Raw genomic sequence first — 56549 nt, forward strand, 5'->3', positions numbered from 1 at the left:
ATGACCTGCATCCAAGGGCCATGAACTGGACTTTCAGATGGTCCATAATCAGCGCGAGCGAGAGCCTGGGACCCCGACTTCTGCCACCCGGCAAGCCGATGGTATAGTCTTCACCAGCATCTCTATAAAGGCAACTTGTCCATGGCTCTGCGAAAGACCAGCAAGATCTCGCCATTGGGACCGACAGTGGATGGAGCTTTTTATCGGCAGATCTACGATCGGTTTCGTGACGCTATTACCAGTGGGGTATTGAGGCCACACGACCGAATACCTTCGGCAAGAGCGCTAGCCAAAGAAATGGGCTTGGCAAGAGGCACTATAGAGGCAGCCTATTCTTTGCTCGCCGCTGAAGGGTATATTCAGGCCCGGGGTCAGGCAGGAACGATCGTGACTCCAGGCCTCAAGCCGCGAACGCCTGTTTCAGTTTCGGTTCCCCGGCCGGATAGCCGCCTTGCTTCACCCAGCTTTCGTCCAGACTCAATTTTGCCGTTCCAAATGGGTTTGCCCGCTTTGGATGCTTTTCCTCGAAAGATTTGGGCACGTCTGGGCGCACGCTGTGTGCGTTCTATGCAACCATCTGACATGGTTCATCCCGCCGTTGACGGCTTGCCGGCATTGAGAGCCCAGATCGCCGTATATCTTCAAGTGTCGCGCGGTATTAACTGCTCGGCGTGTCAGGTCTTTGTGACGTCAGGATACCGCCACTCAATCGAACTGATTGCTCGTGCATTGTTGAAGTCGGGCGATCGCGTTTGGCTGGAAAACCCCGGATACCCGCCAACGCGAGAATTGCTCGGAAACATGCAAATCGCACCGGTCCCCGTTGCCGTAGATCAGGACGGCATGGTCGTCTCTGATGGAATGAAACTAGCGCCCCGGGCACGCGCAGCGGTGGTTACTCCGGCGCACCAAAGCCCGCTCTGCGTATCGCTATCCCTGCCCCGGCGCTTGGCGCTCTTGGACTGGGCTACGCAAAATAGCGCGTGGATCATTGAGGACGATTATGACGGCGAGTACAGATATATCAGCCGACCTCTCCCCGCGCTAAAGAGCTTGGATCGTGATGGACGCGTAGTCTATGCCGGCACCTTCAGCAAGGTGATCTTGCCGAGCATTCGGCTTGCCTATTTTGTCGTGCCGGAAGCGCAGGTCGAGCGGTTTGAGCAGATTGGTCAGCTTTTTTCCGAAGGCAGTCCAGAGTTGACGCAAAGGATCGTCTCAGCCTTCATAACAGAGGGTCATTTCGCCCGTCACATCCAGCGGATGCGAAAGCTCTACGCCGAGCGTCGGAATGCAACCGCGACAGGGTTAGAAAGCGTGCTCGGGAAACACATGAGAATTGATTCACAGCCGGGAGGAATGCACCTGATCTTGCGCCTGCAAGGTCAACAATCAGATCGTCAGCTTGTCGCGCGGATGCGAGGTGAAGGCCTGTACGGGGAAGCATTGACGGATTGGAAAGTGGGCAGCAATGAAGCTTCAGCCTTGCTCCTCAACTTCACGAATATTGACTCTCAGAGGACCGCGGAGACTCTCGGAAAGAGAATCCGTGATCTGATATGACGGTCGCAACAGCTGCATAAGGGGATGCATACTGCCTCGCAAGATGAGGGAATCATGGCCCAGTGCGTATGATGGGTCATGGCTCTTCTAAGATATACCAAGACGCGACATTTAGGGGTTCTTGAATATCAGAGATAAGGACTCGCCATGACCAATCGTGTCGACTACACCAAGGCCTCGCCCGACGGCTACAAGGCTTTCGGTGGGGTTTATGTCACCCTTCAAAAAAGCAGCCTTCCAAAACAACTTGTCGACCTCGTGTATTTGCGCGTCTCCCAAATAAACGGCTGCGCATATTGCATCGATATGCATTCGCGCGACCTGCTCGCGTCCGGCATTACGATCGAGAAGCTCGTGCTGGTGCCGGTGTGGCGCGAGACCGGCGAGGTATTTGGTTCCCGCGAACGCATCGCCCTTGCCTGGGCGGAAACCGTGACCCGCGTAGCTGAGACCGGCGTTCCTGACGCTGATTACGAAGCCGCTGCCGCCGAATTCAGCGATAAAGATCTTGCTGATCTTACATATGCGATTGGCCTGATGAATGCCTTCAATCGGCTGGGAGTCTCATTCCGCTCGATCCCAGCCGCTGCCGCGAAGACAGGAGAGAGTCAATAAGCGGACACCTCGCCATAGTGATCTGCGATCGCTAGCGCCCGTTCGTCCTTCAAGCCAGCTGAGTCTGATGCTTTGCGGCCCGCCTATGGCAGTGGAAACGAACTAGATGCGGTTCCACTGCCTGATCTTGGCTCTCGTTTGAACTTCATCCGGCCGCAGCGTTTGGTGCGCCAGAAAGACGGATCCGCACTCATGGCTTGGGTACTCCTTTGCGTCGCCGGAATCCTTGAAATCGCATTCGCCATTGGTATGAAATCGTCCGAAGGTTTCACGCGGCTTATACCTGCACTGGTGACGGTCGCCACAGGCTTGTCGAGCGTGTTTCTTCTGTCGCTCTCGCTCCGCTCGTTGCCAGTTGGGACCGGCTACGCGGTTTGGACCGGTATAGGCGCGGCGGGCACCGCCCTTCTGGGGATGATACTCCTGGGTGACTCCGCCGCGCCGATGCGGGTGCTCTGCATTATTCTCATATTGGCAGGTGTCGTCGGCCTCAGACTGGTCTCACCGGCTTGAGCATGATTGCTGGCCAATGCGGCCTAACCTGGGGCCGCGGCGATGAAGCTCTACGGGGTTGCGTCATCCGCATTGACAAAGTTGGCATCCTGCGGATGTCTACCGAACTGTGTTTTCCTGGAAGCCATTTCTCCCAGCCCCAGCGCAATCCCGTATGGCGTTGGCGAGCACGCTGATCGATCTTGAAGTCAATGTCTTCGAAAGCGGATCGGCGATAGTCTTTCCGACGAGATATTCGGCCGGAGATCGACCCGCATCGACATTCGAAAAGCCGACCGACATATGAAGGCCGGCAGGCCCTGGTTCGCGCCTGCGCTCCCGCTCCTTCTGAACAGTTGATGGCCGGCCACTGGGCATCCCGCGTGGCTGTGCTAGGCTCGATTGGTTATAGAAGGAAAGCGCCCTATGGCTGAAGCGAAGCTCGCCCCCAATCTCCCGCAATGGATGATCGACCACGCCAACCGCTACATCTCCAGCGGCGGCAAAGACGGCCACATGTATACCGTCACTCCACCCGGCTACCCAGAAATGACAGTCCCCTCGCTGCTCCTCACCACTGTTGGCCGCAAGTCCGGCGAGAAGTTCATCTTCCCGCTCTTTTACGGCGAGGACGGCAACAGCATCATTATTGTCGCCTCCAAAGGTGGCGCGCCCGAGCATCCGGGCTGGTACAAGAACTTGGTCGCCAATCCCGAGGTCGAAGTTCGGGTCGGCACCAAAGACTTCAAAGCCAAGGCGCGGACGATCACCGGCGCGGCACGTGAACCGTTATGGCAAAAGGCCCTCAACTTCTGGCCGCCCTATGCCGACTACGCGAAGAAAACCGAGCGGGAAATCCCCGTCGTCCTGCTCGACCCCATCGTCTGATCCGGTCCCAGGTCGGACCGGCGACCTGGGGTTGCCGCTTACAGGGGCCTAGCTATGCATTCGAGGCTAAATCCGCATCTCCGGCTACAGCGAGAGCAATGCCCGACGTGCCGGCGGAGGTTGGGGGGTCAGCGCGGCCCGGCGGGCTTTGCATCAGCTTCACCCAATATAGCCATGATACACGCCCGGCGTGCGATGGCTTGATGGCCGCATCGACGAGTGCCCTGGGAACGCGGAGGTAAGGTTGGCTGAAGGTGAAGGGGATCGGCGGTTCAGATATCAAACTCGCATCGACAAGTTACTCCGTCCCATCGGAGAGTGGGGGCGCGTAAAGTTCGCCGGGAGACCTAACTATGTCTTCGACAAGCAGGAAAAGAAACTTGTTCTGGAGAGCTTTCCGGAATTTCTAGGTGAGACCGCGGATGAGGTCCGCCAGAAGATAGAGGATTTCATGGATGAGTGGATCGCATCTCGAGAGCCTGAGTAACGGTTTGTGAGCTGCTTTGGGGTTGACGCTTGCCCATGCGAGAGCCGCGACCTCACCGACGTGGCGAGCGTTTCACGGCCAGGCCCGAGGTTGGCCTCTTTGCCGTCGATTGGTTCGCGCCAGCCAAGGTCGCCGCCACGCTGTCGACGAGCGCTTGCAAGACAAAGAATTGCGCGACGACGGAGGTGACGAAGCCCGCGGAGGGCGGCTGCGCCATCGGCGCCGTCAGCAAGACGAGGTCGGCATGCCCTGCGATCGGGCTCGATGGCCGGCTGGTGATTGCCACGGTCAGTGCGCCGGCGGCGCGTGCGGCGCGCAGCAGCCGCACAGTTTCCAGCGTGCTGCCACTGTCGGAAATCGCGATTGCGACCGCATCGCGGGACGCCGGCGCCATGACCTCCAGCGCGACATTGCTATCGCGGTAAGAGGTTGCCCAAATTCCAGCGCGCAAAAGCTTAGCGGCCAGGATGTCGCCGACCATCGCCGAGACCCCACCGCCGTAGATATTGGCATGACGGCGCAGGACGAGCGCCTTCGCGGCATTCCTAAGGATGTTGCGGTCCAGCAGCCTCGCCGCGCCTTCGAGATTGTCGCTCATGTCGCGGCGCAGCCGTTCGACCTCATCAGCCACCTCGCCCCCTTGCAGGTCCTGCGCTGGCGCGCCGCACTGAGCGGCTAGAGCGAGCTTGAAGGATCGGAAGCTCACGAATCCCAGAATATGGGCAAGACGGACGATGCTTGCTTCGCCGCTTTCTGTGATTTGGCTCAGCGCCTCGATCGAAAGCGTGGTCGTTTCCGAAGGATAGTTGATGATGTGCTTCGCCACGCGGGCAAGCGCCGGCGACAGTTCCGCAAACTGCGACTGCAACCTGACTACGATAGGCGGGGTCGTCCTGAACATCAACCTTGGCGGTTCCCGAGCATCTTTCACGGCCCAATCAAAATCCTTTGTTGACAAGCCCACAGGAGCAATGGAGCATTGCTCCGCATAAATAGAGTTTTCTGGAGCGGCGATCCACTACTTCTAGAGGGAGCAGCATCTATGGCGGACCATTCCGGTACAGTTACTCGGCGCACAGCAATGAAGGCGGGACTGGCGACGGCGCTTGCGGCTGCACCCCTTGCTCGGCCGGCCATCGCCGCGAGCAAGAAGGTCGTGCGGGTTCTCGTTGTGGCGGATCCCTTCTACTACGCTCTGCGCGAGGTCACAGGCCAATTCGAAGCCGAGACCGGCATCACCGTCGAACTCGAGAACCTCGCCTACGACGCCCTGCAGGCGCGCCTGGTTTCGTCGTCCATCGCGCGCAAGCCGGACGCTGACGTGGTGACCGTCGATCAGATGTGGACGGGACAATATCTCGACAGCAACTGGATCATGCCGCTCGATGCGATGATGAAGGGCGACAAGGATCTCGATCTGGCGGACTTCATTCCCGAGGTTCTCTATTCGCTCAACACGTGGCGCGGCCATTTCGCGACTCTGCCGATCGCATCCTACGGCCAGGGTGTGATGTATCGCAAGGATGCCTTTGCAGCGCAGAAGCTGACGATGCCGGATCCGGCTTCATTTACCTGGGACGCCTATCTCGACCTGATCAAAAAGCTCGACGGCGCAACGGTCGGTGGCAAGAAGCTATTCGGCACGGTCGTCGCCGGCTCGCAGCCGCAGCCTATCGTCCATATGTACACCCAGCTGGCGGCGAGCATGGGTGTGCACTGGTTTAAGGAATTTCCAGAGGGGAAATGGGACTTCACGCCGACGATCAACACGCCGGAAAATGTCGCGGCGCTGACGATGTACGAGCAGCTCTACAAACTGTCGCCGCCGGAGGCGATCAACTTCAATTGGTTTGAGGCCGGCATGCGTTTCGCCCATGGCGATATCGGCATGTTCTACTGGTGGACGCCTTATTTCTACCTGACGCAGCGTGACGGCTATATGACCGGGAAACCCTCCCCGGTCGGCGATCAGATCGGCTTCGCCACACTGCCGCATGATCCGAAACATCCGCAGGTCATCAGCGCCGGCGGCTGGAGCCTCGGAATTCCGTCCTATGCTCCCAACCAAGACAACGCCTGGCAATTCATCAAATGGGCGACTTCGGCCAAGGGGCAGAAGGCGATGGCCTTGGTCGATAAATTCGGACATCAATTCTCTGACTTCGGCCGCGCATCACTCTACGATGACGCCGATCTGCAAAAACTCTATCCATACCTGCCCTTGCAGCTCGCCCTGCTTAAACAATCCAACGGCAAAATCGTGCGGCCGCCGGCGCCCGTCTACACCACGCTCGAGGGAATTTACGGCCTCAACCTGAACCGCGTGCTCGCCGGCAATTCGAGCCCGAGCGTGGCGCTCTCGGCGACCTCGGATCTGTTCGACAATGTGCTGAAAGGCAACTACCTCCTGCCCTACCAGCTCCCGTCTTACGACGACACGCTTGACGCGACCAAGAAGCTCATTGCCTCAATGGCCTGACATGGCTGCCGTCGCCTATGCGGATGGCGCTCGGACCACACCGCCGTCGCGTGAAAAGCGACGGCGGCAACGACTGCCCCTCATCCTCATCGCACCGTCGATCATCCTGCTGACAGCGCTGGTCGCCTTCCCTCTCGTCTTTTCGCTGCGCAACAGCTTCTGCTTCTGGAATCTCCAGATGAGTCCGAAGCCGCTCGGCTTCATCGGGCTCGGGAATTACCGTGCGGCGATCGAGCAATCTGACTTCGTTGAAGCGCTTCGACACACGCTCACCATCGCGGTTGTCGGAACCGCGATCGAGGTCGCGCTTGGCCTCGCGATCGCGCATCTGCTGGCTGTGCGGCTGGTGGGCATGAACTTCTGCCGCGCGCTCCTTATCATGCCGACCACCATCGCGCCGATCGTGACGGGCTTCCTGTTCCGATATATGTACGACGCACAGGGTGGGTTGATCCCCTGGCTCATCCGGACCGCTCATTTGCCGCTGCCAGCGCAGGGTCTGCTCGGCAACGAACACACGGCGCTCTGGGCAGTATTGGCGGCCGATATCTGGCAGTGGACACCCTTTTGCGCCATCGTCTTATTCGCTGGCTTGCTCTCTGTTCCCGACGAGATCGTTGAAGCCGCGCGCATCGATGGCGCGGGCGGCTGGACTATCCTGCGCCGGATCACAATACCCATGATTCGCAAGCCGATGGCCTTCGTCGCGGCATTGCGGCTGATGCAGATCTTCAATCTGTTCGATCTGGTCTTGGTGCTGACACGCGGCGGCCCTGGGTCGGCCTCACGAACACTCTCCTATAATCTGTATCAGCAAGGACTTGTTGACTTCAACATCGGGCTTTCCAGCGCCAGCACCTGGTTGATCGTCATCATCGTCAACGTTCTGATCGCGCTCTTTGCCGTCTTCGCCTTCAAGGACATCGTGTGATGTCGCGTGGGATCGTGCTGAAGCTTTGGCTCTATGCCGCCCTACTGCTGCTGATGGTCGTCTTCATCGGCCCCATCCTATGGTTCTTCCTGCTTGCGATCCGGCCGCCAGAGACCGCGTTCCAGATGCCGCCCGTGTTGTTCTTCAGGCCAGAGTGGAATGCCTTCTACGAGACTTTCGTGAACCCTGGAACCAATGCGCGGCAACTCTTCAACAGCCTGATCGTGGCGGGGGGCGCGGTGCTCCTCAATCTTCCATTTTCGATCCCGGCGGCTTACGCTATTTCCCGCTTCACCTTTCGGGGCCGAAAGAACCTGATGCTCTGGTATCTGGGTTTGTTGATGGCGCCGCCGGTTGCCTTCCTGATTCCGTATTTCCTGGTCGCGACGGCGGTCGGGCTGACGGGCACCTATCTCGCGATGGTGCTGGTGCTGCAAACGATCATGGTGCCCTTTTCTGTCTGGCTCCTGAAGAGCTTCTTCGACGATATTCCGGCCGACCTTGAAGCCTCGGCGGCGCTGGATGGGGCACGCCTGCACGAGATATGGTGGCATATCACTCTGCCACTTGCGACACCGGGCCTAATCGTCACCGCCATGTTTGCCTTCGTCTTCGCCTGGAACAACGCGGCCTTTCCGCTCGTGCTGAGCGACCAGGACACCGCGACGCTGCCGATCGGCACGCTCGGCTATTTCGGCAGCGCGGGCATCACCTGGAACAACATCGGGGCGGCCGCCGTCGCGGCGATGCTGCCGCCGATGCTGATCTTTCTCGTAATGGGCCGCTATGTTGTGCGGGGTCTCACCTTCGGCTCGATCAAAGGATAGGAGCGACGTCCGATGGCTAAGACTGGCTTTGCGGTGGTTGGCGCCGGGCTTTGGGGTTCGCAGCATGCGCGCGTCTTCTCGACGCTGCCTGAAGCCGCGCTCGTCGCGGTATGCGATGTGGATGCTGGACGTGCGGAAGCGATGAAGACGCGCTTCGGTGCCAGGCGCGCATATACGGATCTCGGCGAACTTCTGGCCGATCCCGCCGTTGAGGCAGTGACCGTGGCGACGCCCGACTTCGCCCATAGCGACATCATCCTGAGGGCTCTCGCCGCTGGCAAGCACGTGATGAGTGAGAAGCCGCTCGCAACTGATTTGGCGGCAACGCAACGCGTGGCAGAGGCCGTGAAGTCATCCGGCCGCAAATTCATGTTGGACTTCCACAACCGGGTAAATCCCGGTGTGGCCGCCCTCCATGATGCCGTCACCTCCGGTGAGCTGGGACGACCGATCCACGGTTTCATTCGCCTTAGCAACACGACCTTTGTCCCGCGCGAGATGTTGAGCTGGGCAAGCCGGTCCTCGGCGCTGTGGTTCCTCGGCAGCCATGTCGTCGATGCCCTGCGTTTTGTGACCGGCGACGAGGTGGAGCGCGTGCAGGCGGTGCGGCGGGACGGGCATCTCCGTAGCCTCGGCGTGGATACGGCGGACGTCCATCTTGCTATCCTGCAGATGCGATCCGGCGCCGTCATCTCAATGGAGAACAGTTGGGTCCTGCCTCCGGACTCGCCCATGCTTTATGATTTCCGCATGGAATTGGTCGGTGAAAAGGGAGCCGTGCAGGTCAATACGGCCGATAACGGCGCCTTCCGCAAGTTCACGGGCGGTGGGCTGCGCTCTGCCGATCTCTTCGGCGCAGTCCCCGCAGGTCCCGGCCGTATTGGCGGCTTTGTCTATGAGGCGATCGCCCGCTTCGTGGATGCCGTGGTAGCGGATGGCCCGCTGCTCGCAACCGCGGAAGACGGACTTGCGGCGACCGAGATTCTCACCGCGATCGAAGAAGCCGCTCGCACCGGCGCGACCGTTTCAATCAGGTAGGTCGCATCTGGCCTTGTGCGCATCCCGCTTGGCTGGTCAAAAGCCTTAACCGAGGGGGATCCGGACGATGCCAACGCTACCTTTGATTGCGCGGCGGCAAGCCGCGAAGATCGGCGCCGGCCTGAGCTTTGCCATAGCGACCAGAGCATCCGCCGCCGAGCCGCTGCCGGATCCCTCGCTCTCTCCTTCTCAGACCGTCGGCGTTGCTGTGCCGCCCGGCCAAATCGACCAGGCAATCGCAAAACTGGACGGCTTGACCAAGGATCTGCTGAGCAGAAGCGGAGTCCCCGGTCTCGCGGTGGCCGTGGTGCGAGATGGCGAGACCGTCTATGCGAAAGGCTTCGGCGTACGAAAGACCGGCACAACCGACGCCGTAGACGCCGACACCGTCTTCCAGCTCGCCTCGGTGTCGAAATCCGTCAGCGCGACAGTCGTGGCGCAGCAAGTCGGCCTCGGGGGCATTGCATGGAACACACCGGTCATCCGGCACCTGCCGTGGTTCGCGCTGAATGACAGGTGGATCACCCGCCACGTCACGCTTGGTGACATGTTCGCCCATCGTTCGGGTCTGCCGGATCACGCCGGCGACGATTTGGAGGATCTCGGCTACGACCGCCGGCAAGTGCTGGAGCGCCTCAGATGGTTGCCGTTGCACTCCTTCCGCGATGAATACGACTATACGAATTTTGGCGTCACGGCGGCCGCCGAGGCTGCTGCCGTCGCCGCGGGGACCGATTGGGCGAACCTTGCGGAAAAAGCCGTCTACGGGCCGCTGGGCATGTCATCGACCAGCTCTCGCTTCGCGGATTTCGAACGACGTCCGAACCGGGCGGTCGGACATATCAGAACCGGCGATCTGTTCGTGGCCAAATACCAACGCCAGCCGGATGCGCAATCCCCCGCCGGCGGTGTCAGTTCGTCGGTGCGCGACATGGCGCTGTGGCTTGCGATGGTGCTGCAGGGTGGCACCTACGGCGGCAAGCGGATTGTCGCTCAGGAAGCGCTACTCCCCGCAGTGACGGCGCGGATTGTGACCGACCATGGAACCGACATGACGGCGCGGCCGGGTCTTTATGGCTACGGGTTTGGCGTGGGAATTCAGCCGTCCGGGCGCGTCACCATGAGCCATTCAGGCGCCTTCTACCTGGGCGCAGCAACCAATTTCGTGCTCATTCCATCATTGGGACTTGGCATCATTGTTCTCAGCAATGCCTTCCCCGTGGGTGTCGTCGAGGCTTTGTCTGCGTCATTCGCCGACCTTGTGCAGTTTGGCAGGGTCACGCGGGACTGGCTGCCGGCCTATCGCGGACTTGTGGCAGGGATCTCCGCCCCAACCGGCTCTCTCGTAGGCAAATCGCCACCACCAGGGGCTGCACCTCCGTCAAACTTGCAGAACTACGCGGGCCTCTATGAAAATGACTACTATGGTCCCGCTGAGATCTTAGGACGCGGAGACGGTCTTGCGCTGAGGATTGGCCCCAAGGGGCTGCAATACCCATTGCGACATTGGGACGGCTCCGTTTTCGTCTACACCCCCGACGGCGAGAATGCCCCCGATGGTTCCGTCTCCGCGATAACCTTCAAGGTGGGTGGCTCCGGTCGAGCTTCTGCGTTCTCCAATGAATTCTACGCCACCAGTGGCCGGAACGCATTCGTCAGACGCTGACGCCGCTCCAGATAGCGAAGAGCTGGACGACCCCCGGTCCGCAATCCATACATAGAGGATGAAAGACCCGTCCCCACTTGACTGCCTGAAATGCCCCGCGCTCTGCTGCAGAATGGCGGGCTATGTAGAAGTATCGCCCTCGGACATCACAAAACTCTCGCGCTTCCTGGGTATCTCGGCTCGAGCGTTCGAGGCGAAACACATCGTCCATGTAACGCGCGCCGGGCGTAAGCGTATCAAGGCCGGATACGAGACTTGCCAATTTCTAGGCAGCGATCGGCGTTGCACCGTCTATCCCGCGCGGCCGGCTGATTGCCGGGGCTATTTTTGCTGGGAGCAAAACGATCCCACAGTCTATGAATATGCACGCTTCGTACAGACACCTGTTCGCCGCCTGCGCGCTGAGGAAGCAGCAGAGGAGTAAGCGCCACAGGTTGAAGCCCAATCCACCGCCCGTTTACTAGGCGCAAAGGTCTGCTAAAATACGCCTTTACAAGGGCGGGAAAGAATGGCTGCCGAAACAAGCATTGCGTCAACAACCTCCGCAGCTTCGATTCTGTCGATCTCCGCGGTTACAAAGCGCTATCAGTCTGGTCTTGTTGCCTTAGACAACGTCAGCCTCGCAATCGATGAGGGCGAGATTTTCGCGCTGCTTGGCCCAAACGGTGCGGGCAAGACAACATTAATCAGCATTGTCTGCGGCATCGTGACTATGACGTCGGGCCAAATCCTCGTCGATGGACATGATATTACGAGTGACTCTCGCCTCGCTCGCGCCAAGGTAGGCCTTGTCCCCCAGGAAATAGCGCTCGATATCTTTGCGACGGTCTGGAACACCGTCTGTTTTACCCGAGGCCTATTCGGCCAGCGAGCGGATCCCGTCTACATTGAACGTCTGCTGCGGGATCTTTCTCTTTGGGAGAAGCGTAAGACCCGCGTCATTGAACTATCCGGCGGGATGAAGCGCCGGGTGATGATTGCTAAAGCACTCAGTCATGAGCCGCGGGTCCTGTTCCTGGATGAGCCCACAGCTGGCGTCGACGTAAATCTGCGGCGCGATATGTGGGCCTTGGTTCGCAATCTGCGGAAGAAGGGCGTCACTGTGATCCTTACGACTCATTATATCGAAGAAGCGGAGGAAATGGCAGACCGCATCGGAGTCATCAATGACGGCAAGATCATCCTGGTCGAGGAAACCGCGAAGCTGATGCAAAAGCTCGGCAAGCGGCGGCTGACTCTCGTCCTGCAGCTTCCGATGGAAACGATTCCCGCGGAACTGAGTGACTGGGCGCTTGAGCTTAAAGATAACGGGCAGCGGCTGTCCTACAGCTTCGACGCTAATGCAGAGACCACGGGTATTCCCCAACTCCTCAATCGGCTGTCGGAAATGCGCATCGATTTCAAGGATCTTGAAACGACACGCAGCTCGCTCGAAGATATCTTCGTCAAACTGCTAGAAGATGCGGCATGAGAGGCCCGCGCGCGATCAACCACATTGGAATGTGGATGATATATCGCACCGAGATGGCTCGCACGCTGCGCACGATCTGGCAGAGCGTGGCGACTCCGGTGATAACGACGGCCCTCTATTTCATCGTCTTTGGCGGCGCGATCGGCTCGAGGATCCAAAATGTCGGAGGGGTGCGCTATGGTGCATTCATCGTCCCCGGACTGATTATGCTCTCGCTCCTCACTCAAAGCATCTCCAACGCATCGATCGCCATATATTTTCCAAAGTTCATCAAGACAATTTTTGAGATCCTGTCAGCGCCGCTATCGTCGCTCGAGGCGGTCTTCGCCTATATCGCCGCGGCCGCGACGAAGTCGATTGCGATCGGCTGCATCATTCTCGCTACGGCGACGTTCTTTGTCCCCGTCCACATCCTTCACCCCGCGTGGATGGTTGCGTTTATGGTGCTGACCTCGGTCGCCTTCAGTCTGTTCGGTTTCATCATTGGCATCTGGGCCAAGAATTTCGAACAGCTCGCCATCGTGCCATCGCTGTTAGTTACGCCACTTACCTTTCTGGGGGGCGCCTTCTATTCGATCGACATGCTACCGCAGCCCTGGCGGACGATCAGCCTGTTCAATCCGGTCGTCTATCTCGTCAGCGGCTTTCGCTGGAGCTTTTATGGGGCCGCGGACGTAGGCGTCGGCATCAGCCTGGCCTTCACCGGCGGCTTTGTGGCGTTGTGCGTGCTTGTCCTCTGGTGGATGTTCAGAACAGGATATCGCCTCAAGCCGTGACGCTAGCTCGCCAGGACGGTGCGCGCCATGACATCGACAAAAGCCTTGATCTTGGGCGAGCCGTGCCGGCTCGGCGGCCAAAGGATCTGCAGCGTACCGGAACTGCGCAGGGAAGCGTCGAGCACGGAACGAAGGGTGCCGTTGGCGAGTTGCCGACGCACCGTGAAGCTCGGCGTGTAAAACAGCCCTAGTCCCTGCTCGGCCAGTCCGATCAGCGGCTCCATCGTATTCGCGACGGTCGAGGCGGGCGGTTGAAAATCCAACTCCGCACCCTCGCGACTGAATATCCAGCGCTCGAGTTTTCCGGTTGCCGTCCAGCGGTGAAACAGACAGTCATGCCCGACGAGCTCTTCCGGCTCGCGGGGGATGCCACGTTTGGCGAGATAGGCCGGGGAGCCGACGATCACGTAGCCATAGGTGCCGAGCATGCGCATTTTTAGGTTCGAATCAGCGACCTTGCCGGTCCGCATTACAACGTCGAACCCTTCCTCGATCACATCGACCAGCCGGTCCGTAAAGTCGAGTTCCAGCGTGATCTCGGGATAGGCCTTCGCGAAAGCCCCGAGGGGAGGCGTCATCAGCATCCCGATCAGCGGCAGGCTGACGCGCAGAGTGCCTTTGGGCGCGGTGGATTGCGCGATCTCCAGCTCCGCGGCCTCGATCTCGCTGAAGATCGTCTGGCATCGCTTGAGGAAGCGGCCACCTTCCGGCGTCAAGGTGATGTTTCGGGTGCTGCGATGGAAGAGCGGCGCGCCTAGCCGTTCCTCCAGGCGGGCAATGGCTTTGCCGACCGCCGAAGACGAGATGCCGAGCGCTTGGCCCGCCGCCGTGAAGCTGCGCGTTTCCGCGGCATGGATGAAGGCGTTCAGCGGGCCGAGCCGATCCATCGTGTCTCCAACGTGCCGATACTCGTCCTGCTGCCCGTCCTTGACCCAGAAATCCAGTGAATTGCGGACATCACTGTCCGGAATGTTCCAAACGGCAGCCCAATTTCAAGCGGCGCCGGGAGAACCTAACTTGGCTGAGGTCATCTGCCTCACCCCTAACCGCAATCAGGAGTGCCTCATGTCTAAGTTGTTTTCCCCGGTGCAGATCGGCGCGGTCGCACTAGCGCACCGTGTCGTCATGGCCCCACTCACGCGCTCGCGCTCCGGTCAACCGGGCGACGTTCCCAGCGATATCATGCGCACCTACTACAGTCAGCGCGCCTCGGAAGGCGGCCTGATCATCGGCGAAGCCACAACTATCTCGCCCTCGGCGCGCGGCTGGTTCGGTGCGCCGGGCCTCTATACCGACGCGCAGGTCACGGGCTGGAAGGCGATTACCGACGCGGTTCATGCCAAGGGCGGGCGGATGTTCGCCCAACTATGGCACACCGGCCGGTCGTCGCATGTCGATGTGACCGGCGGCCCGCAGCCTGTTTCGGCCTCGGTCGACCCCGCCTATTGGCAGGAGGCCTCTCATCTCACCTCAACGCCCGGCGGCTGGGTGAAGCCCTCGCCGCATCGCGCGCTGGAGGTGGGTGAGATCGCCGGCATCGTCGCGGACTACGCCCGAGCGGCCGAACGAGCCAAGGCAGCCGGCTTCGATGGCGCCGAGGTACATGCGGCGAACGGCTACCTCATCGATCAGTTCCTCCAGGACGGCAGCAACAAGCGAACCGACGCCTATGGCGGATCGATCGAGAACCGGGCGCGGCTGTTGCTAGAGATCGCCGAAGCAGTGACGTCAGTCTTCGGCGCGGACCGCGCCGCCGTCCGGATCGGGCCAAATGGGCGCTGGAACGGCATGGGCGACAGCGACCCGCGCGCTTTGTTCGACTATTTGGCCCGGGAACTGAACCGCTTTGGCCTCGCCTATCTCCACATCATCGAGCCCCGCGTGAAGGGCAACGTGGTTGTGGCCGAAGGACAGGCACCAGTCGCCGCCGAGCACCTACGAACGATCTTCAAGGGCAGGATCGTTGCAGCCGGTGGCTTCGAGCCGGAAACGGCGGCGGCCATCGTCGAGAAGGGTGATGCGGATCTCGTGGCTTTCGGCCGCCACTTCGTCTCGAACCCGGATCTTCCCGACCGGATCCGCAAAGGCCTGCCTCTCAGCCCCCACGACCGGGACACCATCTACACCTTCGAGGCCAAGGGTTACACGGATTACGCCCGTTTCGGCGCGGCCGCCTGATCGCCGATCAATTAACCCCCCAGGAACACATTCCATGAAACTCACAGGCAACACGATCTTCATCACTGGCGGCGGCTCCGGCATTGGCGGGGGCCTTGCCGAAGCGCTGCACAAACTCGGCAACAAGGTCATCATTGCCGGGCGGCGTCGCAGCCATCTTGACGAGATGATCGCGGCCAATCCCGGCATGCAAGCTGTCGATCTCGACATCGCAAATCCGACCAATATCGAACAGGTGGCCAGGCAATTGATCGCCGACCATCCCGGCCTCAACGTTCTCATCAACAACGCTGGAATCATGCAACTTGATAGAGCGGCTGGCAGGATCGACGACGCGATGATGGTTTCGACCATCACCACCAATTTGATGGGCCCGATCCGCATGACGTCAGCGCTGATCGAGCACCTCAAAGGCCAGGACGATGCTGTCGTGGCCTACACCACATCGGTTCTCGGTTTTGTCCCGATGGCGCCGACGGCGATCTATTCCTCCACCAAGGCAGCACTTCATTCTTACATTCTCTCGCAGCGCTTCATGCTGAAGGAGACAAAGGTTCGGGTGCTTGAGATCGCGCCCCCTTGGGTCCGTACCGAACTCATGAACAGCCAAGAAGCCGAGCAAGCCATGCCGCTGGAGCAGTTCGTCGCGCAGACCATCGCCGTATTGGCGACTGATGCGGATGAGATCCTGGTCGAAGCCGCCAAACCGCTTCGGGCGAATGCCGGCCCGAACGAGCATTTCTTTGTCGATCAATTCAATACGCAGATGACGGCGCTATTCGCGGGCGGTTGAGCCGCTTGCTTGGCACGCGTCCCCCAGCTCATAAAAGAAAGGCGTTTGCCGTATAAGGGGCGCTTATCGTGGCACGTGGATTTTCGTCGCCACCATGGCGCGTGGCTTTCCTCAGATGCCGACCTTCTGACGCTCACCTGGAGCCGTCGGCACAAACTCAATCACTTATTCCCGTCGAGACCGGCCTGTGACGATCTCACTATTTTAGATAGCTAGATCATTTAACTGACTCTCGCGTGTGATATGTCCTATTGACTAACGATAGAACAGAGTTCAATCGTGTGAAGCGCCCGCCGTAGCCGATGCTGGCCCGACACTCGGGATGGCGACGGAGCTTGGCGCATGTCGGTCTCTTTCGAACACGCAACGGATCGCAACCTATGACCCGCCAAATCCGCTTCAATGCTTTTGACATGAATTGCGTCGGGCACCAGTCGCCAGGACTTTGGGCGCATCCCCGAGATCGCTCCTGGCAGTATAAGGATCTCGAATACTGGACGGATGTCGCTCGCATATTGGAGCGCGGGATATTCGACGGCATATTTGTCGCCGATGTCATCGGCTACTACGACGTCTATCAAGGCACCGCGCATCACGCCATTCAGCAGGCGGCGCAAATTCCGGTGAACGATCCCATACAACTCGTTTCGGCGATGTCTCTGGTCACTAAGCATCTGGGGTTCGGCATCACGGCCTCCACCGGCTTCGAGCACCCCTATCCTTTCGCCCGCCGGCTCGCCACCGCCGACCATCACTCGAAAGGCCGGCTGGGCTGGAACATCGTCACCTCCTACCTCGAGAGCGGAGCCCGTAACACAGGCACCGCCGGATTGCCGCGGCACAACGACCGTTATGAAGTCGCGGATGAATATCTTGAGGTCATCTACAAGCTATTGGAAGGAAGCTGGGAAGAAGGGGCAGTGCAGCGCGATCGCGGCCGGCGCATCTTCACCGACCCGTCAAAAGTCCACGAGATTCGCCACCAGGGAAAATACTTCTCGGTCCCCGGCTATCATCTTTCCGAGCCATCACCGCAGCGCACGCCGGTTCTATACCAGGCAGGTGCGTCTGGTCGCGGCCGCGATTTTGCCTCGAGGCATGCGGAATGCGTTTTCGTGGCGGCTCCCACCAAGACGGTGCTGCGCACCTATGTCGCCGATGTTCGCAAGCGTGCCGCCGCCGCTGGCCACGATCCCCGCAAGCTCTACGTCTATAACCTTCAAACCGTTATTTTGGGCGAAACGGACGCGGCGGCCGCGGCAAAATTCGAGGAATATCGCAGCTATGCCAGCTATGACGGCTCACTCGTCTTCATGTCCGGCTGGACTGGGATCGATTTTGGCCAATATGCCCCGACGGAATTGGTGAGAAAAGCCGAAACCAATGCGATTGTCTCGATCGTCGATGCCTTAGCCGAAGGCGACCCGGACAAGAAGTGGACAGTAGAGGAATTGGCTGCATGGGGTGGTGTCGGCGGCCTTGGCCCCGTCATCGTCGGCTCGCCGTCCACTGTTGCTGATATTCTTCAGGAATGGGTTGAGGATACCGATGTGGACGGGTTTAATCTCGCCTATGCGGTAACGCCGGAATCCTTCGAGGATGTGGTCAACCTACTCGTGCCCGAACTACAGCGGCGCGGCGTTTACCCGACCGACTACAAGCCTGGTACGCTGCGGGAGAAATTGTTCGGCGGCGAAGCCTATCTATCCAGTGATCATCCGGGTGCGCAATTTCGCGATCTCGCGGCGATTCATCGGCGAGAGGCCGAAACCGCAAAGTCGCAATTGCTTGTCGCGGTATAGCCAGTTCGCGATGACCAAGCCGCTCCTCGCCCTGCATGATGTTTCGCTCTCTTTCAAGGGTGTGAAGGCGCTGACGAATCTTTCGTTCACGGTTCAGGCTGGGCAGGTTTGCGCCTTGATCGGCCCGAATGGAGCCGGAAAGAGTTCGGCACTTAACATCGTGAATGGCGTCTATCGCGCGGATTCCGGGCGTATCGTCTTCGACGGCACGCGGTTTGAACGGATCCGCCCCTTGAAGGCGGCGCGACTCGGGATCGGGCGCACCTTCCAGCACAATGCCTTGTTCAAGCATATGAGCGTGCTCGACAACGTAATGGCCGGCCTGACGCGCCATACCCGCACCGGTCCGTTGAGCCACGCGTTTCGTCTGCCGCGGGGACGACGCGAAGAGGCACGAATGCGCGAGCGTGCAGAGCAGGTGCTGGACTTTCTGCATATCCGACCTCATCGCGACGCTGCCGCCGGCACGCTGCCATACGGTGTGCAAAAGCGGGTCGATCTCGCGCGGGCTCTGGTCGCAAAGCCTAAACTCATTTTGCTGGACGAGCCCATGGCCGGCATGAACCAGGACGAAAAGGAAGAGATGAGCGGCTTCATACGCCACACCAACCGCACGCTCGGCACAACGATGCTGCTGATCGAGCATGATGTCGGCGTCGTCATGGACCTATCCGACCAGGTGGTTGTGCTGGACTATGGGCGCAAGGTCGGTGACGGCTCCCCTGAAGCGGTACGCAACGATCCCGAAGTGATCGCCGCCTATCTCGGCACAGTGCATTAGAGCGCCCGGCCGTGGATTTCTTTGTCGAAACTCTTGTCGGCGGCCTCCTGGCTGGAGTCATGTATTCCCTCGTCGCAATCGGCTTCGTCTTGATCTACAAGGCCTCCCGCGTCTTCAATTTCGCCCAGGGTTCGATGCTGCTGTTCGCGGCTCTGGCTTTCGTGACGCTGACCGAGCACGGCGTTCCTTTTTGGCTTGCTGGCGCCATAGCCTTGTTGCTCATGATTCTGACCGCTGTCCTGGTGGAGCGAGTCGTGTTGCGCCCGCTCACGGGGCGTTCCGATCTCACATTGTTCATGGCGACGCTTGGACTTAGCTACGTCATTGCCGGCGTAGCGCAGGCGGCCATGGGGACGGATGTGCATGCGCTCGATCTCGGTATTCCGGATGTGCCCATCGATGTCGGGCCGATCCAGGTCAGCGAGTTCGACCTGGCCGCAGCGGGCATCTCCGGCATTCTCGTGATTGGCTTGTCGCTATTGTTCACGCGCACGCGCATCGGAATTTCTCTTCGCGCCGTGGCGGATAACCAGCTCGCGGCGCAGTCTGTCGGCATCCGTCTCGACTGGATCTGGCGAATCGTCTGGTCAGTCGCGGGCTTCGTCGGCCTTGTCGCCGGTCTGCTATGGGGCGCCCGTGAGGGTGTGCAATTCTCCCTTAGTCTCGTTGTTTTAAAGGCTCTCCCGGTACTCATCATCGGCGGATTTACCTCTATCCCGGGTGCGGTCCTTGGCGGGTTGATCGTCGGCGCCAGCGAGAGCCTAGCAGAGCTGTATCTCGGCCCACTCATTGGCGGCGGCCTTTCAGCCTGGTTCGCCTATGTCCTGGCGCTGATCTTCCTATTGGTGCGACCCGCCGGACTTTTCGGCGAGCGCGAAATCGAGAGAGTCTAGGTGATGCCGAGCGATCGAAGCGACGCGACGGTGGTTGTCGGTCAGTCGCGAGCGGGACTTGCGGGTTGGAGTCCGCAGTCACGGCAACTCGTGCCGCTTTTGGCCGGAGCGGTGCTGGTGTTCGGCGTCATCCCAGCGCTTGGGAATGATTACTGGTTCAACGCCATTCTGATCCCCTTTTTCGTGCTGTCCTTGGCCGCCCTGGGGCTGAACGTGCTGACCGGCTATGCGGGGCAGGCCTCATTGGGGTCCGGCGCTGTCATGTCGGTCGGCGCCTTCGCGAGCTATAATTTTCTTCTGCGACTCCCGATGCTTCCTCTGCCCATCGCGCTCCTTTTGGGTGGAGCGACCGCCGCTGTCGTCGGTGTGTTGTTCGGTCTACCGAGTCTGCGGGTCAAAGGCTTCTACCTACTTGCCTCCACATTGGGCGCGCAATTCTTTGTCGAGTGGCTTTTCAACGGCTACGGTTGGTTTTCCAACAACTCCTCCTCAGGCTCGATTTCCGCGCCACGTCTTGAGATTTTCGGCACGGATCTATCCTCGCCGGTTCACCGCTACCTGCTGACCGCCGTCACTGTAGCCGTGCTGACGGTCATGACGGTGAATCTAGTGCTTAGCCAGACCGGCCGAACATGGACCGCGATTCGCGATATGGATACAGCGGCCGCCATCATTGGCGTTCCTGTAGCCCGCACCAAGCTGCTCGCCTTTGCCGTCAGCTCTTTCATTCTCGGCATTGCCGGGGCGCTTTGGGTATTTGCCTATCTCGGAACCGCCGATGCGCATTCTTTTGACATCGACCGGTCCTTCCAGATCCTCTTCATGATCATTATTGGGGGGCTCGGCAGCGTGATGGGAAGTTTCGTCGGCGCGGCATTCATTCTGCTGTTTCCGATCTTCTTGGACCGCGTGGCCGTCGGAATATTCGGGGGCACGGTCGACACGGGTCTTTTGCAGAACCTCCACGACATCGTGTTCGGCGCTCTCATCATCTACCTTCTGACGCGCGAGCCTCGCGGACTGGCCGCCTATCTGACGAAATTGAGCGATCGGCTTCGGCGTGGAAGGCCTGCGAGGTGATCGCGGCGGTCGCCGTCGCAAGTCTAGCCCACGAAGTCACAACCAACGTTTCGTAACCCAACTCAAACGCACCAACGGAGACATCATGTCCTTCCTCTCTCAAGGCGCGAAACTGGCTGGAGCGCTCGCACTCAGTGCCGGTTTCGCGGGATCAGCGCTCGCGGCCGAGGGGCCGCAAGAGCAATACCTGCCGCTTCTTACTTATCGCGTCGGACCTTATGCACCAAGCGGTGTCAGTATCTGGGCCGGCTTCCTCGATACGATCCGATACTACAACGAACAAAAAGGTGGCGTGGACGGGGTGAAGATCGTCACTCAGGAATGCGAGACGGGTTGGCTCGCGGAGAAGGGCGTTGAATGCTACGAACGCCTGAAGGGCGGTCGGAACGGATCCCAGGTGCCCTTCATCCTGCCGTTCTCGGCGCCAATCTCCTATGCCCTGACGGACAAGGTTGTCGCCGACAAAATCCCGATGATCACGATGAACTACGGGCGAACTGAGGCCACCGACGGCGCTGTGTTTCCGTGGAACTTCCCGATCATGCTGACCTTCTACAGCGAGGCCTCGGGCGTCATCAATTTCATCGCGCAAAAAGAGGGCGGCTTCGCCAACCTCAAGGGTAAGAAGATCGTTACCCTATACAACGACTCCGCTTACGGTCGCGAGACGCTCGGGCCGCTGGCCTTGCTATCAAAGAAATATGGCTTCGATGACATCGAGATTCCGAATCCAAATCCAGGTGTCGAGCAGTCGGCGCAATGGCAGCGAATTCGCGAAATCAAGCCTGATTGGGTCTTCCTGCGCGGCTGGGGAATTCAAACCCCCGTCGCCATCAAGACCGCGGCCCGGGTTGGCTTCCCAGCGGACCACATCATAGGAGACGTATGGTCCAGCTCTGAGGATGATGTCATTCCCGCCGGCGCCGGTGCGAAGGGAGTGCTTGCGGTCACCACCTATCCGGCGGGCACCAATTTCCCGATCCATCAGGAGCTGAAGAAATACATTCTCGACAAGGGCGAGAGCGACCTCAAGGATAAGGCGCGGTTCGGCACGGTCTACTACAATTCTGGCGTCGTCCAGGCGATCGTCGCGATCGAGGTTCTACATACCGCCCACCTCAAATTCGGAAATCGCCCAATTGACGGGACGGAGGGGAAATACGGAATCGAGCATCTGAATATCGACGAGAGGCAACTCGCGGAACTCGGCGTGACGGGCTTGCTCCAGCCGTTGAAGCTGTCCTGTGGTGACCATGAGGGCGGCGGCGCACTCCGGGTGCAACAATGGGACGGCAAGACCTGGACACCCGTGAGCGGCTGGATTCAGGCCGACCGGTCCAGCTTGCGGCCGCTCATTGATGAGAAGGCGGCAGCCTACGCGAAGGAGAAGAGCGAAACCCCCCGCGATTGCGCGACCGAAAGCTGAGGACCGGGAACAAGCCGATGCGCAGCTCAGGCGATGTGGCGAACGGAAGGGACGTCTTCCTTCGTCTTCACGAGGTCGAGGCGGTCTATGACGGGGCCATCGTCGGTCTGCGCGGGGTGACTTTCGACGTGGCCAAGGGGGCGATTGTGGCCCTGCTTGGCGCGAATGGAGCGGGTAAGACGACAACCTTGAGGGCGATTTCCAACCTCTTGGGAGCGGAGAATGGAGCGGTAAGTGGAGGCGCGATCACCTGGGAACAACGATCGGTTCTCGCGACCCATCCGTCGCAACTGGTGGCGCAGGGCCTCGCTCAGGTGCTGGAAGGGCGACAGTGCTTTCAGCACCTGACCGTTGAGGAAAATCTTTTGACGGGCGGCTTCGTTCGCCGCCTTTCGCGGAGCCGACTGCGCACGGAACTGGATCGCGCCTATACGCGGTTTCCGCGCCTCAGGGAGCGGCGGCATATCCGCGCTGGGCTCACTTCGGGTGGCGAGCAGCAGATGGTCGCGATCGGCCGCGCGCTAATGACTGGGCCGCGCCTGATGCTGTTGGACGAACCATCGATGGGTTTGGCGCCGAGAGTCGTGCACGAAATCTTCGAGATCATTCGTAGGCTCAATAGCGAGGAAGGCGTCACATTTCTCGTCTCCGAGCAGAACGCCAATATCGCATTGCACTACGTCGATACCGCGCATGTGCTGGAGAATGGCCGCGTCGTGGTATCTGGCACGGCAACTGAATTGTCGGAGCGGGCGGATATCAAAGACATCTATCTAGGCGGAGGCGCCGCGAAACGACGTGAGCGCCGCAGCCAGCTTGCACATTGAAGCGCCCTAGCCTGCAACCTTGAGTGCTCGATCAGCGCGAGTCAGCTCGTGCTGGATTCCTCACAAGCCTAGCTTCCCCGCGGGGCTCGACGTGTTCAGCTTGGAACGGCGCACGTAACTGCGCATCGTCGTCAGACTTCGATGGCGGGTATGCCCCATGATCTCTTCATCTGGAACGCCGTTCTTATAGGCGGTCGTCACGAAACCGGCGCGCATACCGTGTGGCGTGATCGGCTCCCATATCGTCCCGCTGATTTTGGCCTGCACCGCGCGTTTCTTCAGAATTTGCCGCACTGCATCAGGGTCAAGTCGCCCTGCATGCACAGCGCCCCAGCGATCGACTTTGCGGAAGATCGGGCCGGAGACGATCTCGGCCTGCTCCAGCCACGCTTTCAAAGTCGCTATGGGGCAGGTCAGTGAGATGCGCCCATGGTTGATGCCAATCTCGGCACCCGCACCCTCCTTGTCGGTCTTGGAGCGCGTGATGAGGATGCGCATGCCCTCTGGAACCCAGGTCACATGCTCGATATCCAGCCCGACCGCCTCCGAACGGCGAAGAGCCCCTGCGAAGCAGAGCAGGAAAAGCGCCCGGTCTCGAAGACCCGCCATATCGTCGCCACAGGCGGCCAGGAGGCGTTTGATGTCCGCTGTGGTAAGGGCCGCCGACCGGCGAGGCGGTTCGCCATGGGTTCGCGCAATACCGCGCAAGGTCTCGCGGATCGCGGGGTGACGGGTATCCAATGGCTGCTTGGTCATCCGATGCGCGCGGGCGATGGCGGCGACCCGCCGCCGCAAGGTGGACAGCGCGTAGCCCCGACCGGCATCCGCCAAATAGGCGCCCACGATCTCCGGCGTCGAGGGCATGGGGTCGAGGCCGCGCTCGAGGCACCATGTCTTGAAATTCGCCAGATCGGCCTTGTAGGCGCGCAGCGTCGATGATGCGTCAGCCGCGTTTTGGTAGACCTGCGAGCGTGCGATTGACCTCGCCGCTCTGATGGTGAGCGCGGGCTCTGCCTCATCGAGGCGGCGAACCGCGGCCGATTCGGGCGAACGAGGAACCACTGGGTTCTTGGTCATGACGAAACCTGGCACTGATAAATGTAACCGTCAATACGCGAGAAGGTTCGTTATCACGTATTGACAATTTGCCGAGTCTGAGGCGAAACGGAGGTGAAGGAGCCAGCTCGCCGGTCGCCAAACAGCCCTTGGTTTGAGGGTGTGGCGAGTGATGCGCGTGGGATGGCGCGATGTCCGCGCTTGCTCGATCTTGTTTGTAGGAGTTCGACGCAAGAGACTGTCACTCAACCTGGAGACCAAGCGAAATCGCCAATTTTCTCGCCAGCTTTGCGCCGCTGTTGAGGCCACCCTCCATATAACCGGTGAAAAGAAGGCTGGTATATTCCCCGGCGAAAAATAGCCGCCCCTCAAAGCCTTTCTCGAGGTTCGGATAGATGGAGGTAACCTCGCCAAGTCTCGGTGCGCAGTAGCCGCACTGGGTCCACTTTTCGTTCGGCCAAGCCATGAACATCGTTTTCTCCACATGGGCCGAATAGCCGGGATAGATCGCGTCGAGATAGAATTTGAACTTTTGGCTTCTCTCCGCGGCAGGGAAATCCAGACAGTCTTGCGCCGCCTGTCCGCCCGAAAACACGGTGAGACAGGCCGGCTCTTCCGCATTCGACCGCTGCCCGTCGGTGCCTTCCCAGGTGTCGCCGACGGGCGTGTCGGTCAACGCGTTGGGCATAAGACCGCTCCGCTCCCAGAATGGGCGCGAGACCTTGGAGAGATATTTGAGCGTCGGGCCGGTCGATGGCTGATATCCCGGAGGAAGCCCTGGCTCGATGGGGAAGTTGTTCCAGGTGCTGGGTGGAGCGGTCAGCACGACGAGATCGCCTTCGACCGTGATCCCGTCAGCCAGCTCCACCGCAGCTCCCAGCCTGCCTAGCCGCATGCGGACGACCGGCGCCCCCAGGCGAATGTGGTCTTCGCCGATCGCTTCGGCCAGTTTGAACGCCATTTGCTGATTGCCGCCGATGCAGCGGAAAACCTCCGTCTCCGTCCAGAACTTCTCAACTCCGCCGCCAGCGATGCAGGAAAGGGCCGCCAGATAACTGAATCGCTTCGGCCAGGACGCGTCGTCATTGCCCAGCAGCGTCAGGGCGCCGTGTCGTGCGACATCGTCCAGATCGAACGAAGCGAAGGCCGCGGCCAGGCTGGTGTGATCGAGACGTGTCGCATCGGGCGTTTGCCACGGTCGGTCCAGGTTTATCTTGCGGGCATCCGCATTTAGGAAGGAAAGAGCATGCGCGATTTGCCCCCAGAGCGCCCGCAGTTCCTGGCCCGCATATTTGTTCCCATTTAGGATGATGGGCGCCTTGTCGGTCTCAGGCTCTGTCACATCACGGAACTCGAGCCCGAAATGCTTGCCATAGGCCATCCAGGTCGGATGGTTCGACCCGATGAGTTCGCCGCCACCCTCGATCACCCGGCCTTCGATGAAATTCTTCAACGACAGCACGCGGCCGCCAAGCCGATCGCGGGCTTCCAGCACCGTCACCCGAGCGCCGGCATTGCGAAGTTGGAAGGCGCAGCTGAGGCCGGCAAAGCCTGCCCCGACGACGATGACATGGGGCGCCGAGGCGGCGATCTTCGCCTTGGCAAGGCGGCCGCCCAGCATCAGGCCGGCGCCAGTCGCTGCCGTCCCGTGCAATAATTGGCGGCGGGTCACTGTCCCGGGTGCGGCATCGACGCGACGTGCGATGCGGCCGATAAGTCCCGGCCTCATGGACGATGAGCCGGCAATGTTTTGAGCCAGTCCACCGTATGATTGAGCGAACCAAAGACGCAGGAGATTCTCGGCGACAACGGTTGGAAAAACTGCCGAAGCGGAAACTTTTTCATATTTATCTCGGACCCTCGGAAGCACTGTGCTTTCCGACCTTTTAGTTTTTTGCCCAATCTTCGCTGAAATATGTCGAGCGACGTAGGGTTAGCGACGGATCGGAGAAGCGATCCCGGTCTGGCGAACTAATGGCCGCCGAACGGTTGCAGACGACGGCCGATCCGTCAATCTTTTGCCTTGGGCATATGAGAGCCATCCCATAGCAATGGAGGCGCTGGCTAGAACCGGGGGATTGCGATTCGGCCCGAATCCAGACCGTGCCTAGTCACGACGAGACGCTCCCACTTCGTGCGGCAGTGCAAGCTGGCGCCCGGGTCGCCTCCGTCGCTCGAACACCGGTGTGGTGCGTGAGGGGATCCCGTCTCAAGAAAACGTGGCTCCCCGATGGACGAGCCGACGGTCAGCTTCTCGTTGCTGGCAATTCCTCAGAGCGTAGGGCGCCCAGCCATCGCTGATGTTCGACGAACCGCTCGACCGACCTGTCGATAAAGGTGCGAACCGTTGCCGCCAGATAGCGGCGGTGGGGATAGATTGCGTTGATTGCAAACTCAACCGGCAGGTATTCGGGAAAAAGCGAGATCAATGTGCCCGCTTTAAGTTCCTCCTCCACGATAAAGGGCGCGGCGAGCGCAATACCACCGCCGCCGACGAGAACCGCGTGAAGCACCTGGGCGCTGCTGGTTACCAGATTGCCGGATACGCGCACGGCGGCCGGTTTTCCGTCTCGATCGGTGAAGTGCCATTCATCGCCGAAGGGATAATACGCGTAGCGCAGGCAATTATGGTTGGCGAGATCAGCGAGGCGCGCGGGTGACGGATGATTTTCAAGGTAGCGCGGCGCGCAGCACAGGGTATGGCGCCACTCGGCCAAACGCCGCACAATCAGGCTAGAATCCGGAGGCACGACCGCACGGATGGCAAGATCAAACCCTGCCTCGACAAGATCGTTCATCCGGTCGCCAGACCGCAGATCGATCACCGTTTCGGGAAAATCCTCGAGAAAGCGCACCACGACCGGTGCAATGAAGCGGGCGATATTTGTGTCGCAAAAGATTCGCAACCGGCCGCGTGGCGTAGACTGTAATGCGCTCGCGATTAGATCGGCCTCGTCAAGCTCGGCCAGGATCTGCGAACAGCGCTCATAGTATTCGCGCCCGATCTCGGTCAGTCCCACCTTCCGCGTGGTGCGGTTGAGGAGGCGCACGCCGAGCCGCTCCTCCAAAGCCCTCACATGCTGGCTGACCATGCTCGGCGAAATGTCGAGCCGCGCCGCCGTTCCGGCGAAGCTGCCGACTTCCGCGACCTTGGCGAAGACTCGCAAGCTATCGAAACGATCCACTGGGCACCGACTGTGAAGCAGTAGTGAACAGTCTATGCGGTGGACGCCGTATTATCAAACAGTGCCGCAGGCTCCATCTGGTGACCCGAACCCAGGATCTCCGCGTGCCGAGTGGAATGCCCATGCCGGCCGCCAAACCCGGGGGCCAAAGGCGATCCCGAGGGCCGCCTGGACGCGCTTGGCCACATTGCGAGGCAGTGTCGCCGCGGTAGGAATGGAGACGAACAATGGATGGCTCGCAACTCCTTGGCTATGCTGAGCCCGAGGACTTGACCGCGGCCAAGACCGCCAGGCGCCGCCGCTGGTCGCTCAAGCAGGCGCTGATCGCCGGCGCGGTGCTGGTATTTCTCGCGGTCGCGGCGGATTACGGCCATTACTACTGGACAACGGGCCGCTTTCTGATCTCGACCGACGACGCCTACGTGGAAGCGCATTCGGTCCTCATCAGCCCCAAGATAACCGGATACATCTCCGAGGTTCCGGTCGACGACAACCAAGCGGTCAAGGCTGGCCAAGTGCTCGCCCGGATCGACCCGCGCGACTATCAGACGTCGCTCGATCGGGCGCGCGCGAACGTCGCGGCGGCGCAGGCCAGCATTGACACCTGGAGCCAGCAGATCGCCGAACAAAAGCTCGTGGTCGAGCAGGACTCCCGTCAGATCGCGTCGGATCAGGCGGCACTCGTTTTTTCGCAGCAGGATTTCCAGCGCTATACGCAATTGGCCAAGGATAGCTGGGGTACGGTGCAACGGGCTCAGCAGGCACAAGCCGATATTCACGAGAAAGTCGCCACGACGCAGCACGACACCGCGGTCGTCGCAGCCGCCGAGACGCAGATCGGTGTTCTGGAGGCGCAGCTCGCCCAAGCCAACGCGGCGCTGTCCCGGCAACAGGCAAGTGAGCGACAGGCCGAACTCAATCTGAGCTACACGACGATCACTGCCCCGGTCGACGGCACCATCGGGGTCCGTACCTTGCGGGTCGGCGAATACGTTCAAGCCGGAAGCCAGCTGATGGCGGTGGTGCCGCTCCAGGCGATTTACATCACCGCAAATTACAAGGAGACCCAGCTGACCAACGTGCGTCCGGGCCAGCCGGTCTTAATCGACGTTGACACCTTCCCGGGCATGGTGGTGCACGGACACGTCGATAGCCTCGCGCCGGCGAGCGGCCAGGAATTCGCTCTGTTGCCGCCCGACAACGCTACCGGCAATTTCACCAAGATCGTCCAGCGCATCCCGGTCAAGATCGTCGTCAATGCCGGTGATCCGCTGGCGAACCTATTGCGCCCGGGCATGTCGGCGGAGCCGACGATCGACGTAAAACCACCGCTCCGCGTACGGGCGGCAGCGAGCGCGTCATGACCGCGACCGGGGATCGTGCGAGCGAGCCGACGGTCTCTCTCAAGACCTGGATCACCGTCGGCGGCGCGCTGATCGGCGCCTTCATGGCGGTGCTCAACATCCAGATCACGAGCGCCTCGCTCCCCTATATCGAGGGCGGCATCGGCACCGGGGGCGTCTATGGCACCTGGATTTCGACCGCGTACCTGATCGGCGAGATCATTGTCATCCCGCTCACCGACTTCCTCAGCCGGGTATTTTCCCTACGGCGCTATTTGCTCTGCAACGTGGTGCTGTTCTTGCTTTTCTCGGTGCTGTGCGGCCAGGCCAGCAGCCTCAGCGAGATGGTCGTGCTGCGGGCTCTGCAGGGCTTCGCCGGCGGCGTCATGATCCCGCTGGCATTTACCATCGTGATGACCATGCTGCCGCGCTCTAAGCACCCCCTAGGGCTGGCCGGCTACGCGGTGACCGCGACCTTCGCGCCGGCGATCGGCCCGACCATCGGCGGCTATTTCACAGACAATTACGGCTGGCCCTGGATTTTCTACATCAACTTGGTGCCCGGCGCGGTCATGCTCGCCGCGCTCTGGTACGGCCTGCCGAAGTCGGCGATGCAATTCGGCTTGTTGCGCCGGGCGGATTGGCGCGGCATCGCGCTGATGGCCGTCGGTCTCGCCGCCTTCCAGACAGTGCTCGATGACGGCAATGTCTATGATTGGTTCGGCTCGCCCTTCATCGTCAAACTAAGCCTCGTGGCGGCGGTGGCGCTCGGTGCTTTCGTGGTGCTTGAGTTCATCACGCCTCAGCCGCTCGTCAATCTGCGGCTCCTCGGCCGGCGTAATTTTGGCCTCGGCACGTTGGGCAACTTCCTGCTTGGTTTCGCGCTATACGGTTCCGCCTATCTGCTGCCGCAATATCTCGCCGTCACGCAGGGCTTTGACTCCGAGCAGGCCGGAGAGGTGATCGCCTGGACCGGTCTGCCGCAACTGCTGTTAATCCCGCTCGTGCCACTCTTGATGAAGCGGGTCGATACGCGTTTTCTCATCGGCACCGGTCTTCTGCTTTTCGCCACGAGCTGTTTTATGAATATGGCGCTCGACCAGAACTATGCCGGGCCGCAACTCTTTTGGCCGAACATCGTTCGCGCGATCGGTCAGGCGATCGTGATGACCCCGCTTTCCGCTATCGCGATGCTTGGGATCGCGCCCCAGGAGGCGGGTGGCGCGTCGGGGCTCTTCAACATGACGCGCAATCTCGGCGGCGCGATCGGCACCGCGGCGATCGAGACCTTCTTCACCAAGCGTGAGCAGTTTCACTCGGCCATTATCACCCCGGATGTCTCGCTGCTCCAGCCGGCGACGCGCAGCCGGCTGAGCGACTTGCAGCAATACTTCATGTCACATGGCTTCCCCGACCCGGCGAGCGCGCTGCACCGGGCCATCATCGCCGTCGGCAACACGATCCGCGCCCAGGCGACGATCATGGGCTACGCCGATTGCTTCGCATTGCTCGGCGTCGTGCTGCTCGTCGCCGTTGCAATAGTTGCCTTGCTGAAAAAGGGTGCCGCCTCCGGCGCCGGCGCACATTAGTCTATGGCTCATGCGGCGCGCATAGCCGGATCCTATCCGCTGCCTTCACACAGTTGATCGACTGACCCTCTGGAGAACAGCGCTCGGCGCGAGTTAGATCAGCGCACCGGGCTCCATCGCTATGCCAAGCGCATGACGCCCGTACATCGCAGCCTGTACATCCCAGGTGAGGGCTATATGAGATGATGCCGCATAGACGTCTCTAAAGTTGCGTTGAAGCGAATTATGTGTGGATAGGGCGGCACCTCCACTGGCAGACAAAAGCAACTCGACTGCCCGCTTGCTCAAGGTCACGGCAAAGGCGAGATCGCGCTTCCAACGCAATTTGGCATCGTCGCCAACGGCCTCCCCGCTCTCGGTCAGAGCGACTAATTCGCGAAGATCGGTCCAGTAGGCGGTTTCGGCGAAGGAGATGCTCGCGGCCGCTTCCGCCACACGCAACTGCACTGGCACCATCTCGGCTATCCGGCTGGCGCTGAACGTGCTTGCACGCGTGCGAGCGCCCGCGGTGAACTGATCTAGCGCGGCCCGGGCGGCGCCGAGCGGAACGGCGCTCAACGCAAAGCCGAAAGCGGAGTACGCCGGAAGTCGATAAACCGGACTTCGATTAATCCGTGCTCCGGGACATTCGCGGCCCGCGGCGAGTATTTCCGGCCGAACACTTCGATGTTCTGGTACGAACACATCCCGGATTTCAACGTCGTGGCTACCGGTTCCAGCCAGTCCGAAGGAGTGCCAGTTGTCCAGGCTCCGAAAGTCGTCCTTTGGCACAAGAAACATCCATCGTTCTAGCGGCGCATCCGTTCCCTCTATCTGCGCACCGACCAGCAACCAGCTCGCCGCGTCAACACCGCTACCGAAGGGCCAGCGGCCGCTCAGTCGGAAGCCACCGCTGACGCGCTTGGCCCGGCCACATGGAAATGCTAGGCCGGTAGCAGCAAGCGCGCGCGGATCCACACCTCAAATGTCGTCCTGGGCCTCCTCGCTGAACTGCCCAATGTTCCAGGAATGCGTAGCCAGGTTCATCCAGACCCAGGAAGTAGACGCGCAGCCGGCGGCCAGCGTCATGGCAACGTCTGCTACCACGTCGAGATTGAGTTCAGACCCACCGTAGCGCAGCGGCTGCATCATTTGCATCAGACCGGCTTCATAGAGTTCGTCGACAGTCTCTTGGGGACATCGCCGAATCATTTCGCAGCGTGCGGCGCGCTCGGCCAGATGAGGGACTAAAGCGGTAGCGCGCTCGCGTGCAACTTCGGAAGAGATCATGACGACAGTCTTTTTGTGGTTCTCGCGCAGTCTATGGGCATAACGATACCCGGCCAACGTCAATTGTTGGGTCCGTTGGCGGACGTGACTGAAAACTGCCAATGTGCCTAAATTTCGGCCGGGAGTCCGTTGGCATTCTCAAGAAAGGCGACAGAAAGCCTCAGGCTCAGGTCAATCCGGGCTTTACTGCAATGATCAGTGACCGGTTAAGTCTGATGCCAGATACAGCTTTTTGCGTGCTCTTCGGTCTCGCGGGACGAGTGTCCAGCCTATCAGGGTGCACGATACGGTGGCTGTCGGACTCGCGCTGACAGCGAGATTCGGCCGACCTTGGGAAGTTAGAGGGAAATGAGCATGCGTCTTACAAGGTCATTTGCGGCCGCTGTAATGGGTCTTTCGCTTCTTGCCGGCGCCTCTGCCGCCCAAGCGATGTCGAAATGTATTACCCAGCCTCACAAACCACCTTACACCGTGTCCTGGGCCGATATTTATCTCGCTCCCACCTGGATGACCCAGACGACGCAGACCATGAATGATATGGCGCGTGATCTGAAGAAGGACGGCCTTCTGAAGTCTTTCACGATCCAAAATGCGAACGGCAATGTTACGTAGCAAATGCAGCAGATCCAGGCGATGATCGACGCCAATACCGATGTCATCATCGTCGATGCTGGATCGCCCACCGCGCTTGATCGCGTCGTCGGCCAAGCTTGCCGCAAAGGCATCGCGGTTATCTCGTTTGACAGCCCGATCCATACGGATCAACTCACGACGAAGATCGAGGTAAGCGCCAAATCCTGGGGCGACGCGACGGCGAACTGGCTGATCGACACGCTGGGCGGCAAGGGTAAGATTCTCGTGCTGAACGGCCCTGCCGGCATTGACGCGCAGGCAAGCTGATCCCTCCGATGACCGGCGAAAATAGCAAGCAGTTCCTCAATACGTGGTCGCAGAAGAAGTTGAACGCCATGGCGGTCGGCAATCCCAACTGGATGGGTGCCATGGCGATATTGGCGGGCGTGCTGGCACAGCAGGGGAAGGACGTGAAATTTCCGATCGACGTGCCGATCCCGATGATCACCAATGCCAATCTCGCGGCAATCTTGGAGAGCGGCAAAAACTTCCCGGATGACGGCTTCATCTACCCGCCCTATACGCGCACCTCCCTGCAAGCCATGATTTTGGCCAAGCCGTGACCGAGACTTTCGCTGCTCCGCGCACGGATCTGCGGGGACAGACGGCGCTGGTGACTGGCGGCAGCGGTGGCATCGGTGGCGCCATCGCCGAAGCACTGGCCGCAGCCGGCGCCGCCGTGACCCTCTCCTACCACACCAATAGAATCGCCGCTGAGAGCTAGGTTGCGCGCATCGAGGCGGCCGGGGGTACCGCGCTCGCCGTGCAGGCCGATTTGCGCGAGCGACAGGGTGTCGCCGTGATCTTCCGGCGCCATCTGGAACGTTTCGGGGGCCTGCGGATCCTCGTCAACAATGCCGGTGACATGGTCGAGCGCGTGCCGACGGCGGAGACTACGGAAGCGCTGTGGCGCAGTGCCATAGATCTCAACCTCTCCAGCGTGTTCTTTGCCTGCCAGGAAGCAATCGGCCCAATGTCGGCGCAAAAGGGGGCCGTATCGTCAATATTTCGTCGGTCGGTGCCCGGACCGGCGGAGGCGCCCAGTCGATACCCTATCACGCACGGGTTCCACCACGAGAAGGATGGCGTCGGCCTCACCGCAGATGAGGATTTTTTGCTCTCGCTTTGCTTCTGCCCCGCCTGTCTGGCTCGAGCGGCCATGGCGGGAGTCGATGGTGAAAAAGCGCGCGCCACCGTGAAGCTTTGGATCACCGAGGCCTGCGAGCGGGCCATACCGGCGTCACGCTGGCCGGAGTTCCTCTCCGCCGGCCTGGACGTCTTCCAGCCTCACCCCGAGGTGTACGACTTCGTCAAATGGCGCTTCGAGCCGGTAACCAGCCTTATCGGTGAAATCCGTGACCATGCCGCGCCCAGCACAAAAATCTACCTGATCGACTTGAAAGAGGGCTGGCTGGGAGGCTGCGATGTAAAGGCGGCTGCGGCGGCCTGCGATGGCGCCATTATCTGTGGCTATGACATGACGCCTGATCAAGTCACCGAGTTGATCGCTCAGAATAGGACCGCTGTGGGTCCGGACAGGCATCTCGGCACCGGTTTTCGCGTCTTCTACCCCGAGATGCGCAGCCCGGCGGATCTCGCGACCCGAGCCAACGCTGCGCGCAAGGCGGGCGCGCAGAGTATCAACTTCTACAATTATGGCTTGGTTCCCGGCGCGCGTCTGAACTGGGTGAAGCACGCGATCAGCGCAGCCTCTCGCTGACACGCGCTGATACCCTCTTTCCAACGCTCGAAGAAACGGCGACCGAGTGGTCAAGCGACGGCGGCGGTAGCAGCTCCTGACGAGGCTAGCGCCAGAAGGCTCAGTTTGTCGAAATCCGCCGAAGGCCGGTTTGCCACGATGCGTCCGGCGGACATGCAGACGATGCGGTCGGCGACGTCCAGCAGTTCCTCGAAATCCGAGGAGGTGACGCAGATCGCCATGCCAGAATCAGCGAGACCACGAACCAGCGCGTGGATCGCCGCCTTCGCCTGCACATCGACGCCGCGGGTGAAGTCGTTCAGCAACAGGACCTGCGGCCGTGCCTCCAGCACGCGGGCCAGCATCACGCGCTGTTGGTTGCCGCCGGAGAGCCGGGCGACCGGCTCACGCAGGGCATCGGCGCGCACGCCGACCTCCGCCATCCGCGTCTTGGCGGCCAAGTCAAGCGTCGCCCGGCCGAGCCCGCGCAGCGCGCCCATGCGCGCGACCGCCGCGGCCCCGATATTGACGCTCGCGTCGCGGTCCAGCCACAGCCCGGCCTTCTTGCGATCAGGCGGCATATAGACGACGCCAGCCGTGATCGCCTGGCTCGGATGCCTGAAGGTGACCGGCTTGCCCTTCACCTCCAGCTGGCCGCGTACAGGCAGGACGCCGCCCAGCATCTCCAGCGCAGTCGAGACACCGGACCCTTCGAGACCCGCGAGACCGACGATCTCCCCAGCGCCCACCGAGAGGTCGAGATCTGAGAGGCCCGGCGCGGAGCCGCGTATCGAGATCGCCGCGGCACCCCCGCTCGCGCTACCGGCGGGTCGCGGACGCTCATCGGCGAGGCGGCCTACCATCGCGCGCGTGATAGTGGGGATATCGACATCCGCCGTGCGCCAGCGGCCCGCGACGCGGCCATCCCGTAGGACGGTAAGGGCATCGGTGATCGCGAAAACCTCGTCCAGCCGGTGGGAGACGAAGATGACGGCGGCCTCCTGCGCGGTGATGAGGCGGATCGCATCGAAGAGACCGTGCGCCTCAGCCTGCGACAACGCGGAGGTGGGCTCGTCCAGCACCAGCACAGTGCCGCCGGCGCAGAGCGCGCGGGCGATCTCCACCAGTTGCCTGCGGGACAGCGGCAGGTCGCTGACACGTGCCTGGAGGTCCAGCACCGCGCCCAGTCGCTCCACCGCCGCCGCCACCTTGCGATGCCGGGCGTGGCGGCTGATCAGCCGGAAGGGCGGCGTCGGCAGCACACTCGCGAAGACGTTTTCCTCGACCGAGCGATCCGGAAACAGCATCAGCTCCTGGTGCACGACGACGAGTCCGGCCCGGCGCGCCTCGGCCAGCGAGCCGAGTGGCACCTCGCGCCCGGCGACGCGCAGACTGCCGCTATCAGGACGGATGGCACCCGACAGAATACGGATGAGCGTGGACTTCCCGGCGCCATTGGCACCGAGCAGCCCATGCACCTCGCCTGCATTCACCGTGAGCGAGATATCCTCAAGCGCCGCCATGCTGCCGAAGCGCTTGCTGATCCCCTCGGCGGTCAGCATGCCGTCATCATCCCCGGAAGCGCGCCTCGCGGACGAGATACTCCGCGACATTGTCCTTCGTCACGATCTCGTTGGCGAGATAATAGTTGCCGCCTGGCAGGTTGAGTTTCGGCGCGCCGAGAACCGCGCGCTGATAGGCATACATCACCGGCAGATAGCCTTGCAGATAGGGCTGCTGACCAATGGTCGCGTTGACATGCCCATCGCGGATCAGCTCGAGCGTCTGATAGAGCAGATCCGTGCCGACGATGGGCAGATCGAGTTTCTGGTTCTTGCGCACGAGACCAGCCGCCGCCGTGTCAGGGCCGCAGAGCGGCATCATCGCCGCTAGATCGGGATGCGCACGAAGAATGTCGCGGATGGTGCCGAGCTCGCTCGCCATGTCGGCAGGGTTGGTGTTATAGACGCCGACATCCTGCATCCCGCCAGCGGTGACGCCTTGTCGCGCGCCCTGCACGCGCAGATCGAGCGCGAGCGAGCCGGGGGCGCAGTTCGTCATCGCCACCTTGCCTTTGCCGCCGGCGAGCTTGGCCAGCATCTGCCCTTGGACCACCGCCGCGCTGACCAGATCCTGGCCGAAGTAAAGTTCGCGCGCGCTCTTCGGCGTGTCGTTATTGGCGGTGAGGACAAGCACGCCATTCGCTACCGCCTTGCGGATCGGTGCGATCCAGGCATCCGGCTCGAAGGAGATCACGACGATCGCCTCGTAGCCGGTATTCACGAGCTGCTGGAACTGCGAAATCTGGTTGACGGTATTGCCGTCCGGCACGCCGGTCCAGAGCATGTCGATGCCAAGCTGGGCTCCGGCATCTTCCGCGCCCGCCTTGGTGGCGGCGAAATAAGGGTTGGTGGTGCCGGCGCAGGAAACGGCGACCTTGACGGGTTTCTTGTAGAAGGTCCCGACCCAGTCCTTCCAGGCGGGAGCGTCGGCGGCACGGGCCGTGACGGCGCCGCCAAGTGTCGCCGCGCCGACCGCACCGGCGACGCCGAGCAACCTGGCGAAGTTCCGGCGTTCCAGTTGCAGCGAGGGCTTATCTTCGGTCATTGGCATCCTCCCTTTGTTCGTTGCGATATTTGGCCGGCGGTCGTGTTCATGCCGCCGTGGAACGCCCGCCGCCGCCGGCGAGCCAGGTCAATGTCATGGCGGCGATGAGCACGAGACCCGAGACGCCCTGCGCCCAGTTGGGCGAAATACCCCAGAGAACCACGAGGTTCTGGAAAATGCCGATGACGCAAAGCCCCAGCAGGACACCGAGAATGGAACCGCGTCCGCCACTCAGCTTGACGCCACCAATGATGACGGCTGCGAGGACACTGAGCTCATAGCCCGATCCGGCGGTTGGTCCGGCGGTATCGAGATAGGCGACGGAGCAGACGCCCGATACCCCGGCGATCAGGCCGGAGAAAGCAAGCAGCAGGATGCGCGTCCGTTCAACATGAAAGCCGACGAGATGCGCCGCCTGCGGATTGCTGCCGATCGCCAGCAATCTGAAACCTGATGAGGTGCAGCGCAGGATGATCTCGACCACCAGTGCGACGACAAGAAAGAGGATGGTGATGAAGGAGATCTGGCCGACGGCACCTTGGCCAAAGATGTCGAAGAACAGATGGCTCGCGGGCAGGCCGCCGACCGGCGACCCGCCGGCGAGTGCCAGCGCGATGGCGCGATAGATGCCGAGTGTCGCCAGTGTGACGACGATGACGGGTACTCGGATGAGCTGTGCCACGAGCCCATTGACCAGGCCGCAGGCAAGCCCTGTCAACACGCCGAGCGCCGCTGCCTCCGTAATGGGGTAGCCCGCCTTGATCACCATCGCCGACACCACAGCCGTTAGGCCGAAGACGGAGCCAACGGAGATGTCGATCTCGCCCGCCATCAAGGCGAGCCCGACGCCGATCGACAGGAAACCCAGGAAGGTGATGTTCTGGAGAATGCCGGCGAGGTTGTTGACCGTCAGGAAATACGGGCTGCTTACCGTGCCGACGACGAAGAACAGCACCATGGCGCCGAGGATGCCGAGTTCCTCGAAGCGTAACACACTACGGGTGTTGCGCCTGATCCACCCTCTCTCGCTGTCGTTCGGCGTGGTTGTCATCGCAGGTTTCAGAGCGGCTTCGCGTAGGACACGATCGCTGCCGCTGTCAGCGTGGCACCAGCGCCTGGCATCTCGGGCCGCAAGTAATAGCCATTCTCGACACGGATCGGCTCCGCGAAGCAATCCTTGATCCAGGGAATGTATTCCAGCATCGTCGTCGCCGGGTGCGAATACGACAGATGCACATGCACCTGCCCCATATCACCAACATGAGCGACAACGGGCAGCCGGCTGGAATGCGCCCGATCGGCCACCTGGAGGTATTCCGTGATACCAGCAAGCCGCGTCACATCCGGCTGCACATACTGCACTGCCTCCGCATCGATGAAGGTGCTGAAGGCCTCGGCCGTGTAGAGCTGCTCGCCGAGCGCGATGGGGATGCGGGTTGAGCGCGCCAGGATGGCATGGGACCGGACGTCATCGTACCACATCGGCTCCTCGAACCAGTGCAGGCTGACGGCTTCGGCCTTCTCGCAGAAGCGCTGGCAGGTCGGCAGATCCCAGCGACCATTGGCATCGATGGCGATCGTCACGTTTGGCCCTAGCGCCTTCCGCACGGCTTCGAGGCGATCGAGGTCGATCATTGGATCATCATGGCCGACCTTCAGCTTGATGCGGCGGAAGCCCTCCTCCTCGATCGCGCGGCGGCTGCGTTCCAGCAACGTGTCCTTTGGGATCGAGAGCCACCCGATATCTGTATTGTAAGCCTCAAGTTTCTCCGTCGTTGCGCCGCCGAGCAGCTTCCACAGCGGCATGCGTGCCGCTTTGGCGCGCAGATCCCATAGCGCGATATCGACCGCCGCCAGCGCGATCTGTGTGATGCCGGCACGGCCCACCCATTGCAACGCCGGATTGCGCGCGAGCTTGAGCCAGAGACGCGTGCCATCCGACGCATCCTCACCGATCAGCAGCGGCGCGTAGCAGGCGGAAATGCAACGCGTGATGAGCTGATCCGAGGGAAGATGCGCGTGGGTTCCAGTGAAGCCGTATCCCTCCAGCCCGTCCTCCGTCGTGATACGCGTGCCGACGACGCCCCAATGCGTGATGGTATGCGTCGAGTCCGAAATCGACGCGACATTGAGCGGAACATGCAGGATGAACGGCTCGACCGACCGGATCTTCATATTGCCTCCTCGGTGGAAACGAGCGCGGAGGGATCGCCATGCGCTCGGACAAATTCTAGAAACTCGATGTCATTTACAGCGATCTTACACAACCAGAACCGGCCGCAGCCAGGAACCGGTCGCGCCCGTGATCTTCAGCGGCAGGGCAACGAAGAATCCTTCGCGGATATTCGCTTGGGACACTTCTTCCAGATTGAGATTCTCGATGAGATGCACGCCGGACTCAGTTAGCATCGCGCCATGTGTCGTGACGGCAGGATCGTCGAACGGCAGCGGTTCGGTCCCGGTCGTGTCGGTGCCGAGCACTGCCATGCCGGCGTCATAGAGCCATAGCGCCGCCGTTCGGCCGACGCCCGGCTCCGCCGCCTGGAACGCCGCCTCATCGCCGAAATCCTGAATCTTGCCGGTACGAACGATGACGATGTCGCCCTTGCGGATCTCGCTATCGGTGCGCGTCAGTTCCGCTTTCAGATCCTCGACAGTAACCTCGTAGCGGTCGGGCAGCCGGTTCAGCCCCTTGAGGCACGGAATATCGAGCACCACGGCGCGCCCCAGGATAGGCGGCACCGTCTCGATGCCGTAACGCGTCCAGCCGCGATCGTTCCGCGATTCCGAGGCGAGATGGCCGCCATAGATCCGGCCGTCTTTCTGGACATGGATGAGCGCATCGATATGCGTGCCGATATGCAGGGCGCCGAAGATAGCCTCGGCGGAATACTGGAAGGGCGAGACCGCACCCGTCCCCTCCGGCGTCTGCGTGAAGGCAAGTGAGAAGCGAACGAAGTCCGGATTGTGTGGAATACGCGTGTTCAATTCCAAACCGAGATCGAAGACTCGTCCGCGCTTTGCGATACTCAGCGCCGCCCTCACCGCGGCATTGTCGATACGAGAAAGCGCACCAAATGGCGGCTTTTCCACCACGCTTGTAGCGATCTCTGCCATAATGCCTCTCCCTTATGCCGCCTCAACTCGATGGATCAGCGACATGATGCGGCTGCTCATTTCTTCGTAGTCGCGGGTATTCGTTATGGTGCCTTCGATGCGGTAATCATTCATCACCGCGATACGATCGGCGAGCGTGATCATCTCCGGCATGTCGCTGGTGATCACCAACACGGCGGTGCCGGTATCGGACAATTCGCGCAGCAATTCGTGTAGGTAAGCCTTGGTCTTGATGTCGATGCCGACGGAGGGCTCGTCCACGATGAGCACCTTCACCCCCGCCGCCAGCCATTTGGCAACGCTAATCTTCTGCTGATTGCCGCCCGAAAGATTGCCGACGAGCTGCGCCAGAGAAGGCGTGCGGACTTCCAACCGGCGCACGAAAGGCTCGATCCTGCTGCGGATACGCCCATCCGTCAGCGGCAGACCATGGCGGCCGAGATTGCGCCAGACTGTGATGCCGGCATTGGCGAGCACCGAATGCATGAGGATCAGCCCCTCCGCCTTGCGATCCTCGCTGACATAGCCGATGCCGTGGCGATGAATGGCATCCGCGACGGAAGCGATCTTCACCGCCTTGCCCTGGATCTCAACGCTGCCTTCCGTCACGGCGAACTGCCCGATGATGCATTTCGCGAGTTCGGTGCGGCCCGCCCCGACGAGTCCGTAGAGGCCGAGGATTTCGCCACGCTTCACCGTCAGGTCGATGTCGCGGTGGCCGAGGATGGTGGAGACACCTTTAAGCGCCAGAGCCGGCGTCGCGGCAGCGAAATTCCGCGCCGGCCAATCCGCGATCTGCTCCTTGCGGCCGATCATGAGCTGCACGAGATCCTGCCGCCCGAGGCCCTGCAGCGGCTGGCTGTGCGCGGCATTGCGGCCATCGCGCAGCACCGTGACCTGGTCGCATAGTTCCCCGACTTCTTCCAGCTTGTGGCTGACGAAGAGCATGCTGACGCCATCATCGCGCAGGCGCTTGAGGACCTTGAAGAGAGTGACAGTCTCGTGCGGCGTCAGCGAGGCCGTTGGTTCGTCTAGCAGTAGCACGCGGGAATCGAGCGCCAGTGCCTTGGCGATCTCCACCAGTTGCATCTTGGCGACGCTGAGCCGCGAGACCGGCGTCGCCGGATCAACATCGAGGTCGAGAAGGTCGAGCCATTTGCGCGACTGACGGTAGAGCTCGGGGTAGCGCAGCGGCTTCAGCGGACGTCCCGCGAGTTGCTCCAGGTAGATGTTCTCGCCGACCGAGAAGCGCGGAATGAGATTGCGTTCCTGATGCACGACGCCGATGCGCTTTGCCATGGCATCGCGCGGGCTCGTCAACTCGATCGGCGTTCCGGCCAAACGAAGCTCACCGGCATCCGGGCGATGGATGCCGGTGATGATCTTGATCAGCGTCGATTTGCCGGCGCCATTCTCGCCCAGCAGCGCGTGGATCGAGGCCTCGCGCATTTGCAGCGAGACGTCCTGCAGCGCCATCACGCCGGGGAAGGATTTCGAGATGCCGAGCGCCTCGAACAGGAACTCCGCCATGCTCAGGCCCTCCTCAGCGGCTTGAGGCGGAATTCCCGCAGGCGGTTGATACCGACCGCCCAGAGGATCAGCACGCCGAGCACCACCTGGACCAGGAATGGATCGATGTTGAACAGCACCAGCGCCTCGGTGATGATCGCGACGATCACTACGCCGAGGGTCGTCGCGCCGACACTGACATGCCCGCCGGTCAGCACGGCGCCGCCGATGACGGGCGCGGCGAAGGACAGGATGAGCCAGTCGTCCCCAATCGTCGGCTGGCCAATCTGCAGCCGCGCGCAGAGCAGGATGCCGGCCAGCGCCGCGATGGCGCCGGAGAGCGCATGGGCGACGATGACGGTGAGCCGGATCGAGATGCCGGAAAGCTCGGCCGCGTGACGGTTGCCGCCCACGGCGAGGATGCAACGTCCGATCGGCAGCCGTGTCAGCATCAGCCACAGGCCGAAGCCGACGATCGCGGTTGGAATGATGAGCCAGGGCAGCGGCCCCAGGAAAGGCGCATTGCCGAGATGCTTCACCAGATTCGGGATGCCGTAGAAGGGCTGTGCCTCGGTGATGCCGAGGTTGATGCCCTTGTAGATCGAGAGGCTGGCAAGGGTGATCACGAAGGCGGAGATCCCGGTCAGCGAGATGATCACGCCATTGATGATGCCGCCCAATAACCCGATGAGAATGCCGAGCAGCGCCGCCGGCAGGATCGGCATGTGCCAGACCTGCATCATCCCCGCGAAGCTGATGGCGGCGAGTCCGCCGATGGCACCGACCGAGAGGTTCATCTCGCCGATGGCGATGATGATCATCTGCGAATAGGCGACCAGCGCATTGATCGCGACCGCCAGCAGCAGAACCTGAATGTTGAAGGCCGAGAGGAAGGAGGGGCTGAGCGAGCCGACGATGATCGCGGCCAGGATGGTCACCAGAAGCGGTCCGAACCAGTCCGTCCGCCCATAGCGCGAGAGGAACTGCATCAGATCATCCTCCGCCGCGCGATGAAGCTGCGCCGCGCCTGATCGAGCAGAACGGCCACGAGGAGGAGCAGGCCCAGCACCGCCTCGACCCAGAATTGGCCGATCTGGAGAAGCAGCAGGCCATTGGTCAGCAGCGTGAGGAGAAAGGAGCCGAGCAAGGTGCCGAGCGGCGAGACGAACCCGCCGGAGAGCAGCGTTCCGCCGAGCACCGGCCCGAGGAAGGCGGGGAGCAGCCAGTCCTGGCCGAGCTGACCGGCCATGGAGGGGATCGCCGCATCGTTGCGTGCGACGAGCATGAGGCCGGCAACGCCCGCGAGCAGCCCCGCCAGCATGTGGCAGAGGATGATGACGCGCTTGACGCGCACACCGGACAGTTCCGCGGCCGAGGCCCGCGCGCCGGCGGCCAGCATCTCCCGCCCCAGAGCCGTCAGCCTGTACAGATAGACGAGCGCGAGCATGATGACGACCGCCAGAAGGAGCAGCGGCGAGATGAAGCCAAAGTAGCGGATATGGGCGAAGCTCGCGAAGCTCAGCGGAATGCTGCGGAAGGCCTGTGCGCGGGTAATGAAGATCATCACGCCGAAAAAGATGCTCATGCTGGCGAGCGTGATGATGAAGCTGTGCAGACCCGAGCGCACGACCGCCCAGCCGTTGACGAAGCCGAGCGCCGCGCCCAGCAGCAGCCCGCCGATGACGGCGAGCGGCCAGGGCAGACCCGCGACCTGCATCAGCCAGCCACCGCCCATGGCGGCGCAGACTCCGATGGCGCCGACGGAAAGATCCAGGCCGCCGGTGACCACCACGACCATCATCGCGAACCCGATGACGATATTCTCCGCCGCCGTGCGCCCCAGAATGAAGAGATTGAAATGCGACAGGAAGCGCGGCACCGCGAAAGTGAAGGCAGCGCCGAAGATGATGATCAGCAGCACGAGGCCGAATTCGTTTGTCAGGTAGAAGCGCACACGCCGTACGCGCGGCGAAGGCGTCAGGGTGGTGTCGGATGCATCCAGGGATGCGGCGGCGGGTCCGTCAGATGGCATCGAAATATCCATGATCTGAAGCGATGGCGGATGCATGCCCTGCATCCGCCACAGTCGGGATAGGGCCCCGCAGCGAGGCCCTATCCGCAGCGCGTCACTTCGAGCAGATGAGGTACGTCTTGGCGAAGCTGGCGAAGATTGTCTTGGTAATCGCCTGCATCGACTGAAGGTAGTTATCCACCTGCTCGGGCCCGGCGAAGACCGTTCCGGAGTCGATGAAACGGGCGGTCAGCGCGTTCTTCGTCCAGGGCGCACTCGCATTGACCTTGCAGCCGTTGCGCAGCTTGTCGATGGCATAGGAGCCGATGTAGCCCTGGCCATAGGGATTCTGCAGCATGGTGCCGAGCAGGTAGCCGTCCTTGACGCCCTGCAGTACGGCCTTGTCGTGGTCGATGGCGACCATCTTGATGCGCTTGGTGCCGATGCGGCGCAGCGCGTTGGCGCTCACCACGGATGGCACCCAGGCGGTGGAGATGATGCCGTCGATGTCATTGGCATGGGCGGCGAGATAGGCGTTGATCTTCTCTTCCGCCGGCCCGGGCGCATCGATGTCGGCAATGGTCTCGGCGACGGTCGCGCCCCCTTCCTTGGCTGCCTGATTGACCGCGTTGATGCGCAGCTGGGTATTGGGATCGACCAGGAAGCCGGTGACGTGGAGGATGCGCTTCTTGGTTCCGGCCATGCCCGCGATAAGGTGCTGGGTGCCGAGATAGGCGGAGCGGTAGACATCCGTTCCGAAGCAGAAGGAGGCCGTGGAGGGATCCTTCAGGCAGCCGGCCAGGGCGATGACAGGCGCGCCGGAATCCGTCAGCTCCTGCACGGTGCTCACCGAACCGACGGGATCACCGGGAAAGAGAAGGAAGCCGTTATAGCCCTGGGTGACCAAGCTCTCGAGCAGGTTGTTCTGATCCGCAAGCTGCCACTGCTCCGGAACCTTATAGTCCGCGGCGCCGAGGTTGAAGTCCTTCTTGGCGTCAGCACCAGCCTGCGCCCAGCTCGCGAAATACGGATGCGGACCGCCCGGGACGAGCGCGATCTTGGTTGAAGGATCCGCATATGCGACCGCCAGGCCGCTGAATAGCAGAGCGCCGACGCAGCCCAGCAGTTTGGTAAGACGAGACATTCCTGAACCCTCTTTGTTTTCTTTGCACGACGATTAGTCCCGTCGCTGGTGGATGCACAAGCGCTACTAGTCCATTTCCGCTTAGAAGAAGACCTGCTGAGCGCCGGTCAGATTGATCGCGGCGCCGTTGATGAAGGAGGCGTCGTCGGAGGCCAGCCACGCGACAGTCGCCCCCATATCCGCCGGCGTGCCGAAACGGCCGCTCGGGATATTCTCTCTGATGTAGCTGTTCATGACATCATCCAGCGCCACCCCGCGCTGGTTCGCCATATGTTGAAAACTGAATTCCAGCATCGGCGTCATCAGCGCGCCGGGGCAGATGCAGTTGGCGGTAATGCCATGCGGCGCGAGTTCCAGCGCCAGCGCCTGGGTGAGAAGGATGACGCCCGCTTTCGACGCCGCGTAAACTCCTTCGGTCGCGCGGCCCACCTTGCCGAGTTGCGATGCCGAGTTGATCACCCGGCCGTTCTTTTGCTCGATCATAACGCGTGCGGCGGCGCGGCAGCCGTGAAAGACGCCCAGCAGATTGACGTCCATTACGCGCTTGAAGGTCGCATCATCGGTTTCGGCAATAGCGCCGCCGACATAGATCCCAGCGTTATTAACCATGATGTCGAGCCGGCTATGCGCCCGGACCGTCTCCGCGACAAGCGCATCGAAAGCGTCACCGTCTGCGACGTTGAGCACCGCCGATGTGTGCCTCCCCGAAGTTTCAGCGCGAAGTGCAGAGACGACCATCGTCGGCTCATTGACGTCGGCGCAAATCACGCTGGCGCCTTCCTCCGCCAAACGCCGTGCGATCCCCTCGCCAAGGCCCCGCGCGGCGCCCGTAACGATCGCAACTTTTCCCGACAGCTTTCCCATCGCGTCCACCCAGTGTCAGTTCTCGCCGCAAAGTATGCGGCGCTTTTGGCGGGCATCGACCCATCTTGTCGTGCCGCACCTTCGACCGTGCCACATACCCGCCGAGAATGGTAGCGAAATTGGTAAGGCCACCTTGCCACTTGACGGCCTGTTCATTTCTCACGCTAAATGGGAATTGGAGGGACCACGTGCCTATCACTTGGATTGTTTCCCAACGTTTGTACCAGCAGGTCGCCGAGCAATTGGCGACGCTGATTCGCGCCGGCGAATTCCTTCCCAGGCAGCGTCTACCACCCGAACGGGATCTTGCTTTGAAGCTCGGCGTGAGCCGTCCGACAGTTAGGGAGGCGATGATCGCGCTCGAGATCGCTGGGCTCGTAGATATCCGCTCGGGCTCCGGTATCTACGTCAATGACGCGCGAAGCGTTTCCGCCACGATCGGCGATGCTGGCACGAGTGTCTTCACAATCCTCGCCGCCCGCCGCGCGATCGAGGGCGAGGTTGCCGCGCTGGCGGCCGTTGCGCCGGGCCAGGATTTCGAGCAACTAGAGCATCTGATCGCCGCACAGAAGACAGCCATGAGTCAGGGGCTGCCCGGCCACGAAGAGGATCGCCGCTTTCACCTTTCGATTGCGGCCATGGCGGGCAATGACGTGCTGACCGGCGTAGTAGGGATGATCTGGACCGAAATGTTCTCACCGGTCTTTGAGAGGCTCATGGAGAAGACCGCCGGGGCGCCGGCGCGGCAGCGGACACTGCGAGACCACTCCGCCATTCTCGCCGCTCTTGCCAATCGCGATCCTGCCGGCGCGCGACAGGCGATGCACGAGCATATTGTCCATACGGAGACCCTGTTCCTGGACGAACGCCCCGCGTCGCGAGAGCCCACGACCGCGAAAGCTAAGTCTCGCCGTTCCATCTGAAGGCGAGTAGGTCATATCGCCTCATCCCGAAGATCGGCTGCTAAACGCTAAAGTTCAGCCGCTCGTAGGCGATGCCAAATTCAGCCCTACGATAGTTGTCGAACGACGAATCGCGCTCACCCGGGCGCGGAAACTCCGTATCGGCAGTAAGAAGATCGATGCCGCTTTTGACCGCCGAATTTACGCGTGCGGCAATTATGGCTTGTTGCAAACCCTGCTTACGATAGTCGGGCATCGTCGTGTCGAATCCTAACCATCCGCAGCCGGCGTGGACGAACATTGCCCCAGTAGCCACCACGCTATCTCCGTCTATCGCCCCAAAGATCTTCCAGCCCGGCCGCCTCAGCATCTCAGCGCTGCCGGAACGGATCCCGGGCGGGAGATCAAAGACCCTCTCGATGGCGAGCGCGAACTGAGTCGCCTCCCAAAGATGAAGTGGCCGGACCACCAATCCCGTTTCGGTTTGTTCCAAAGCACCAGGCACCCGCAGGAATCTTGCCCAAGAATGATCCGATGCGACCAAGCCGTGCTTGACGAGCATCTGGCCGAGTTGGACATCTGCGGCTCTGATCTGAAATGACAGATGAACGCCGCTCGTCTGACGGAACGATTTGAGAGACGAAACTATGGAACCCACGCCTTCTGAGGTGCTCTTTATAGGCCCGAAGAACCTGTTGAGTACTTGCCCACGCCAGGACGGCAGAGAAATTAGCAACCCGCCTTCGATCTTCTGGTGCTTCGGCGACGCTTCGGAGGCTTTCGCAGACAATGCCTCGAAGTAGTCTGCCCAAGATGCTACCTCTGCATTATCGATGCGATCAAGCGTGCTCACGCTCGGCGGGAGGAGATCGTTGCGGGGCATTTATAAATTCCTTCTTCAGCGCGCCGCTCGTTTTTCGCAGGGCAACTGCAGGTCGTTCGAAGTCGATACACTTGGCCGCATCAAACGTGCGAGGAGGCTTGGTCGGCGAGCAGGGGAACGTTCCGAATCAGCACGCGAGTTCTATCAAAAATGGCCCTGAGCGCTTGTTCGCAATCGTGAATAGGTCGTTGAACTGTTCCATCGTCTCAGCGCGGGCACCCTCAACACCCATTCCCGCGGCAAGTTTGACGAAATCCAGGTCTGGATTTGTAAGCTCAAGCATTGAGAGCGCCGTTTTCCCTGCAGAGGCTCGCACGTTTTCCAACTCGGCGAGAAGAATTGCATATTTTCTATTCGAGAAGATAACGGTCGTCACATCAAGCTTCTGTCGCGCCTGGGTCCAGAGTGACTGGATGCTATACATCGCCGACCCGTCCGCCTGTAAGTTGACTACGCGCCGCCTGCCCGCGGCAGCGACCGCCGCACCGGTCGCCAAAGGCATGCCGCCACCGATTGCACCGCCCGGGACCGCCATCCAATCGTGAGCCGGCGCATTGTGTGTACCTGAAAAAACGGCACGACCGAAGGTTAGACCTTCATCCGCGATGATTGTGTCCTCGGGAAGCAGCGCTGTGAGAGATTGAGCGAAGGCCTCGCTTGTGACTGATCCGGAAGCTGGATGGGGACGAGGTGTTCCAAGCCGCCTTCCCGTTTCCCCTAGCGCTCCAACTTCAATTGCCAAAGCGGCCATCGCGGCGGCCTGGTCGTGTTCGGGTCGGGTCATCACGTGCGTATGGGCGTCGCCAGGAAACGGACTGGCCGGCTTGCTTGGATAAGCAAAAAAGAACGGCGGCTTTGCCGTCCCGATAAGAATTATCTGTTTGATGCCGCTGAACTCCAAAAGTGCCGGCTCAACGACATAAGGTATGCGATCGATCGGCGAGCGCTTCCCGCCCCTTTCGATCAAGGCATTGAAGTTCGGGGCGACGATTTTGGCCCCAGTGGCCAATGCGATCTTGTAAGCAGCGGCGATCGTGCCTGCCCGCAAAGCCCCGTTCCCGAGGATCATCAGGGTGGGCGCGCCGTTTTTGAGCAGGCGAGCCGCTTGTTGAATGGCATGCGGATTCGCCGTCGGCGGTGACGGCACTGCCAGAGCACGAGCGGGCACACCACCGGCATCCCAGCAAGTATCAGACGGAAGGATCAAGGTCGCTATCTGGCCTGGCGATGTCATTGCCATTTGCACTGCGACGGCTGCATCGGCGCCCACCTGCGTCGCATGTGCGGCGGTACGGACCCAGGCGGATACGGTTCGCGCAAGACCTTCGGTATCAGCAGTCAGAGGAGCATCAAGCGGACGGTGGTGAGTGGCCTGATCGCCGACGCAGTTCACCATCATGGTGTTGGCGCGCCGAGCATTATGCAGGTTGGCCAGGCCATTCGCCAGTCCTGGCCCGCAATGCAACAACGTTACCGCCGGTTTGCCCATGACCCGCGCGTACCCGTCGGCCGCACCGGTCACGACTCCCTCGGACAGACCTAGCACACATTGCATCCCAGGCACATTATCCAAGGCAGAGACGAAATGCATTTCGCTTGTGCCAGGGTTTGCAAAGCAAGTATCGAGTCCCGAATTTAGCAACGTCCTAACGAGACTTCCTGCACCGTTCACGTGTGTCATACCCTTCAATTCATCGATGGTCTGATTGCTTGCGAGTGTGCGGCACCGCAATTGAGCCAGACCCCCTTGTGTCAGCACTCACCGGACGCACCCAGATGGGCACCCCATAGTCTGTCGTAAGCGCAGCCAAGCCTCTTACCCCAGCCCATAGCAATAACTGGATCGCCAAGGAGCGACCAACGACTACTGCGTTGAGGGCCACCAATCAGAACAACGGCACGTCGACTCTCTCTTTAGAGCTACCGGCGCGGCACCCATACTAGCCGCATCCGGCGATCATCGGCCAGACGGCGGCAAGCACTCGGGCAAGGTTTCTACCCACAGCCGCGATTGCTGCGTCGAACGCAAAAAGACCGAACCGATCAAGCTCAGGCATCGACTTGCCCCCGGGCAATTCGACGAGCGATAAGCATCGCAATTCCGCCGGATCAGGCAGGACACTCAGACTCCACGCGAATAGCGTCAGGTCTTTGTCTCTGAGGTAGATATGCGTCCCCAGGGAACGCAGCGCATCGGGAGTGGCCTGCAGCCCCGTTTCCTCAAACAACTCCCGCAAGGCGGCTGTCACGAGTGGCTCACCCGGGTTTGCCAGGCCTTTCGGGATGTCCCATCGGGGCGAGCGAGAGGCGTGGCCGAGGAGCACGCGCACACCATCCGTGACGAGCACGCCGCAAGACATCCGCCGCGCTCGGGCTACCACGCTAAGGACCGATCGCAGACTGCGTCGTATTTGAACATCAGCGACAGCGGTCAGCCGCCGAGATCAAGTTGCTCGGCCACAAGACTGGGTCGCAGCTCCTGCTGCAGCTGTTCCCGGGTGCATTGCTTCGGCGCCTTGTCGGGGCGCCACCGGCGTAGCATTGTCCCATGCCTAAAACGACCATCCGTAACCTGATCATAGGTGATTTCCACGACGAGCTCCGTCCGCAGCGGCTGCCAGTCAGCGGACCCTTCGGTGCCCCAGCGACTTGGACCACCCGGCGCATTCCCAGTGAAGCCCTGGCCACCCTTGATGGCCTCCAGCTTCGCGGTCAATGCAGGCCGCTCAGCATTGGAGATGGCGGAAGTGAATCCGACATGATCCAGCGTTCCGTCCCCGTTGTACAGCCCGAGTAGAAGTGAGCCGACCTGCCGCGATCCTTTGACGTAGCGGAAGCCACCCACCACGCAGTCGGCGCTTCGTAGGCGTTTGACTTTCACCATGGCGCGCTTCCCCGGCTCATATGACTCGGCCACGCGTTTGGCCACCACACCGTCAAGAGCACCCCGAGTGTCATCTAGCCAATGCCGCGCCTTGGCGGGGTCGTGCGTCAGCGGAGTGAGGCGCGCCCGATGCGCCCTGCCAAGGCCAGTCATAACGCGTTCCAGCTCGATCCGGCGCTTTGTCAGCGGCGCCTCCATCAAGCTGCCGGTCTTCGCCGTTGCCAGGCAGTCGAACAGGATCAAGAGCCCAGGGGTTTCCACCGAAAGCTTCTTGATGCGGCTCGCCGCGGGATGCACGCGGTCTTGAAGAGCGCCAAACGACAAGGTGTCTCCGATCGGAACGGTCAGCTCGCCGTCCAGCACGAAGTTATCGGCCTTGGCGCCGCGCACAGCATCCACCATCTCCGGAAAGTAGCGGGAGAGCGACTTGCCCGATTTGGCGCGGAGATCGACGTCCTGTCCGGCCTTGAACACCAGGCAACGGAAGCCGTCCCATTTCGGTTCGAACTGCCACCCCTCGCCCTCCGGCAGAGCGTCGAGAGATTTTGCCTCCATCGGCTCCGTATCCAGCGCGAGCAGGTAGGACATCTACGTGCCCAATCGCTCGCTGAAACTCACCAGGCTGTCCGGTATCCCGGGCACAAAGGCACTGGGATGTTTGATGAGCTTCTTCATGGGTAAGGCTCCACCGTCTCGACGATCAGGTCGCAGGGTGGCGAGCCACCGCTGGCAACGCCCGCCAATACCGCCGCGCCGTAGGCGCTCAACTCGGTCTCGCGCACCGTATGGATCGGGCAGCCAAGAACGCTCGCCCGTAGAGCAAGCAGCGAGCGTGACTGCGCCCAGCCGCCGGCGGCGAAAATCGCGCCACGGGGCACACCCATCTCATACAGCGCTCGCAACCTGTCTCGCGTCATGGCGGCGCTGTTCTCCAGCAGTTTGCGTAGCAGCGGCCCCTCGCCCGGCCTTCCAGGTACAGGCGCGCCAGCCATTACGTCGCGAAAGCCCGTGCCTGTTTCGTCCTCAGCTTCCATCAAGGGCCGAAGCACCGCGGAAAGCTCCATCACACCCAAACAGGCAATACCTGGGCCGAAGATCGGCCGTGAGAAGGCGAAATACGGATGGGCGGGCGGCGGCCGATCGCCCGTCACCTCGCCGTAAAGCAACTCGGCAGTGCCCATGGAATCGATAATCGCATCGGGAATCTGTCGGCGGATCGCGAAGGCAGCCAATGGGTGATCGTGGCCGCCTGCGACTATAACCGTATCGCCATCCGTCACGCCTGCCGTCAATAACCGCGCGGATTGCACTGCCCCGACAATCGTGCCGCCGGACAATACGGGTGGCAGCGGCGGAGCGCCGCTGGCCTCCAGAAGGGGCTCGATCCAGGCGCGCGCGCCGATATCATAGCAAGCCGTGCGGGCGGCCAGGCTTTCGCTCATGAAAGGCCGTCCGGACCAACGCGCCGCCGGATAATCCGTCAATGCTAACCAGCCGGCAGCCGCCGCCAGAGGCGCCGGCCGATGGTCTCGGCTCCAGGCCCATTTCGCGGCCGTTCTGGAGTAGTCGAGCGTCACTGGCATGCGCGGATCCCGCCACAGCCGCTCGGCCGCGCGCGCGCGCGCAAGGGCATCCGCCCTGCGGTCGAACCAGGGGATGGCCAGATCGAGCGCCCGCCCCTCCGCATCGATCGGAACACCGTCCTCGCCCGTACCACCAACAGCGATTGCCGCCAGCGGCTGAGCAAGCGCCGCGCCGTGATGCCCACGCATCATCATCTTCTCTACGAGGTCGAGGAGGATGTCGGCATCCGCGCAAGGTCCGATGCCGTCCGACACGCGAGGCGTCGGCTGGCTATCGCGCCAGACAACCCGCCCATCTTCCGCCAGGAAGAGGATCTTGACGTTGCTGCTGCCAAGATCGATCCCGCACCAGACGATATCCGGCACCGTCATTCGCCCATCAGGGTTCAGCGAGCGACGTAGTTCTCACGCGCGATACGGTTGAGTTCGGCCATCATGCGCTCTGCCTCGGCAGGCTCGCGGGACCAGACGTTGCGGCCAACGATCAGGCCCTGCGCCCCGGCCGCGACCGTGTCGCGCACCTCGCGCACCGCATCCTCGAAACTGCCCGTCATAGGGCCGCCGGCGATCACCAGTGGCACCTTCAGTTCCTGCACCAGCTTGGCCGTGTAATCAGGCCCTGGGAAAGCGATCTTCACGATATCCGCGCCAATGTCGTAGGCGATGCGCGCAACTTCGAACTCTGCTGCAATCACTTCCTTGCTACGCGGTTCGCCGAGGAGAACGGGTTCGATCATAACGGGCATATCCCACTTCGCAGCATCCGATACGACCTTACCCAGACGCTCGGTTAGATTGACCTTCTCTTGCGTCGAGACGTTCCACGGCATCAACAGCTTCACGCAATCTACCCCGAGACGCACGGCATCTTCCACCGTCGCAATGAGGTTGCCGATGCCAGTGGCCGCGTCGGTGAGGTTGTAGAAGCCATCGAGCGCCATGACGCGCGACAGGTGGCTTGCCTGCCCAAGCTCGACCTGCGTTTGTTTGACGAGGCCCGGACTCAACATGAAGCCGGTGGCGCCGTGGGCGGAAAGTCGGTTGAGCACGGCAACCGGATCTTCCAAGCCCCGCATCAACGCGCGCGGAAAAATTATACCGTGATCGATGGGGCAGATGATCGCGGCACGGCCCTGCGGAAACAGGCGCTGCATGCGGTAGGAATTGAGGAGGTTTGGCACGTTCTTCACTGCGGTCATTATAAATTTCTCCAGGAAATCATGGAAAATGTAAGCCGGGTATCTACGCAACCCGCACCGCCATGCTTTGGATGGGGGCGCCAAAATCTATAACGCTGCAGCGCCCTGTCGCGAGGGCCCTGCGGCAGGCACTAACCTACCCTTTCTCAGCCTTGGCCGGCAGCTCTAGCCGCGGCTGTCCGCGTACGAGCGCTCGGCTTGAACCTCAATCTCGACCGCGACTTCCTCGCTGCGGACCCAGGAAGAGTAGTAGTCGAACACCCGCTCATTCGCGTCCCAGGACACCGAGCGAATCAGCAGTAATGGTTCCCCTGCGCGGATCCCCAGATGCGCCGCTATCTTCTTCGACGCGGCGACGGCCGAGAGTGATCGACGCGCACCATGGACCTGCCATCCGGCCATGCGCAGCACCCGGTTGAGCGACGCCTTTCCACCGAGGGTGCTACCATCACCAATCACAGGCGCGAGGCTCGGGATCAGGTAGTTGATGCCGTAAAGGGCCAGCGTGCCGTCGAGACTGCGAAGACGCTCGATCATCACGCCCGCACTTCCCTCGGGCAGGCGCAACGCGTCGCAGGCGGCATCCGGAAGCGTCGCATGCTCTACCCGGAGTACCTGCGTATCGACGACGCGCCGATGGAAATCAGCCTCAGTCTCCGAAAACCCTTCGGTAAACTGCAGCATCCAGCTGCGCTGCTGGGAGCCGCATACAAAGGCGCCGCGGCGCTGGACGATCTTGATCTTGCCGCGTTCTTGAAGGCTGCGCAGCGACTCCCGAACCGTAGAGCGGGACAGCGAGAACTGTCGGCACATCTCACTTTCGGTCGGAAGCTGGTCCCCAGATCCATAGCGGCCGGAGGCAATCTGCTCTTCCAGCCAGCGGCCGAGTTGCAGGTAGAAGGGCTCTGGAGAACTCCGGTCGATATCGCCTGCAGACATCATTGATAAGTCTTTACGTGTTGTACGGACAAGCCGTACGAATCCGACTAAGAGAGTGAAAGACCGATGTCAAGTAGAATTGTCTAGCGCCGATAAGTTAGTACATCCGTCCGCCGCGACACCATTACGGGTCAGCCAGCCACGCAAGGCAATTGTGGCCTTGAACAAGCAAGGCTTTGGGAGATTCGTTGTAACTACAGCACCGCTCTACTCAGAGCCTATGACAGACAGCCTCGATGTTGTTGCCATCGGGATCAAGAATATACGCGCTATAGTAACTCGGATGATAGTGTGGACGAAGTCCGGGCCCGCCATTGTCTCTGCCACCCGCTTCCATGCCCGCGCTGTAAAACGCGTCAACGTCGGCTCGTGATTGTGCGGTGAATGCGACATGGACCGTCCCGGCAGCACGACCGCCATCTCCAATCCAGAAGAACGGCTTGCCGTCCGCCCCGAACCCCGCGTGAGCACCGCCGCCGGTCTGTTCCGCGGTTACTTCAGCGAGAAGCTCAATGGAGAGTGGGGCCAATGCCCTGATGTAAAAGTCCTTACTCCTCCCGAGATCAGTGACCGCGAACCCGGTATGATCGAGCATGTCGGACTCCCTTTGGTGATATTGGCGCGGTATACCGCCCTCTGCGCTACAAGCTAAACGAACGGTGTCGAGGCTCAGGGCTTTGCACTAAGGATTATTGTTCCCATAGTCCGTGCCGGCGCCCTTATCAGTCGGGCCAAAGATCGCATGGTCATGTTTCTTTTGCGGCGCACAAGACGTCAGAGAAACCGAGAGCAGAAGAATTAGGAGACGGGAAATCCCGCGCATCGAGCCGGAAATCCCTTTTTGCTCAGCGATATCGTTAGTCAAACGAGTGCAATGGCGTCGAGTCAAATAAAAAGATACTTGCAGACGGTCTAGCATCAGCATAGACAATAGAGAGTTCATTTTCTCTGCTCCACCACGCAGTTAGACACGGCCACACGCTCGCGGAGCCTTGCGAAATAATCGAACACCGACGTAAACGCAACCGGATAGTGCGACTGTGTTCAGACTGACACTGCGCCTCAGCCGAATCCAAATTTTAGTCCAAAACTTGGCCCGAGAGACACTGTCCTAACGTCCAGGGCGAACACGCGAGAAGGCCACGGTTGTGTACACATCTTCAACCGCGGATGCTCATCCTTGAGCGCGGCTATACGAGAGCGGCCAGCAGAGCATGCTGGAGAGCCTAGCCTGAGAGGCTATAGCCGACGCCGAGTTCGTTGATCACGATAGAGGGCCGATCTGGATCCCTCTCAATTTTCTGGCGGAGGTTCCGGACGATCGAATGTAGCCGGTTCAGTCGATGCTCAATCTCACGATTCCGCACATACTGCATCAGCTGACCGTAAGTGATGACCTGACCACGATGCTTCGCGAGCTCGGAAAGCACAGAATACTCGTTCCAGGTGAGACGCAATTCCTTGTCGGCTTTTACGACCCTGTGGTTTACGAGATCGATCTCCAGTTCTTCCACAACAACCTTGGTCCGGGTGCTTTGCGCATTCAGGCGGTGGCGGAGCCCCGTCCGGATACGAGCGAGTAGTTCCTCGGCAATGAAAGGCTTCACGATATAGTCGTCGGCACCCAAGCTTAACGCCGTCACTTTCTCATCAACGGCGTCGCGAGCAGAAAGCACGAGAACAGCCGCAGTCGTGAGCTGCCTGATCATCGGAACGAGATCGAGCCCCTCCCGATCGGGCAGTCCCAAGTCGAGAAGGACCGCATCGACTTCAAAGTCAGACAGTGCCTTGAGTGCTTCCTCACCAGACGATGCTTCCAATACGTCGTAGCAATCACCACGCACGATGGTATGCAACGACCGCCGTATCTGGCCGTCATCGTCGACAACGAGCACCGTCTCACGCCCAGTCATGGCGATTCCTCCAACCCACAAAATCCGGCCCCGACCCGAACCGGTGGAATACCCTCGCGGCGCTTATCTCCGAAAGGTCGTCCAAAACGTAGTGGGGGCGTCTTCAAAACCATTCCTATGCGAGCTCCTAAGAGGGATGCACCACGCATCATCGGCACAAGGGCACAAGTGGCGCCGTTGCATCCTCTTCCAGAGCCTTTCCCAGGACGAAAACGTCGTCCTGGCACGGTCCCTCTTCGGCTGAGGGAATGGATGTCGTGGGTCCAGCGTAAATCCTGAACGACCACTTATGAGAAGATGACACCATCCTCATAGGATTTCGATGGGGGTCGTCGCGGCGCCATATAGTATTCTCGTATACTGAGGCGCTGGCTCGAGCCAATCTCAACCATAGCGAAGTGGGTTTCGCATTCCCGCACCCGTCTATGCATGCTCATGGCGGGCCGCCTTGCATTGGCTCAGTCGGCAGGCTCTCCGTGGGAACAACCGACTATGCGACGGCGTAGCGCAACCATCGCCATCCCTTACTCGGTATGTTCCGAAATATTGGTGACGATCTGTTCCAACAACGCGAGGGAAGCCTCGCCGGTTTCCGAGATCGCGCTCAGTTGAGTGGGGTTTGGCAACGTTTCTGGGCCGCTGGGCGTGGCCTCCGGCGCCGAGGCGCTTGGCGAGCCTCTCAAGGCGGCGCGCCGTGTCAGCGAAGCCGGCGGATTCCTGGTCCTCCCTGCCAATCCGGTACTCGGCAAGGTGCCGTCGCCACCCACCGTCGACACCGTTAAAGCCTATTCACTCCCCGACCTGATCGACCTGCGGAATCGAGCGGTCCGGCGACGCGAATCGCCTGGAACGATGCGCGGAACCGCGGTCGCCGCCGGGATTGCCGAGAGCGACTTCCTCCCGAACACCACGGCGAGCGCCATTGGTGGTTATCAGGGCAGCAGCGATCATCAAACCACGCTCGGGGCAAGCTCCAGCGACAATTCCTCGCTGGACAGAACGGTGTCCGCCTTGCCCCGCAACAGCTCCTCTCGACTTTGGGGAGCGGACCGCCGTTGTGGTTGCGGCGAAGCAAGGATCGGTGATCTCGAACATCGCCTTCACCGTCGCGCATCAGCAGCTCATTTGCAGCGTCACTCTCGCTTCCTACAATCACGCCCCTGCGCGAGCCCACCTCGCCACCGCGACGCGATCCCCGAAACGCGCA

Annotated in this window: 55 protein-coding genes and 1 pseudogene; 28 read left to right on the forward strand and 28 right to left on the reverse strand. The window is 61.0% G+C overall.

All coding sequences use genetic code 11. The features are described 5' to 3' along the window. Positions 1-141 precede the first annotated feature (141 nt). The 5 genes from GSQ92_RS02655 to GSQ92_RS02675 all read left to right on the forward strand — a co-directional run bounded on the left by GSQ92_RS02655 (position 142) and on the right by GSQ92_RS02675 (position 4045). Complete coding sequence (locus GSQ92_RS02655) at positions 142-1563, forward strand: PLP-dependent aminotransferase family protein (protein WP_158804051.1); 1422 nt, start codon at positions 142-144, stop codon at positions 1561-1563. A 147-nt stretch (positions 1564-1710) separates the two neighbouring features. Then, positions 1711-2178 (forward strand): carboxymuconolactone decarboxylase family protein, encoded by a 468-nt coding sequence (locus GSQ92_RS02660; RefSeq protein WP_158804050.1) that lies wholly within the window; start codon positions 1711-1713, stop codon positions 2176-2178. 192 nt (positions 2179-2370) lie between these two features. Further along, complete coding sequence (locus GSQ92_RS02665) at positions 2371-2691, forward strand: SMR family transporter (protein ID WP_158804049.1); 321 nt, start codon at positions 2371-2373, stop codon at positions 2689-2691. Positions 2692-3096: 405 nt separating this feature from the next. Beyond that, positions 3097-3558, forward strand: coding sequence for a nitroreductase family deazaflavin-dependent oxidoreductase (locus GSQ92_RS02670; RefSeq protein WP_158804048.1), 462 nt, complete (start codon positions 3097-3099; stop codon positions 3556-3558). 244 nt (positions 3559-3802) lie between these two features. Further along, positions 3803-4045, forward strand: a complete 243-nt coding sequence (locus tag GSQ92_RS02675) for a hypothetical protein (protein ID WP_158804047.1) — start codon at positions 3803-3805, stop codon at positions 4043-4045. Between the two features lie 52 nt (positions 4046-4097). Here the strand turns inward: GSQ92_RS02675 and GSQ92_RS02680 are convergent, their stop codons facing one another. After that, positions 4098-4946, reverse strand: a complete 849-nt coding sequence (locus GSQ92_RS02680) for a MurR/RpiR family transcriptional regulator (RefSeq protein WP_158804046.1) — start codon at positions 4944-4946, stop codon at positions 4098-4100. A gap of 141 nt (positions 4947-5087) precedes the next feature. Between GSQ92_RS02680 and GSQ92_RS02685 the strand changes: the two genes are divergently transcribed. From GSQ92_RS02685 to GSQ92_RS02720, 8 genes are all read left to right on the forward strand, one after another. Beyond that, positions 5088-6524, forward strand: coding sequence for an extracellular solute-binding protein (locus tag GSQ92_RS02685; protein ID WP_158804045.1), 1437 nt, complete (start codon positions 5088-5090; stop codon positions 6522-6524). Position 6525: 1 nt separating this feature from the next. After that, positions 6526-7455: a carbohydrate ABC transporter permease gene (locus tag GSQ92_RS02690; RefSeq protein WP_158804044.1), complete on the forward strand. Its 930-nt coding sequence runs from the start codon at positions 6526-6528 to the stop codon at positions 7453-7455. Continuing rightward, positions 7455-8282, forward strand: coding sequence for a carbohydrate ABC transporter permease (locus GSQ92_RS02695; protein ID WP_158804043.1), 828 nt, complete (start codon positions 7455-7457; stop codon positions 8280-8282). Before GSQ92_RS02690 ends, GSQ92_RS02695 begins: the two co-directional genes overlap by 1 nt. A 12-nt stretch (positions 8283-8294) precedes the next feature. Further along, entirely contained in the window at positions 8295-9320 is a 1026-nt protein-coding gene (locus GSQ92_RS02700) for a Gfo/Idh/MocA family protein (protein WP_158804042.1), read from the forward strand. A gap of 67 nt (positions 9321-9387) precedes the next feature. Continuing rightward, positions 9388-10986 carry a serine hydrolase gene (locus tag GSQ92_RS02705; protein WP_158804041.1) on the forward strand — a complete coding sequence of 533 codons (1599 nt, stop codon included), beginning with the start codon at positions 9388-9390 and terminating at the stop codon, positions 10984-10986. A 58-nt stretch (positions 10987-11044) separates the two neighbouring features. Then, positions 11045-11410 (forward strand): YkgJ family cysteine cluster protein, encoded by a 366-nt coding sequence (locus GSQ92_RS31525; RefSeq protein ID WP_371418532.1) that lies wholly within the window; start codon positions 11045-11047, stop codon positions 11408-11410. An 84-nt stretch (positions 11411-11494) separates the two neighbouring features. Then, positions 11495-12457: an ABC transporter ATP-binding protein gene (locus tag GSQ92_RS02715; protein WP_158804039.1), complete on the forward strand. Its 963-nt coding sequence runs from the start codon at positions 11495-11497 to the stop codon at positions 12455-12457. Next, a complete protein-coding gene (locus GSQ92_RS02720) occupies positions 12454-13233 on the forward strand; it encodes an ABC transporter permease (protein ID WP_158804038.1) in 780 nt (259 codons plus the stop codon). The genes GSQ92_RS02715 and GSQ92_RS02720 overlap by 4 nt, the downstream gene beginning before the upstream one ends. A gap of 2 nt (positions 13234-13235) precedes the next feature. Here the strand turns inward: GSQ92_RS02720 and GSQ92_RS02725 are convergent, their stop codons facing one another. Continuing rightward, positions 13236-14120 (reverse strand): LysR family transcriptional regulator, encoded by an 885-nt coding sequence (locus tag GSQ92_RS02725; protein ID WP_159012963.1) that lies wholly within the window; start codon positions 14118-14120, stop codon positions 13236-13238. A 178-nt stretch (positions 14121-14298) separates the two neighbouring features. Between GSQ92_RS02725 and GSQ92_RS02730 the strand changes: the two genes are divergently transcribed. The 8 genes from GSQ92_RS02730 (at position 14299) to GSQ92_RS02765 (ending at position 23013) form a co-directional block, all read left to right on the forward strand. Further along, positions 14299-15411 carry an alkene reductase gene (locus GSQ92_RS02730; protein ID WP_159012964.1) on the forward strand — a complete coding sequence of 371 codons (1113 nt, stop codon included), beginning with the start codon at positions 14299-14301 and terminating at the stop codon, positions 15409-15411. A 34-nt stretch (positions 15412-15445) separates the two neighbouring features. Then, complete coding sequence (locus GSQ92_RS02735) at positions 15446-16204, forward strand: SDR family oxidoreductase (RefSeq protein ID WP_158804035.1); 759 nt, start codon at positions 15446-15448, stop codon at positions 16202-16204. 380 nt (positions 16205-16584) lie between these two features. Then, the gene (locus GSQ92_RS02740) at positions 16585-18006 is read left to right on the forward strand and encodes an LLM class flavin-dependent oxidoreductase (protein WP_159012965.1); all 1422 of its coding nucleotides are present in this window, start codon (positions 16585-16587) and stop codon (positions 18004-18006) included. A 10-nt stretch (positions 18007-18016) separates the two neighbouring features. After that, the gene (locus tag GSQ92_RS02745) at positions 18017-18787 is read left to right on the forward strand and encodes an ABC transporter ATP-binding protein (RefSeq protein ID WP_159012966.1); all 771 of its coding nucleotides are present in this window, start codon (positions 18017-18019) and stop codon (positions 18785-18787) included. Between the two features lie 11 nt (positions 18788-18798). Beyond that, positions 18799-19680, forward strand: coding sequence for a branched-chain amino acid ABC transporter permease (locus tag GSQ92_RS02750; RefSeq protein WP_159012967.1), 882 nt, complete (start codon positions 18799-18801; stop codon positions 19678-19680). A 3-nt stretch (positions 19681-19683) separates the two neighbouring features. Next, positions 19684-20760 carry a branched-chain amino acid ABC transporter permease gene (locus GSQ92_RS02755; RefSeq protein ID WP_158804031.1) on the forward strand — a complete coding sequence of 359 codons (1077 nt, stop codon included), beginning with the start codon at positions 19684-19686 and terminating at the stop codon, positions 20758-20760. An 85-nt stretch (positions 20761-20845) separates the two neighbouring features. Next, entirely contained in the window at positions 20846-22186 is a 1341-nt protein-coding gene (locus GSQ92_RS02760; protein ID WP_158804030.1) for an ABC transporter substrate-binding protein, read from the forward strand. 17 nt (positions 22187-22203) lie between these two features. Next, positions 22204-23013 carry an ABC transporter ATP-binding protein gene (locus GSQ92_RS02765; RefSeq protein ID WP_159012968.1) on the forward strand — a complete coding sequence of 270 codons (810 nt, stop codon included), beginning with the start codon at positions 22204-22206 and terminating at the stop codon, positions 23011-23013. 60 nt (positions 23014-23073) lie between these two features. Here the strand turns inward: GSQ92_RS02765 and GSQ92_RS02770 are convergent, their stop codons facing one another. The 3 genes from GSQ92_RS02770 to GSQ92_RS02780 all read right to left on the reverse strand — a co-directional run bounded on the left by GSQ92_RS02770 (position 23074) and on the right by GSQ92_RS02780 (position 27254). Then, positions 23074-24090 carry a site-specific integrase gene (locus GSQ92_RS02770; RefSeq protein ID WP_158804028.1) on the reverse strand — a complete coding sequence of 339 codons (1017 nt, stop codon included), beginning with the start codon at positions 24088-24090 and terminating at the stop codon, positions 23074-23076. Positions 24091-24310: 220 nt separating this feature from the next. Beyond that, positions 24311-25798, reverse strand: a complete 1488-nt coding sequence (locus GSQ92_RS02775) for an FAD-dependent oxidoreductase (protein WP_158804027.1) — start codon at positions 25796-25798, stop codon at positions 24311-24313. 517 nt (positions 25799-26315) lie between these two features. Beyond that, on the reverse strand, positions 26316-27254 hold the full coding sequence (locus tag GSQ92_RS02780; protein ID WP_159012969.1) for a LysR family transcriptional regulator: 939 nt from the start codon (positions 27252-27254) through the stop codon (positions 26316-26318). A 227-nt stretch (positions 27255-27481) separates the two neighbouring features. Here GSQ92_RS02780 and GSQ92_RS02785 point away from each other — a divergent pair, with 227 nt between their 5' ends. Beyond that, the gene (locus GSQ92_RS02785) at positions 27482-28618 is read left to right on the forward strand and encodes an HlyD family secretion protein (RefSeq protein ID WP_254066542.1); all 1137 of its coding nucleotides are present in this window, start codon (positions 27482-27484) and stop codon (positions 28616-28618) included. Beyond that, positions 28615-30186, forward strand: coding sequence for a DHA2 family efflux MFS transporter permease subunit (locus tag GSQ92_RS02790; RefSeq protein ID WP_159012970.1), 1572 nt, complete (start codon positions 28615-28617; stop codon positions 30184-30186). Before GSQ92_RS02785 ends, GSQ92_RS02790 begins: the two co-directional genes overlap by 4 nt. Before the next feature lie 93 nt (positions 30187-30279). Here GSQ92_RS02790 and GSQ92_RS02795 read toward each other — a convergent pair whose 3' ends face one another. Together GSQ92_RS02795 and GSQ92_RS02800 are read right to left on the reverse strand one after the other, a co-directional pair. Continuing rightward, positions 30280-31017, reverse strand: coding sequence for a hypothetical protein (locus GSQ92_RS02795; RefSeq protein ID WP_159012971.1), 738 nt, complete (start codon positions 31015-31017; stop codon positions 30280-30282). A gap of 129 nt (positions 31018-31146) precedes the next feature. Then, positions 31147-31455, reverse strand: coding sequence for an acyl-CoA dehydrogenase family protein (locus tag GSQ92_RS02800; RefSeq protein ID WP_159012972.1), 309 nt, complete (start codon positions 31453-31455; stop codon positions 31147-31149). Positions 31456-31809: 354 nt separating this feature from the next. Here GSQ92_RS02800 and GSQ92_RS02805 point away from each other — a divergent pair, with 354 nt between their 5' ends. From GSQ92_RS02805 to GSQ92_RS02825, 4 genes and pseudogenes are all read left to right on the forward strand, one after another. Further along, positions 31810-32067: a hypothetical protein gene (locus GSQ92_RS02805; protein WP_159012973.1), complete on the forward strand. Its 258-nt coding sequence runs from the start codon at positions 31810-31812 to the stop codon at positions 32065-32067. 3 nt (positions 32068-32070) lie between these two features. Then, on the forward strand, positions 32071-32355 hold the full coding sequence (locus tag GSQ92_RS02810) for a substrate-binding domain-containing protein (RefSeq protein ID WP_159012974.1): 285 nt from the start codon (positions 32071-32073) through the stop codon (positions 32353-32355). An 8-nt stretch (positions 32356-32363) separates the two neighbouring features. After that, complete coding sequence (locus tag GSQ92_RS02815) at positions 32364-32651, forward strand: hypothetical protein (RefSeq protein ID WP_158804021.1); 288 nt, start codon at positions 32364-32366, stop codon at positions 32649-32651. A gap of 50 nt (positions 32652-32701) precedes the next feature. Next, positions 32702-33808: pseudogene (locus GSQ92_RS02825) on the forward strand (SDR family NAD(P)-dependent oxidoreductase). A gap of 50 nt (positions 33809-33858) precedes the next feature. Here the strand turns inward: GSQ92_RS02825 and GSQ92_RS02830 are convergent. From GSQ92_RS02830 to GSQ92_RS02875, 10 genes are all read right to left on the reverse strand, one after another. Next, positions 33859-35349 carry a sugar ABC transporter ATP-binding protein gene (locus tag GSQ92_RS02830; protein WP_159012977.1) on the reverse strand — a complete coding sequence of 497 codons (1491 nt, stop codon included), beginning with the start codon at positions 35347-35349 and terminating at the stop codon, positions 33859-33861. A 7-nt stretch (positions 35350-35356) separates the two neighbouring features. Continuing rightward, a complete protein-coding gene (locus tag GSQ92_RS02835; protein ID WP_159012978.1) occupies positions 35357-36394 on the reverse strand; it encodes a substrate-binding domain-containing protein in 1038 nt (345 codons plus the stop codon). Positions 36395-36440: 46 nt separating this feature from the next. After that, the gene (locus GSQ92_RS02840; RefSeq protein WP_159012979.1) at positions 36441-37445 is read right to left on the reverse strand and encodes an ABC transporter permease; all 1005 of its coding nucleotides are present in this window, start codon (positions 37443-37445) and stop codon (positions 36441-36443) included. Between the two features lie 8 nt (positions 37446-37453). Next, complete coding sequence (locus tag GSQ92_RS02845) at positions 37454-38569, reverse strand: mandelate racemase/muconate lactonizing enzyme family protein (protein ID WP_158804015.1); 1116 nt, start codon at positions 38567-38569, stop codon at positions 37454-37456. A gap of 84 nt (positions 38570-38653) precedes the next feature. Continuing rightward, positions 38654-39511, reverse strand: a complete 858-nt coding sequence (locus GSQ92_RS02850) for a cyclase family protein (RefSeq protein ID WP_159012980.1) — start codon at positions 39509-39511, stop codon at positions 38654-38656. Between the two features lie 12 nt (positions 39512-39523). Continuing rightward, on the reverse strand, positions 39524-41041 hold the full coding sequence (locus tag GSQ92_RS02855; protein WP_159012981.1) for a sugar ABC transporter ATP-binding protein: 1518 nt from the start codon (positions 41039-41041) through the stop codon (positions 39524-39526). 2 nt (positions 41042-41043) lie between these two features. Then, complete coding sequence (locus tag GSQ92_RS02860; protein ID WP_158804012.1) at positions 41044-42009, reverse strand: ABC transporter permease; 966 nt, start codon at positions 42007-42009, stop codon at positions 41044-41046. Continuing rightward, the gene (locus tag GSQ92_RS02865; protein WP_158804011.1) at positions 42009-43052 is read right to left on the reverse strand and encodes an ABC transporter permease; all 1044 of its coding nucleotides are present in this window, start codon (positions 43050-43052) and stop codon (positions 42009-42011) included. Before GSQ92_RS02865 ends, GSQ92_RS02860 begins: the two co-directional genes overlap by 1 nt. Positions 43053-43146: 94 nt before the next feature. Further along, positions 43147-44175 carry a sugar ABC transporter substrate-binding protein gene (locus GSQ92_RS02870; RefSeq protein WP_158804010.1) on the reverse strand — a complete coding sequence of 343 codons (1029 nt, stop codon included), beginning with the start codon at positions 44173-44175 and terminating at the stop codon, positions 43147-43149. An 81-nt stretch (positions 44176-44256) separates the two neighbouring features. Further along, the gene (locus tag GSQ92_RS02875) at positions 44257-45039 is read right to left on the reverse strand and encodes an SDR family NAD(P)-dependent oxidoreductase (RefSeq protein ID WP_159012982.1); all 783 of its coding nucleotides are present in this window, start codon (positions 45037-45039) and stop codon (positions 44257-44259) included. A 188-nt stretch (positions 45040-45227) separates the two neighbouring features. Between GSQ92_RS02875 and GSQ92_RS02880 the strand changes: the two genes are divergently transcribed. Beyond that, the gene (locus GSQ92_RS02880; RefSeq protein WP_158804008.1) at positions 45228-45962 is read left to right on the forward strand and encodes a FadR/GntR family transcriptional regulator; all 735 of its coding nucleotides are present in this window, start codon (positions 45228-45230) and stop codon (positions 45960-45962) included. A 40-nt stretch (positions 45963-46002) separates the two neighbouring features. On the opposite strand, the gene GSQ92_RS02885 is transcribed toward GSQ92_RS02880, so the two are convergent. From GSQ92_RS02885 to GSQ92_RS02935, 11 genes are all read right to left on the reverse strand, one after another. After that, positions 46003-46824, reverse strand: coding sequence for a hypothetical protein (locus GSQ92_RS02885; RefSeq protein ID WP_159012983.1), 822 nt, complete (start codon positions 46822-46824; stop codon positions 46003-46005). A gap of 127 nt (positions 46825-46951) precedes the next feature. Then, positions 46952-48505, reverse strand: coding sequence for an acetolactate synthase large subunit (locus GSQ92_RS02890; RefSeq protein WP_254066554.1), 1554 nt, complete (start codon positions 48503-48505; stop codon positions 46952-46954). 259 nt (positions 48506-48764) lie between these two features. Beyond that, complete coding sequence (locus GSQ92_RS02895; protein ID WP_254066543.1) at positions 48765-49184, reverse strand: NUDIX domain-containing protein; 420 nt, start codon at positions 49182-49184, stop codon at positions 48765-48767. 71 nt (positions 49185-49255) lie between these two features. Continuing rightward, positions 49256-50296 carry an ATP-dependent DNA ligase gene (locus GSQ92_RS02900; protein WP_158804004.1) on the reverse strand — a complete coding sequence of 347 codons (1041 nt, stop codon included), beginning with the start codon at positions 50294-50296 and terminating at the stop codon, positions 49256-49258. A gap of 83 nt (positions 50297-50379) precedes the next feature. Further along, positions 50380-51663, reverse strand: coding sequence for an FGGY family carbohydrate kinase (locus GSQ92_RS02905; RefSeq protein WP_158804003.1), 1284 nt, complete (start codon positions 51661-51663; stop codon positions 50380-50382). A gap of 14 nt (positions 51664-51677) precedes the next feature. Next, positions 51678-52490: a class I fructose-bisphosphate aldolase gene (locus GSQ92_RS02910; protein ID WP_216856728.1), complete on the reverse strand. Its 813-nt coding sequence runs from the start codon at positions 52488-52490 to the stop codon at positions 51678-51680. A gap of 165 nt (positions 52491-52655) precedes the next feature. After that, positions 52656-53432, reverse strand: coding sequence for a GntR family transcriptional regulator (locus tag GSQ92_RS02915; RefSeq protein WP_216850255.1), 777 nt, complete (start codon positions 53430-53432; stop codon positions 52656-52658). A gap of 208 nt (positions 53433-53640) precedes the next feature. Next, positions 53641-54024, reverse strand: a complete 384-nt coding sequence (locus GSQ92_RS02920; RefSeq protein WP_158804002.1) for a VOC family protein — start codon at positions 54022-54024, stop codon at positions 53641-53643. A gap of 87 nt (positions 54025-54111) precedes the next feature. Further along, positions 54112-54372 (reverse strand): hypothetical protein, encoded by a 261-nt coding sequence (locus GSQ92_RS02925; RefSeq protein ID WP_159012984.1) that lies wholly within the window; start codon positions 54370-54372, stop codon positions 54112-54114. A 283-nt stretch (positions 54373-54655) separates the two neighbouring features. Further along, on the reverse strand, positions 54656-55342 hold the full coding sequence (locus GSQ92_RS02930; protein ID WP_159012985.1) for a response regulator transcription factor: 687 nt from the start codon (positions 55340-55342) through the stop codon (positions 54656-54658). Positions 55343-56131: 789 nt separating this feature from the next. Further along, the gene (locus tag GSQ92_RS02935) at positions 56132-56293 is read right to left on the reverse strand and encodes a hypothetical protein (protein WP_159012986.1); all 162 of its coding nucleotides are present in this window, start codon (positions 56291-56293) and stop codon (positions 56132-56134) included. Positions 56294-56549: the final 256 nt, after the last annotated feature.

Source organism: Acidisoma sp. S159, assembly GCF_009766125.1.
GTDB lineage: Bacteria > Pseudomonadota > Alphaproteobacteria > Acetobacterales > Acetobacteraceae > Acidisoma.

Excerpts from the sequence above, each read along its gene's own strand:
- GSQ92_RS02830 (WP_159012977.1), bottom strand. The coding sequence starts at position 35,349 with ATGCTGACCGCCGAGGGGATCAGCAAGCGCTTCGGCAGCATGGCGGCG.
- GSQ92_RS02810 (WP_159012974.1), top strand. The coding sequence starts at position 32,071 with ATGCAGCAGATCCAGGCGATGATCGACGCCAATACCGATGTCATCATC.
- GSQ92_RS02905 (WP_158804003.1), bottom strand. The coding sequence starts at position 51,663 with ATGACGGTGCCGGATATCGTCTGGTGCGGGATCGATCTTGGCAGCAGC.
- GSQ92_RS02715 (WP_158804039.1), top strand. The coding sequence starts at position 11,495 with ATGGCTGCCGAAACAAGCATTGCGTCAACAACCTCCGCAGCTTCGATT.
- GSQ92_RS02900 (WP_158804004.1), bottom strand. The coding sequence starts at position 50,296 with ATGTCCTACCTGCTCGCGCTGGATACGGAGCCGATGGAGGCAAAATCT.
- GSQ92_RS02885 (WP_159012983.1), bottom strand. The coding sequence starts at position 46,824 with ATGCCCCGCAACGATCTCCTCCCGCCGAGCGTGAGCACGCTTGATCGC.
- GSQ92_RS02740 (WP_159012965.1), top strand. The coding sequence starts at position 16,585 with ATGACCCGCCAAATCCGCTTCAATGCTTTTGACATGAATTGCGTCGGG.
- GSQ92_RS02805 (WP_159012973.1), top strand. The coding sequence starts at position 31,810 with ATGCGTCTTACAAGGTCATTTGCGGCCGCTGTAATGGGTCTTTCGCTT.
- GSQ92_RS02790 (WP_159012970.1), top strand. The coding sequence starts at position 28,615 with ATGACCGCGACCGGGGATCGTGCGAGCGAGCCGACGGTCTCTCTCAAG.
- GSQ92_RS02845 (WP_158804015.1), bottom strand. The coding sequence starts at position 38,569 with ATGAAGATCCGGTCGGTCGAGCCGTTCATCCTGCATGTTCCGCTCAAT.
- GSQ92_RS02895 (WP_254066543.1), bottom strand. The coding sequence starts at position 49,184 with ATGTCTTGCGGCGTGCTCGTCACGGATGGTGTGCGCGTGCTCCTCGGC.
- GSQ92_RS02855 (WP_159012981.1), bottom strand. The coding sequence starts at position 41,041 with ATGGCGGAGTTCCTGTTCGAGGCGCTCGGCATCTCGAAATCCTTCCCC.
- GSQ92_RS02915 (WP_216850255.1), bottom strand. The coding sequence starts at position 53,432 with ATGATGTCTGCAGGCGATATCGACCGGAGTTCTCCAGAGCCCTTCTAC.
- GSQ92_RS02800 (WP_159012972.1), bottom strand. The coding sequence starts at position 31,455 with ATGATCTCTTCCGAAGTTGCACGCGAGCGCGCTACCGCTTTAGTCCCT.
- GSQ92_RS02920 (WP_158804002.1), bottom strand. The coding sequence starts at position 54,024 with ATGCTCGATCATACCGGGTTCGCGGTCACTGATCTCGGGAGGAGTAAG.
- GSQ92_RS02925 (WP_159012984.1), bottom strand. The coding sequence starts at position 54,372 with ATGAACTCTCTATTGTCTATGCTGATGCTAGACCGTCTGCAAGTATCT.
- GSQ92_RS02930 (WP_159012985.1), bottom strand. The coding sequence starts at position 55,342 with ATGACTGGGCGTGAGACGGTGCTCGTTGTCGACGATGACGGCCAGATA.
- GSQ92_RS02720 (WP_158804038.1), top strand. The coding sequence starts at position 12,454 with ATGAGAGGCCCGCGCGCGATCAACCACATTGGAATGTGGATGATATAT.
- GSQ92_RS02765 (WP_159012968.1), top strand. The coding sequence starts at position 22,204 with ATGCGCAGCTCAGGCGATGTGGCGAACGGAAGGGACGTCTTCCTTCGT.
- GSQ92_RS31525 (WP_371418532.1), top strand. The coding sequence starts at position 11,045 with ATGAAAGACCCGTCCCCACTTGACTGCCTGAAATGCCCCGCGCTCTGC.
- GSQ92_RS02690 (WP_158804044.1), top strand. The coding sequence starts at position 6,526 with ATGGCTGCCGTCGCCTATGCGGATGGCGCTCGGACCACACCGCCGTCG.
- GSQ92_RS02850 (WP_159012980.1), bottom strand. The coding sequence starts at position 39,511 with ATGGCAGAGATCGCTACAAGCGTGGTGGAAAAGCCGCCATTTGGTGCG.
- GSQ92_RS02745 (WP_159012966.1), top strand. The coding sequence starts at position 18,017 with ATGACCAAGCCGCTCCTCGCCCTGCATGATGTTTCGCTCTCTTTCAAG.
- GSQ92_RS02655 (WP_158804051.1), top strand. The coding sequence starts at position 142 with ATGGCTCTGCGAAAGACCAGCAAGATCTCGCCATTGGGACCGACAGTG.
- GSQ92_RS02935 (WP_159012986.1), bottom strand. The coding sequence starts at position 56,293 with ATGATCGCTGCTGCCCTGATAACCACCAATGGCGCTCGCCGTGGTGTT.
- GSQ92_RS02695 (WP_158804043.1), top strand. The coding sequence starts at position 7,455 with ATGTCGCGTGGGATCGTGCTGAAGCTTTGGCTCTATGCCGCCCTACTG.
- GSQ92_RS02725 (WP_159012963.1), bottom strand. The coding sequence starts at position 14,120 with ATGGATCGGCTCGGCCCGCTGAACGCCTTCATCCATGCCGCGGAAACG.
- GSQ92_RS02755 (WP_158804031.1), top strand. The coding sequence starts at position 19,684 with ATGCCGAGCGATCGAAGCGACGCGACGGTGGTTGTCGGTCAGTCGCGA.
- GSQ92_RS02770 (WP_158804028.1), bottom strand. The coding sequence starts at position 24,090 with ATGACCAAGAACCCAGTGGTTCCTCGTTCGCCCGAATCGGCCGCGGTT.
- GSQ92_RS02730 (WP_159012964.1), top strand. The coding sequence starts at position 14,299 with ATGTCTAAGTTGTTTTCCCCGGTGCAGATCGGCGCGGTCGCACTAGCG.
- GSQ92_RS02735 (WP_158804035.1), top strand. The coding sequence starts at position 15,446 with ATGAAACTCACAGGCAACACGATCTTCATCACTGGCGGCGGCTCCGGC.
- GSQ92_RS02840 (WP_159012979.1), bottom strand. The coding sequence starts at position 37,445 with ATGACAACCACGCCGAACGACAGCGAGAGAGGGTGGATCAGGCGCAAC.
- GSQ92_RS02775 (WP_158804027.1), bottom strand. The coding sequence starts at position 25,798 with ATGAGGCCGGGACTTATCGGCCGCATCGCACGTCGCGTCGATGCCGCA.
- GSQ92_RS02785 (WP_254066542.1), top strand. The coding sequence starts at position 27,482 with ATGGATGGCTCGCAACTCCTTGGCTATGCTGAGCCCGAGGACTTGACC.
- GSQ92_RS02860 (WP_158804012.1), bottom strand. The coding sequence starts at position 42,009 with ATGCAGTTCCTCTCGCGCTATGGGCGGACGGACTGGTTCGGACCGCTT.
- GSQ92_RS02865 (WP_158804011.1), bottom strand. The coding sequence starts at position 43,052 with ATGCCATCTGACGGACCCGCCGCCGCATCCCTGGATGCATCCGACACC.
- GSQ92_RS02890 (WP_254066554.1), bottom strand. The coding sequence starts at position 48,505 with ATGACACACGTGAACGGTGCAGGAAGTCTCGTTAGGACGTTGCTAAAT.
- GSQ92_RS02910 (WP_216856728.1), bottom strand. The coding sequence starts at position 52,490 with ATGACCGCAGTGAAGAACGTGCCAAACCTCCTCAATTCCTACCGCATG.
- GSQ92_RS02665 (WP_158804049.1), top strand. The coding sequence starts at position 2,371 with ATGGCTTGGGTACTCCTTTGCGTCGCCGGAATCCTTGAAATCGCATTC.
- GSQ92_RS02660 (WP_158804050.1), top strand. The coding sequence starts at position 1,711 with ATGACCAATCGTGTCGACTACACCAAGGCCTCGCCCGACGGCTACAAG.
- GSQ92_RS02680 (WP_158804046.1), bottom strand. The coding sequence starts at position 4,946 with ATGTTCAGGACGACCCCGCCTATCGTAGTCAGGTTGCAGTCGCAGTTT.
- GSQ92_RS02685 (WP_158804045.1), top strand. The coding sequence starts at position 5,088 with ATGGCGGACCATTCCGGTACAGTTACTCGGCGCACAGCAATGAAGGCG.
- GSQ92_RS02760 (WP_158804030.1), top strand. The coding sequence starts at position 20,846 with ATGTCCTTCCTCTCTCAAGGCGCGAAACTGGCTGGAGCGCTCGCACTC.
- GSQ92_RS02870 (WP_158804010.1), bottom strand. The coding sequence starts at position 44,175 with ATGTCTCGTCTTACCAAACTGCTGGGCTGCGTCGGCGCTCTGCTATTC.
- GSQ92_RS02815 (WP_158804021.1), top strand. The coding sequence starts at position 32,364 with ATGACCGGCGAAAATAGCAAGCAGTTCCTCAATACGTGGTCGCAGAAG.
- GSQ92_RS02670 (WP_158804048.1), top strand. The coding sequence starts at position 3,097 with ATGGCTGAAGCGAAGCTCGCCCCCAATCTCCCGCAATGGATGATCGAC.
- GSQ92_RS02875 (WP_159012982.1), bottom strand. The coding sequence starts at position 45,039 with ATGGGAAAGCTGTCGGGAAAAGTTGCGATCGTTACGGGCGCCGCGCGG.
- GSQ92_RS02835 (WP_159012978.1), bottom strand. The coding sequence starts at position 36,394 with ATGACCGAAGATAAGCCCTCGCTGCAACTGGAACGCCGGAACTTCGCC.
- GSQ92_RS02705 (WP_158804041.1), top strand. The coding sequence starts at position 9,388 with ATGCCAACGCTACCTTTGATTGCGCGGCGGCAAGCCGCGAAGATCGGC.
- GSQ92_RS02700 (WP_158804042.1), top strand. The coding sequence starts at position 8,295 with ATGGCTAAGACTGGCTTTGCGGTGGTTGGCGCCGGGCTTTGGGGTTCG.